Below are 56,681 nucleotides of genomic sequence, written 5' to 3'. Positions count from 1 at the left end.
TACGACATTACCCGCAAATACTACCTGCTCGGCCGCGACCGGCTGATAGCGGGGCTCGACGTGCCGCAAGGCGGCACCGTGCTCGAGCTCGGCTGCGGTACCGGCCGCAACATCGTTCTTGCCGCCCGGCGCTATCCAGACGCCCGCTTCTTCGGTTTGGATATCTCGGCCGAGATGCTGGAGACGGCAAACGCGGCTATCGCTCGCGAAGGTCTCTCCGACAGGGTCGAACTGGCGCGCGGCGACGCCACGGATTTCGATCCGGCGGCGCTCTTCGGCATCGAGCGCTTCGACCGTGTCTTCATATCCTATTCGTTGTCGATGATCCCCGGCTGGGAGAAGACCGTGTCGGCCGCGCTTGCCGCGCTCGCACCCGGCGGCTCGCTGCATGTCGTCGATTTCGGCCAGCAGGAAGGTCTGCCAAACTGGTTCCGGGCCTTGCTGCGCGGCTGGCTGCGGAAATTCCATGTCACGCCGCGCGCCTCGCTGCGCGACGTCCTTGACTCGGAGTCGAAACGGACCGGCGCAACCTTCCGTTTCAGAACGCATTATCGCGGCTATGCCTGGCTCGGCGTCATCGGAGCTCGGATGTAGAGAGCCTTACTGGTGTAAAGCTTTCACCAGCGCGGCCACCATCGCCTGCGGCCGATAGCCGAGCTTGGCAGGTGTCAGCCCGAGCCGTACCACCACCAATTGCTCCGACGGAATGATGGCCACCGTCTGGCCGTCATGGCCTTCCATCCAGTAGGTGTCCTTGGGCAGGCCGGCGGCAGCGCCCGCGCCCGGATTCTCCTCATCGCCCGGACCCTCGATCCACACCTGGCCGTTGCCGTAGACCTTCGAGGCCGGCGCCGGCTGCCGCATCCAGTCGACGAATCCGGCGGGCAGGATCTGCGCGCCGTTCCAGACACCGCCCTGCAGCAGGAACTGGCCGAAGCGGGCCCAGTCGTGCGCCGTGGCGTAGAGATAGGACGAGCCGACGAAAGTGCCTCGCTCGTCGGTTTCGAGCACCGCGCTGTGCATACCGAGCGGCTCAAACAGCGCCGTGCGCGGCCAGCTCAGCGCCTTCACCTTGTCGCCGATTGCCTCCTGCCACAGCCGCGACAGCATGACGGCCGTACCGCTCGAATAGGAAAATGCCTTGCCCACCTCGCCGCCGAGCGGCTTGGTCTCGGCAAAGCCCGCCATGTCCGGCTCGAGATAGAGCATGCGCGTCACGTCGGCGACGTCGCCATAGTCCTCGTTGAACTCCAGCCCGCTCGACATCGCCATCATGTCGGCAAGACTGATCGCCGCCCGACCGTCGGCCTTCCACGGCGAGAACAGGCCCTTGTTGTCGAGCGCCATCTTGCCGTCCTTGACCAGCGTGCCGACGATCGCGGCATTCACCGTCTTGGTCATCGACCAGCCGAGCAGCGGCGTCTTGGCCGAAAAACCCTCGCCATAGCGTTCCGCGACGATGCGGCCGTTCTTCACCACCACGACCGCGCGCATGCCTGTCCCGACAATCGCGGCATCGTCGACGATCTTCGTGACGGCGGGGTTTTGCAGGGCGTCCACCCTTTCGCCCTCCGGCCAGAGCGCATCCTGCGAGGCCACCGCCAAAGGCTCTATATGGACGGAGGTCTGCCGCGCCCTGCCGGTGTCGCCATCCGGAACCGACGCGCAGCCGACCCCGTCGCGCTCTACGGCGACGCTCTTGCCCAGCGTCCAAAGCAGGCCCGCCGAAACAAGGCCCCTTTCCTTGTCGACGGATACCTTCATCAGCTTGAGCAGCGGATGGCCCGGCGCCTGCACGTCGACGGCCAGCACTTCATTCGGGTCGCGGCCGGCGATGAACACGTTGGAGCAGACGATCTTGGCCGCATAGCCCGAGCCGACACGGATCAGTTCGGGCGGCGCAAAGTAGAGCCAGGCGAAGAGCGCGATCACCGCCAGCACAATGAGGCCGAACAGCCATTTGATGAACTTCACGACATCCCGCATCTTTCCGCCCTTGGGTTTTCCGGTTCGCTTTATGTCATTGATTTGCCGCCATTGCTTCTCCAAAATCATGGTCGATGTCGAGCGCCGTCAATGGATTATCAACCATGTTCGGCGATGAACGGAGAGACTGGGCGGTTCTGTGGGGCGACCGTCCGGAGGGGGCCCGCGGAAGCGACCACCATCAGTGAAGGACCCATCAGCGGCCGGCTGATCCCGGCTCGGGGGATATCATGCGCCGTCTTGCGGCCATCCTGATGCTGACGCTGTTGAGCGCCTGCTCGACCGTGGACGATCTATCGCCGCTGGCGCCGTCATCGCAGACGGTCGCCCTGCGCGCGCCCCGTTTCGAAGATTCCAAGCCGCATGAGTGGGACAGCGGCGCGCCGTGGAATTATGCTGTCCACGGCACCGACGTCTCAAAATACCAGACCTCTGTCGACTGGCCGACGGCCAAGGCCAGCGGCATCTCCTTCGCCTTCATCAAGGCGACCGAGGGCGGCGATCGCTTCGACGATTATTTCAACGAGCACTGGGCACGCACCAAGGCCGTCGGAATCCCGCGCGCGGCCTATCACTTCTTCTATTTCTGCACCCCGGCCGCCACCCAGGCGCGCTGGTTCATCGCCAATGTTCCGAAAGATCCCTCGGCGATGCCGCCGGTGCTCGACATGGAATGGAACCCGAAGTCGCCGACCTGCCGACTGCGCCCTGATCCCGCGACGGTGCGCAGCGAGATGACCACCTTTCTCGAGATCGTCGAGCGCCATTATGGCAAGAAGCCGATCATCTATACGTCGCTCGACTTCTTCGATGACAATAACCTGGCGACGTTCCGCGGCTATCCTTACTGGCTGCGCTCGGTCGCCGGCCATCCGCGCCAGAAGTATGGCAGCCATCCTTTCACCTTTTGGCAGTACACCGGAACCGGCATCGTGCCCGGCATGACCGGCAAGTCCGACATCAATGTTTTCAACGGCTCGGAAGCCGCCTGGAACAAGTGGCTGCGGCAGAACACCCGTTGACATCGGCCCCCTTGCCTGCTTTCGACATGGCGGGCGGTGATAGTTGCAACCGCTGGCGATGCGGAGCGGCGCACCCCACCGGGGTGCCGCACGGCGCTCCTGAATTTTGAAATCTACGCATGATGCGTCCGCACCCGGCCGTGATCATGCCCCGGTCTCGTAAGGGAAGCGATGCGATTGCGCGTTGAAATCCTGGCGGCGCTGCTGGTCGGCGCTTTCGCTTGGCCTGCGGCGGCGCAGGAATGCGGCGGCGATTTCGAAGCGTGGAGACAGGGCGTGGCAGCGGAAGCCAAGGCAGCCGGCGTCGGCGCCGTTGGCCTGGAGGCGCTGGAAAATGCCGCGATCGATGAGAAGGTGCTGGCGCGCGACCGAGCTCAAGGGGTGTTCGCCCAGACCTTCACCCAATTCTCGAACCGCATGATCTCGGCCTATCGCCTGAAGCAGGGCGCGGCCAACCTCAAGAAATATGCCGACGTCTTCGCGCGCGCCGACAAGGAATTCGGCGTGCAGCCGGCCGTCATCACAGCGTTCTGGGGACTGGAGACGGATTTCGGCGCCGTGCAGGGCGATTTCCACACGCTGGACGCGCTGGTCACCCTTGCGCACGACTGCCGCCGCCCTCAGTTGTTCCGGCCGCAATTGGTGCCGTTGCTGACCTTGATCGACCGCGGCGTGCTGCCGGCCGATGTCAAGGGCGCCTGGGCCGGCGAGATCGGCCAGACGCAGATTCTGCCGACCGACTATCTCGCCCGCGGCGTCGACGGCGACGGCGACGGCAAGGTCGATCTCCGGAACAGCGTGGCGGACGTCATCATGACCACGGCCGACAAAATCCTGTCGCGCGGCTGGAAGCGCGACCAGCCCTGGGTCGAGGAGGTGCGCGTTCCCGACGACATGCCTTGGGACCAGACCGGCCGCACCAACAAGCTGCCGCTGTCGCAATGGGCCCAATGGGGCGTGACCAATCCGGACGGCACGCCGCTCGTCGACAACGGCCTGAAGGCCGGGCTCGCCTTGCCCATGGGTCGCAAGGGTCCAGCCTTCCTGACCTACGACAATTTCGACGTTTATCTGGAATGGAACCAGTCCTTCACTTACGCGCTCACCGCTGCGGTGCTGGCGACCCGTCTGGCCGGGGCGCCGCAATTCGACCCGCGCACGCCCGAGCCCGGCCTCAACGGTGACCAGATGAAGGCCCTGCAGACCAAGCTTGAGGCCAAGGGCTACGATGTCGGCACGGTCGACGGTATCCTCGGCACGAATACCCGCGAAGCGATCCGCAAGGAGCAGATGCGCCTGGGCATGGCCGTGGACGGTTGGCCGACGCCGGAATTGCTGGCGAAATTGTAGCGCCCTGTCCTTCTCCCACAAGGGAGAAGGGGGAGCTCAATCCGCCATCGTCTCCAAGCTCGCGAAACCTTGCGGCGCGTCGCCCTCGTCGAACGGCGTCGTCACCTCCACGAACGTGTCGGGATAGAACCCGTTGAATCGCGTCCTCAGCGACAGCGAGTAGGCGCCGATGTGGCCGATCTCGATCCAGTCGCCCGTGTCGACCGTTTCCGGCAGCCAGAACGGCCTCGACAATATGTCGACGGAATCGCACGTTGCGCCGCAGACCTTGAACGGCACGACCGTCTTGTCGCTGCCATTGCGCGTGCGGATCGCCGGATCGGGAATGAAGCGCGCCGGCAGCGTGATCTTGCCGGTCCATGAATCCGAGAGCGACGCCCAGATGCCGTCATTGATGTAGAGCCTTTTGCCCTTGCGCAAGAGCACGCGCACGATCAGCGACAGGCAGCGCGCCACGATCACGCGGCCGGGTTCGGCGACCAGCGGCATCTCGTCGAACCGGTATTCCTTGAGGTCGCCGGCCAGCCGCGACATGAGCTGGCCGAGCGACGGCATCTCGATGTGTTTGCGGTTGGGATCGTGGCCGTACTCGGCCGGAAAGCCGCCGCCCACGTCGAGCCCGGCAATGTCGAAGGTCAGCCGGTTGCGCACCCAGTCGGCAGAGGCCAGCGCGCGCTCGTAGGTGTCGGGGTCCTCGATCTGGCTGCCGACATGGAAACACAGCCCGACCTTGTAGCCGGTACGGTTGAGCCGCTCGGCAAGCTCCACCGCATTGGCGGGACCGGCGCCGAATTTCTTGGACAGCTCATAGGCCGCGTGGCCCTTGGTCTGGATGCGCACGAAGACGGTGAGAGCGCCGGGATCGATGTCGAGCGCACGCACCACGCGCGTCAGCTTGGTGACCTCGTCCTCATGATCGAGCGAAATCACGCGGATGCCGTATTTCTCCAACGCCAGCTTGATGTCCGACTGCGCCTTGATCGGATGCATGTAGAGCATTTCGGCCTCGGGCGAGACCCCCCGCACAGCGGCGAACTCGCCGGGCGAGGCGACGTCGAAGGCGCTCACGCCGGCCTCGACCAGCGTCTTCAGCACGATCTGCTCGCCATTGGTCTTGACCGCATAGGCGGTCTTGCCCGGGAACATGCCCATGAACTGCAAAGCATCGGCCTTAAGCACCTGCGGGCGGAAGCAATAGACCGGATCGTCCGGACGAAGCGCCAGTGCCGCCTCGCGGGCATTTTCGAATCGCTGCATGGACGAATCCTTGATCTCGGCGCGCACAATTAATCCTAGCTAGCCGCCAAAGAAAACAGTTCTGTGTCTCGCCTTCGCCTGCGAGCGGCCGCACCCTTTTGCGCCACGCTAAACCATTGGGCAGGTTTCGGGTGGCCCTTGCCACCGAACCGTATATCGGTTGGAGCTGGTTCGGCGGATTGAGGGAGCGATCGGCATGGGAGGGGTGACGACATGACGATGGCGGCTGGCGCCGCGCCGACACGCGGACCGATGACGCTCAGAGATTGGGCGCAGCTCCTGCTGCTCGGCGCGATCTGGGGCGGCTCCTTCTTCTTTGCCCGCATTGCCGTGGCGGAGATCCATCCTTTGGCGCTGGTGCTGTTTCGCGTCGCCATCGCGGCGGCCGCGCTTCAGCTCTATCTGGCGATCCGCGGCCCGTCCTTCCGTCTCGCCTTTCCCCACGCCGGCCTGTTCTTCCTGCTGGCGTTGGCCAACAATGTCATTCCGTTTTCGCTGATCTTCGCCGGCCAGACCGAGCTCGGCGCCGGTATTGCCTCTGTGCTCAATGCCACGACGCCATTTTGGACGCTGCTCCTCGCCAATGCGCTCACCGCTGACGAAAAACTGTCCTGGAACAAGCTGGCCGGCATCTCGCTCGGCGTTGCAGGAACAGCTGTCATGATCGGTCCTGGTTTGGCTGCTGGCCTCGGCGAGCCGGCCTGGGCCAAGTTCGCGCTGATCGGCGCCTCGGTGTCCTACGCGATTGCCCTGATGATCGCGCGCCGGTTCAAGGGGGTGCCAGCGCCGGTCATCGCCACCGGGCAACTGACCGCATCGACCATCATCATGATCCCCGTCGTGCTGATTGCCTACGGCCCGACCGGACTGTTTTCGGTCTCGCCGCCAGTCTGGGCCGCGGTGCTCGGGCTGGCCCTGCTCTCCACAGCCTTTGCCTACATCCTCTATTTCAACCTCGTGGCCTCGGCCGGCGCCACCAACGCCTCGCTGGTCACTTTGATCGTACCGGTGAGTGCCGTGCTGCTCGGATTCCTGTTTCTGGGCGAGCGGCTGCAGCTCTTCGAAATGGGCGGCATGGCGCTGATCGGAGTCGGTCTGATCACCATTGACGGGCGCCTGTTCGGCCGATGGTAGCGGTGCCATGCCACGGCTTCGCCATAATATATTCACAAACTCTTGGATCGATTTTTGCCGAAGAGTTTCAATGGCTAACGGCAAATTCGAGGTCGCAAATTCCACAATCACGTCGCAATGCAGCACATTTTCCGCTTGCCTGTGACCCAAATGACTCTAGATTCCGGCCATAGCTCTTAAGAGGAGGCTATGGCATGGGACTGACGAGGCCAATCAACGCATTGATGATTTGTGCTGCGTTTGCATTCATCGGCGCCCTTATCATGGGCGTTCTTCCCTGACCCGCCGAAGCCGGGAAGACCAGCACCGAGGATGAGTCCAACCGATTCGAAAAGGCCGGGTTCCGCCCGGCCTTTTCCGTTTCAATCATTGTTTTGAATGCATGTCGTTTCGCAAAACCGCTGCACACTTTTCGGCGAGTTTGATCAGGCCGCGGCCGAGCCGGCCGCCTCCGCCTCATGCGAGCGGATGCCGATCATGTGGCAGACGGCGAAGACCAGATCGGCACGGTTCATCGTGTAGAAATGGAAATCGCCGACGCCGCGCTCGACCAGATCATGGACCTGCTCCGCCGCGACCGCTGAGGCCACCAGTGCATGCGTTTGCGGATCGTTCTCCAGCCCTTCGAAGCGCTCGGCCAGCCAGGCCGGCACCAGCGCGCCGCAGCGGGAGGAAAAATTGGCGACCTGGGTGAAGTTGTGCACCGGCAGGATACCCGGCACGATCGGGATGTAGATGCCGGCGCGGCGCGCGCGCTCGACATAGCGCTCGTAGAGGTCGTTGTCGAAGAAGAACTGGGTGATCGCCCGCGTCGCGCCATTGTCGACCTTGCGCTTCAGCATGTCGATGTCGGTGGCGAAGTCCGGGCTTTCCGGATGCTTTTCCGGATAGGCCGAGACCGAGATGTCGAAATCGCCGACGCTCTTCAGCGCCCCGACCAGTTCGGCGCCGTTCGCATAACCATCGGGATGCGGACGATAGGCGGTGCCCACGCCTGCTGCCGGATCGCCGCGCAAGGCGACGAAACGGGTGACGCCAAAGTCGGCGAATTCCTGGATGACGGCGTCGACCTCATAGCGGGCCGCGTCGACGCAGGTCATATGCGCCGCCGGGGTCAGCGTCGTCTCATTGAGGATGCGCTTCACGGTGCGCGCCGTGCGCTCTCGGGTCGAGCCGCCGGCACCGTAGGTCACCGAGACGAAGCGCGGCTTGAGCGGCTCGAGCCTTGTGACGGTGTCCCAGAGCCTTGCTTCCATCTCATCCGTTTTGGGCGGGAAGAACTCGAACGAAACCCGGACCTTGTCGCCAATGTCGGGGCGGCGGGAAAAGCGGAACTGGTTCATCAGGCTGTTTCCCTTGCTGGAAGTGTGTCGTTGGACGGATCGGCGATCAGCAGGCGGCGATCGCGACCCAACCAGAGCTTGACGGTGAGTCTCGCCTCGGCCTGGCCGCGCGGCTCGAACTCCTGGCTCTCTTCGAGGTCAAGCCCTGCCTCCTCGAACCAGTCGGCGATCTGCCGGTCGGAAAAGCCGAGCCGCATATGCGCGTGCTGGTCGCGCAGGAACTCCAGATTATGAGGCGCGAAATCGACGATCACCAGCCTGCCGGACGGACGCAGCAGCCTCGCGGCCTCGCCGATGGCGCGGGCCGGATCGTCGAGATAGTGCAGCACCTGGTGGATGGTGACGAGATCGAAGGCGTTGCGCTCGACCGGCGGCGAAAAGATGTCGCCCTGGCGCACCTGCGCATTGGCGACGCCGGCTTTGTCGAGATTAGCGCGCGCCACGGTTAGCATCTCGCGCGACATGTCGATGCCGACGCCGCGCCGGTAGAGCGGCGCGAAGATCTCCAGCAGCCTGCCCGTTCCGGTTCCGAGGTCGAGCATCGACTGGAACGGCCGTTTGCCGACAAGCTTGAGCAATGCCGCTTCCACCGCGCGATCCGGCACATGCAGCGAGCGGATGCGATCCCAGCTGGCGGCGTTCTCCGAAAAATACTCCGCGGCCCGGTCCTGCCGCTTGCGCTTGACAGCGGCCAGCCGCTCCAGGTCGCGCACCACCTGCGGATCGGCCTCGCGCACGCCCGAGACGAGCCGCTGAACGAAATCGCGCGAGCTGTCTGTGTCCGACAGCCTGAAAAAGGCCCAGGACCCTTCCTGGTAGCGGCCGATCAGCCCGGCATCGAGCAGTAGCTTCAGATGCCGTGAGACGCGCGGCTGCGACTGGCCAAGGATTTCGGTAAGGTCGGAGACCGTGAGATCGCCGCGCGACAGCAGCACCAGAATGCGCAGGCGGCTGGATTCGGCAGCCGCCTTCAATGTATCTACCATCGTGTCGAGCGTGACATGCATGAAAGGTTCTCGCTGAAAGATATAAAGATATGTTTATGTCGAATTTAAAACCCTGGCAAGCGTTATGTCGCTCTCGGACAAGAAAATGGCGCAGCCATGGTCCGCGCATTGCAGGCCATGCGTCCGCCGATTGATTGAACGATGTTCGAGAGACGCGAGGACGAGACGCTCCTGGAAAACGACCCGGCCAATCTGCCGCCGGACGGCCATGTCGTCTTCATCGGCCGGATCGCCTCGCCTTGGACGAGCCGCGAGGATTGTCCCAAGAACATGCGCGCCGCCCGCGAGACCGGTCGGACTGCGGCCATCCTGATCGACAAGCCCTACCGCCGGGGGCTGCAGAACCTCGATCGCGCCAGCCACATCGTCATCCTGTCCTGGCTCGATCATGCCCCACGGAATCTGATTGTGCAGAAGCCGCGCCATGCGGCTGAACCGAAAGGCGTTTTCTCGCTGCGCTCCCCTGCCCGGCCGAACCCTGTCGGCCTGCACATCGCCAAGCTCGTCGCGCTCGATATCGAGGAAGGCCGGATCGAGATCGACGCCATCGACGTGCTCGACGGCACGCCGGTCGTCGACATCAAGCCCTACTATGCGTCGACCGATGCCTTCCCTGAGGCGGCCATTGCCGGACGCGAGGAGAAATGAGCGCGCCGACCGGCCGCCGCCGCGCGATTGCCAAGGCGCTCACCGCGCTCTTGCCGCTCGCCCCCTATTCCGACATGGAAAAAATCCGCGCCGATGCCGGAGCCGTGCATATGAAGAGCTTGCCGCCGACGATCGCGGTGTGGCTGGCAACCATCGCGCATGTCCGCCACACCCATACCGACTATGACAAACTGCTGGCCGAAGGCTATGACCGCGACTCGGCACGCTTCTTTGTCATCGACGAGACCAATGAGGTGCTGACCCGCTGGCGCGCGACGCGGCTGCTGGAAGAGGATGACGAGGACGAGTAAAGCACAGGCTAGGCTAGACAGCGCCGTTGGCCTGGCTCTTACTTCATTCGAAGCTGGACGCTAACCTGCCTTTCCACAACGACGAAGATGGAGCGAAATGAGCCAAGCCGCCCCCGCGCCTGCCGCGCCACTACCCATTCTGTCAGAGCGTCATCTCGATCCGCATGCCTATCCCAACGGCGTCGCTTACCTCGATGGACAATATCTGCCGATGTCGCAGGCAAAGGTGTCGGTGCTGGACTGGGGCTTTCTGCATTCCGACGCCACTTGCGACACGGTCCATGTCTGGGACGGCCGCTTTTTCCGTCTCGATCTGCATCTCGACCGTTTCTTCGGCGGGCTGGAAAAGCTTCGCATGACCATCCCGTTCGGCCGCGACGGCGTTGCCGAAATCCTGCACAATTGCGTCGCGCTGTCCGGCCATCGCGCCGCCTATGTCGAGATGCTGTGCACGCGCGGCGCCTCGCCGACCTTCAGCCGCGATCCGCGTCAGGCGATCAACCGGTTCATGGCTTTCGCCGTCCCCTTCGGCTCGGTCGCCAATGCCGAACAATTGCGAAGCGGCCTCCACGTCGCGATCAGCGACAAAGTCCGTATCCCACCTGCCTCGATCGATCCCTCGATCAAGAACTACCATTGGCTGGACCTGGTGCGCGGGCTCTACGACGCTTATGACCGCGGCGCCGACACCGCGCTGGTCCTCGACTTCAACGGCAACCTCGCCGAAGGTCCAGGCTTCAACGTGTTCTGTGTCAGGGCAGGCAAATTGACCACGCCCGCCGTCGGCGTGCTGCCCGGCATAACGCGCCGCACCGTGTTTGACCTGTGCGCCGAGGCGGGACTGCCCACGGTTGCCGCGGATGTCAGCGTGGCCGCGCTCAAGTCAGCCGACGAAGTCTTCATCACCTCGACGGCCGGCGGCATCATGCCCGTCACGATGATCGACGGTGCTCCGGTTGCCGATGGCAAGGTCGGGGCGATCACTGAGCGTCTGATGCGCCTCTACTGGCAAAAGCACGAGGATCCGGCCTGGTCGAGCGCAGTGCGCTACGGATGACAACCAAAGCCACTCCAACAGTTCACTCAGAGCGAGACTTGAACCGGCGATATCCAAAGCCGAAGCCCGATCACGCGCGATAGATCCACTGCTCCGGCACCCGCACCGAAATCTCTTCGCCGGTCCTGATGATGCCGGGTTTTTCGACCCAGGCGACCAGACCGCGCAGCCTCTTCGCCGTCTTCGGAAACAGCAAGGCCGTCGCGTCGCGATCCGCCGCGTTGACATGTTCGGCGATCGATTGCCCGGCGACCCGGCAGGGCTTGTTCTGGCCGTCGATCTTGATCGTCACGCCGCCCTTGAAGAACAACAGCGACCCCGCCGGCAGCATCGAAAGATGCGGCAGGCCTTCGATCATCAGGTTGGCGCCGATCCATTCCGCCTTGATCTCCTCGAGGCCCATGCGGTGGGCGACGATGGCGAGCTCATCCGCGGCGACGAGCGACAATTGCCGCTCGTTGCGCATTTCGGTGCCGCGCGGGTACCAGGGCTCGCGCCCGCCGGAGCGCCGCGTCGCGCCGGCATGGAAGTCACCCTCGATCCCGTCGAAGCCAAGGCGCAATTCGTCCACGGGCCTTGTCTCGAAATGATCGGACTGCGCGGCATAGAGTGCCGCTGCCAATGCTGTCAGCTTGCGGCCGGCGACGATGTCGGCCGTCGGCTCCGCCGACGGAAAAAGCTCTAGGTTCGTTTCCTGCATAGCGTTGGTCTAGAGACGCTCGGCTACTCGGTCCAGTCGAAAGCGCTGATGATCCGATCACAGCGCTTGATGGCGATCACGACTTTCTTACCTGAAGATGCCGCACGCTTTCACATTCCGCCGCATTGCCGCCGCGCCGGCGGCCTAAATGGCGGCGCGAACTTGAGAGGGTTCAGATCATGCAGGTTCAACATGCGATCGCCGCGCTCTGGTTGGCCTGGGTGGTGTCTTGGGTGCTGGCCGCCGCGTGGGCCGATCCAGCGCAAAAGCGCGCGGACTTCAAGGCTGAGGCCCGTTACCGGGTTCTCTGGCTGGCCGGCACCTTTCTGCTGTTCGCGCCGGCGCACGGCCATGTCGGCCGATTGCGGCTGTGGACGCCGACGCTTGCCGAGGGCTGGATCTGCGTCGCCCTGATCGCGATCGGCATCGCTTTCGCCTGGTGGGCGCGCTTGCATCTCGGTCGGCTGTGGTCGGGCACCGTCACCGCCAAAGCCGATCACCGCGTGGTCGACAGCGGTCCCTATCGGCTGGTCCGCCACCCGATCTACACCGGCCTGCTGGTGTCGATCCTCGCCACCATGGCAGCCAAGGGCACTGTCTGGGGTGTTGCCGGCGCTGCCCTGCTGCTCGTCGGCATCGTCGTCAAGGCCAGGCTGGAAGAGAGCTTCCTGCGCGGCGAGCTCGGCCCCGCCTATGACGACTATGCCAGGCGCGTGCCGATGCTGGTGCCGTTCGTTCCCGCCTGAGCCGGTTTACAACATCCTCAGCAGCGCGCCGCCGATCGAATAGCCTGCGCCGAAGGCGCAGAGCAGGCCGAAATCGCCGGCCTTCATGTCCGCATGATTTTCGGACAGTGCCACGATGGCGCCGGCGCCCGCCGTGTTGCCGAGCCGCTCCAGCACCATCGGCGCGCGGTCATGGTCGACATCATGGCCGAAGGCGAGTTTCAGGATCATCGCATTCATGCGCGCATTGGCCTGATGCAGCCAGAAGCGGCGGATGCCTTGCGGCGCCAGACCATGCTCGGCCAGGAACTCGACGATGAATTTGTGGCCCGCGACCGTGACTTCCTTGAACACCTTGTTGCCGACCTGCTTGATCAGATTGCCCTCGAGTTTGATCTGGTAGGGATCGTCCTGGGCAGTGCGGGTGTGGTAGCCGAGATTGGTGCGGATGTTGTTCGACATTTGCGTCCAAGTGCGCGTGTCGAGCACCTCGAAGCGTCCCGGCCGCTTCTCGCCCTGGTCGAGCCCTTCGACGATCATGGCGACCGAGGCGTCGCCGAAGATGAAATGCGTCTGCCGGTCGCGGAAGTTGAGATGGCCGGTGATGATTTCGGGCGTCGACACCAGGATGCGCTTGTGCGCCCCTGCCCTGACCAGGTTGACCGCGATGTGCAGCGCCGCCGCGGCGGAAGAGCAGCCGAGCCCCATGTCGAAGCCGGCGCCATTGGTGCCCAGGGCCTGCTGCATCTCGATGGCGATCGCCGGATAAGGCCGCTGATGATGCGAGGCCGAGCAGATCACCAGATCGATGTCCGAGCCTTCCACGCCGGCATGGGCGATGGCCTTTTTGGCCGAAGCGATGCCGAACTCCGCCTGCAGCGACAGCGCGTCGTCCGGCCGGGCCGGAATGCGCGGCGCCATGCGGGTTGGATCGAGGATGCCTTCGCGTTCGATCACATGGCGGGTCTGCACGCCCGACGCATGGACGATGAAGTCGCTGTCCGACTTCTGCAGCAGCGTCTCGCCTGTGACGGCGCGGCGCGCATTCTCGGTGTCGACCCAGCTGTTGAAGCTTTCGACCAGCTCTTCATTGGTGATGACAGGCTCGGGGATTTCGGCGCCGATGCCGCTGATGATGACGCGATGCATGTCCAATCCGTCCGAGGCACGGCCTTTGTGCCGGAGCGCGCTACCCTTGTCGCATTTGGCCGGTTTATGCCAGCCTAAATCGCAGTTCCGGCTATCGCGATGAGTTGACCGGAAACGGTCAGGCCCGCTTGGCAATGATGAAGATGCGCGGGAAGCGCAGCAGCACCTTGCCGGTCGCCGTCTTCGGATAGGCCTTTGCGATCTTTGCGGTGTAGCTTTCGAGGAATGTCTTTCTCTCGTCCGCGTCGAGCGGATCGAGGAACGGCTTCAGCCCCGTCGCCTTGACCCATTCGACGATCGCTTCGGCATTGGCCAACGGATGATTGTAGATCGTGTGCCAGATATCCACGCGATCGGCGAGCGGCGACAGAAGATCGTAGTAGAAGGAAACCGGGGGCAGCGGCGCGCGGGCGGCGCTCCTGAGCTTGGCCGAGAACGGCATCTCGGCCGCGGTGTCGCGCATCAACCGATGCGAGGGTTCGCCAAGATTATCGGGCATCTGGATGGCCAAGGCGCCGCCCGGCGCGAGCAGCCCGATCAGCTGCTGGAACACCGCCGGATGCTCCGGCAGCCATTGAAAGACCGCGTTTGCGAAGATCACGTCGACGGGCTGTGCCGGCTGCCAGGCGGAAGCATCGGCTAGCTCGAAATTGACGTTGGGCAGCCGCGCCTTCGCCTTCTCGATCATGTCGGGTGAGGTGTCGAAGCCGCTGACCTCCGCATCCGGCCAGCGCTCGACCAGCAGCTCCGTCGAGTTGCCCGGACCGCAGCCGATATCGACGACGCGGCGCGGGAAATCTACCGGGACTTGTGCTGCCAGGTCCCGCACGGGCCGCGTGCGCTCGTCCTCGAACTTCAGATATTGGGCGGCGGACCAGTCAGCCATTTCAGACCTCATAAGTGTTCGCCGCTCATGGACTTTGCTACCGCGTCAGCCGCTTGTGCGTCATGCGGTGCGGGGTTGCCGCCTCCGCGCCCAGGCGGCGCAGCTTGTCCTTCTCATATTCCTCGAAGTTGCCTTCGAACCATTCGACATGCGCGTCGCCCTCGAAGGCGAGCATGTGGGTCGCCATGCGGTCGAGGAACATGCGGTCGTGGCTGATGATCACCGCGCAACCGGCATAGGCTTCGAGCGCATCTTCCAGCGCGCCCAGCGTTTCGGTGTCGAGATCGTTGGTCGGTTCGTCGAGCAGCAGCACATTGCCGCCGCCCTTCAGCATCTTGGCCAGATGCACGCGGTTGCGCTGGCCGCCGGAAAGATTGCCGACCTTCTGCTGCTGGTCGCCGCCGCGGAAGTTGAAGGACGAGCAGTAAGCGCGGCTGTTGACCTCGTGCTTGCCGAGCTTGATGACCTCGGCGCCGCCCGAGATCTCTTCCCAAACCGTCTTGTTCGGGTCGAGCGCGTCGCGGCTTTGGTCGACATAGCCGAGCTTCACAGTCTCGCCCTTGCGGATCGAGCCGGCATCCGGTGTTTCCTGGCCGGTGATCATCCTGAACAGCGTCGTCTTGCCGGCACCGTTCGGGCCGATGACGCCGACGATACCGCCCGGCGGCAGTTTGAACGACAGATCCTCGATCAAAAGCTCGTCGGCAAAGCCCTTGTTGAGGCCCTCGACCTCGATGACGACATTGCCGAGGCGCTCGCTCGACGGGATGACGATCTGCGTGTCGGTCGGCTTGCGGTTCTGCGACTGCTCGACCAATTCCTCGTAGGCCTTGATGCGCGCCTTGGACTTGGTCTGGCGCGCCTTCGGCGAGGATTGGATCCATTCGCGCTCGCGCCAGATCGCCTTCTGGCGGGCGTCGTCCTCGCGCCCTTCCTGGATCAGGCGCTTGGCCTTGGCATCCAGATATTTGGTGTAGTTGCCCTCGTAGGGAATGCCGCGGCCGCGGTCGAGCTCGAGAATCCAGCCGGTGACGTTGTCGAGGAAGTAGCGGTCGTGTGTGATGATCAGCACCGAGCCCGGATAGTCGCGCAGGTGCTTTTCCAGCCATTGCGTGGTCTCGGCGTCGAGATGGTTGGTCGGCTCGTCGAGCAGCAAAAGGTCGGGCTGCTCGAGAAGCAGCCGGCAGAGCGCCACCCGGCGCCGCTCGCCGCCCGAGAGGTTGGTCACTTCGGAATCGGCCGGCGGGCACTGCAGGGCGTCCATCGCCATCTCGACCTGCTGCTCGAGATCCCACAGGTTCAGCCGGTCCATCTCGTCCTGCAGCTTGGCCGACTCGTCCGCCGTCTCGTCGGAATAGTTCATCATCAGCTCGTTATAGCGCTCGATGATGGCGGTCTTCCTGGCGACGCCGTCCATGACGTTTTCACGCACGGTCTTGCTGTTGTCGAGCTGCGGCTCCTGAGCGAGGTAGCCCACGGTCGCGCCTTCGGCCAGCCACGCCTCGCCCTGAAACTCCTTGTCGAGCCCGGCCATGATGCGCAGGATGGTTGACTTGCCCGAACCGTTGGGGCCGAGGATGCCGATCTTGGCGTCCGGATAGAAGGACAGGTGGATGTTATCGAGCACCTTCTTGGTGCCGTAGGCCTTCGACAGGCCTGACATGTGATAGATGAACTGGCGAGCCACGCGCGCTTTCCCTGAAACTGAACTGTCGAATTGGGTGGAGTTGCGCGCTATGTAGGCGATGAAGCGCCGAACGGCAATCGCTTTCGGCACGCCGCGATCTTCACCAGCCGGCGATCATGCTCGGTTCGGCGGCCAGATCCGGGCCTGGCACGCGCCCTATTGAAACCCTATCGCGTCCACCATGCCCTTCGGGCAGCCCGCCTTGCTCGTCGGCGCCGAGGCGATCAGCAGGCTGGCGAGCTTGCTGTCGGGGGCGATCGGACCGGAGAGACCGAGCGTCAGCTCGCCGATCAACCGCCTTCCGCTCGACGGATCGACAAGGCAGGAGACGCGCACGCGGTCCCCGGCGCCCTTGCCGAAGGCCTGGTCGAAGGCATTGCGTATTTGCTCCGATGTCAGCTGCTTGCCGATGTTTTTGACAAAGAGATCGCGCACCGGCGAGGCGTTCACCGCGCGCATCAGATTGAGCGCGTCGGAGAAATACTCTTGCTGGCTCTTGCCGTAGCAGGTGCCGTGCTTGATCCATTCATGGCGCTCCAGCTTGGACGCCGTGCCCGGCATCATCTGGTCGAGCTCGGCGCGCGTGTTGACGTCGAGTTCGACGGGCGGCAAATCCCCCCAATGCGCGGGATTGTCGTTGGCCTTGTCGGCCGCCGACACCTGGCAATAGAAATTGCCGTTCGGCTGCGGCCACAGCCCATGCAGCGTGAAGTGCGAAGCGTCGAATTCGTTGGGATTCTGCGCCTTGCATTCGGGTTTGTTGGCCTTGGTCTCACAGAATGCGGGCTGCCAGCTCAGCGCGAACACATATTCAGGCTTGCCGGAACCAGGTTGCGACGGCTTCATCGGATCGGCCGGCGAGGGCGTGGCGGACGCGCTGCTGCCGGTGACATGACCGCAGCCGATCTTCACCCAGCGTCGCTCCGGATCGGCGCCAGGAACCTGGATGAGATAATGGGTAGGCTCGTCCTTGTTGCCTGCCAGAAGCTGATAGGTCTGTCCCGCTTCGGTAGACACGTTGCCGGAGTTCTTGCCGCTCCTGATGGCTTGCGTTGCCGGACAGGCGCTGTCGGCCACGAAGGTGCCGCTCATCTTCACATCGGCCTGAGCCGCGCCGGCGCCGACCAGGGCCAGAACAACCGAACCCCATACTGCCCAAACCCGCATTCCCGCTCTCCCGGCGATCATCGAACCGTATCGGATTCGCCACATTAGAACAGCCGACGTGTCAGAATTGCGATCTTTGTCGTCGCGCGAAAATAATCCCCAGGAGAGCGATAAGCGCACTCCATAGGCTCGAAAGGATCGCGCACTCTTGACGCAGCCGAAGCCCTCGCCCATCAGTCGCCAAGGGAGCGAGACATGCCATTCGACAAGCAGACCAGGCTGGCCTCACCGACCGGGGCCGACCTCAACCTCTATGTGAGACATGCGCAACTATCCCCGCGCGCCGTCATCCAGATCAATCACGGCTTGGCCGAGCATGCGGCGCGTTACGCCCGCTTTGCCGACTTCCTCGGCGCGCGCGGCTTCCATGTCTACGCCCATGACCATCGCGGCCATGGCGCGACAAAGGCGCCCGATGCGCCGCTCGGCCGGTTCGCCGATACCGACGGCATCGCCAAGGTGATTGCCGATGTCGGCGCGGTGCATGATCTGATCGCCGTTGAACATCCGGGATTGCCGGTCATCGCTTTTGGACACTCGCTCGGCGCCTCGATCGCGCTGAATTTCGTGCTCCGCCATTCCGATCGCGTCCATGCCGCCGCGATCTGGAACGGCAATTTCTCGCAAGGCCTGCTCGGCCGGCTGGCCCTGGCCATCCTGGGCTGGGAAAGGATGCGGCTGGGCTCCGACGTGCCATCTCGGCTGCTGCCCAAGCTGACCTTCCAGGCCTGGGGCAAGGCCGTACCCAATCACCGGACCTTGTTCGACTGGCTGTCGCGTGATCCGGTCGAGGTCGACAAATACATCGCTGACCCGCTCTGCGGCTGGGATGCCTCGGTCTCCATGTGGCGCGATGTGGTCAACCTGGCGCTCTACGCCGGCAGGGATTCTAGCTTCGCCGGCGTGCGCCGCGACCTCTTCGTCAATCTGATCGGCGGCGGGAAGGATCCGGCATCGGACCACGGCAAAGCGGTTCACCACCTTGCCCGGCGGATGGACAAAATGGGCTTTTCGAATCTGGTTTCAAAGATTTACGCCGACACCCGCCACGAAAGCCTGAACGAGGTCAACCGCGACATCATCAGGAATGATTTCGCCGCCTGGGCGGATCATACGCTGAACTCTAGCGGCATTGGCCCATTGCATGGGTCGTGACAGGGGCGACCTCTGTTGGTAGACGCTGCGCTTTCGACCACTCACGGTGATCCATGGCTGAACTCCCGCTGAAAGGCATCCGCGTCATCGAACTCGCCCGCATCCTGGCCGGCCCCTGGGCCGGGCAGCTGCTCGCCGATCTCGGCGCCGATGTCATCAAGGTGGAGAGCCCGCACGGCGGCGACGACACCCGCAAATGGGGCCCGCCCTTCGTCATGAGCCATGACGGCGAGAACCTTTCGGCGGCGTACTATCATTCCTGCAATCGCGGCAAGCGCTCGGTCGCCATCGATTTCTCCAAGCCCGAGGGCGCCGACACGCTCCGCCGCCTCGTCGCCACGGCCGACGTGCTGATCGAGAACTTCAAGCTTGGCGGTCTCAAGAAATACGGGCTCGACTATGAAAGCCTGAAGAGGATCAACCCGCGTCTCGTCTATTGCTCAATCACCGGTTTTGGCCAGGACGGGCCGTACGCGCCCCGCGCTGGGTACGATTTCATCATCCAGGCGATGGCCGGCATGATGTCGATCACCGGCGAGGTCGGCCGCGAGCCGCAGAAGGCGGGCGTCGCCATCTCCGACCTGTTCACTGGGCTTTATTCGGTGATCGCCATCCAGGCGGCGCTCCGCCACGCAGAAAGGACCGGTGAAGGCCAGCATATCGACATGGCGCTCTTCGACAGCCAGATCTCGGCGCTCGGCAACCAGAACCTCAACTATCTGGTCTCCGGCAAGTCGCCCGTGCAGATGGGCAACGCGCATATGAACATCGCGCCTTACGAGGTGCTGCCGGTCAAGGACGGCCATATCATCCTGGCGGTCGGCAATGACGGACAATTCACCAAGTTCTGCGCAGCGGTCGGCCTCACCGATCTGCCAGCCAATCCGGATTTCGCCACCAATCCGGCGCGCGTCGCCAATCGCGCAAAGCTGCGCGAACAGATCATCGAGACGCTGAGCACGTGGGATCGCGATCCGCTGCTGGCGAAGCTAGAGGGGGCCGGCGTGCCGGCAAGCCCGATCAACACGATCGGCCAGATGTTCGCCGACCCGCAGACGATCGCGCGCGGCATGCGGCTCGACCTGGACGACGGTCATGGCAATTTGCTGCCTACGGTACGTGCGCCGATGGTGATGTCCGGCACGCCGCTCGTCTATGAGCGCCCCTCGCCGCGTCTCGGCGAGCACACTGAGGAAATCCTTGCCGAACTGGAGAGATCAGCAAAATGAAGACCGGCGGACAATTGATCGTCGAGGCGCTCGAAGCGAACGGCACCGACCGCATCTTCTGCGTTCCAGGCGAATCCTATCTGGCGGTGCTCGACGCGCTGCATGACTCGCCGATCCGTAGCATCGTCTGCCGTCAGGAAGGCGGAGCGGCGATGATGGCCGACTGCCAGGGGCGCCTGACCGGCAAGCCCGGCATATGCTTTGTCACCCGCGGCCCCGGCGCCACCAACGCTTCGGCCGGCATTCACATCGCCATGCAGGATTCGGTGCCGCTGATCCTGTTCATCGGCCAGGTCGCCAGTCACGCCAAGGAGCGCGAGGCTTTTCAGGAGGTCGACTACAAGCGTTTCTTCGGCGACATCGCCAAATGGGTGGTTGAGATCGACGATGCCTCGCGCATCCCGGAATTCGTCACCCGCGCCTTCGCGGTGGCGACGTCGGGCCGCCCTGGTCCGGTCGTCATCTCGATGCCCGAGGACATGCTGACCAGCGAGGTCGAGGCCCCAACGGCGCTGGCTCATACGCTGGTCGAAACAAGCCCTGGTGAGGCCGAAATCGACCGGCTTGAGGCCCTGCTCAATGCCGCCAAACGGCCAATTGCCATCCTGGGCGGCACGCGCTGGGATATTCAAGCGGTTCAGGACGTCACCCGTATCGCAGAGGCCTGGTCACTGCCGGTCGGCTGCTCCTTCCGCCGCCAGATGCTGTTCGACCACTTGCATCCGAACTATGCCGGCGATGTCGGCATCGGCATCAATCCAAAGCTGGCTGCAGCGATCAAGCAGGCAGACCTGGTGCTGCTCATCGGCGGCCGCATGGGCGAGATGCCGTCCTCGGACTATACGCTGTTGAAAAGCCCATACCCGGACCAGATGCTGGTGCATGTCCACGCCGACGCCGGCGAGCTTGGCCGCGTCTATCGGCCAACCCTGGCGATCAACGCCTCCCCCGCCGCCTTCGTGCGAGCCTTCGCCAGACGCAAAGGTCCGGCCGCGCCCGGATGGGCGGCGGAGACGGCAAAACTGCATGCCGCCTATCTCGAATGGTCGACGCCGCCTCAGACCGGCCCCGGCGCCGTCAAGATGGGGCCGATCATGACCTATCTGGAAAAGGCGCTGCCGGAAGACGCCATCCTCACCAACGGCGCCGGCAACTACGCCACCTGGGTGCATCGCTTCCATCGCTTCCGCCGCTTCGCCACGCAGGCGGCGCCGACTTCCGGCTCGATGGGCTACGGCACGCCGGCCGCGGTCGCGGCCAAGGCCCTGTACCCGGATCGCGAGGTCATCGCTTTTGCCGGCGACGGCTGTTTTCTGATGAACGGGCAGGAGTTCGCGACCGCCGTGCAATACGACCTGCCGATCATCGTGGTGGTCGTCAACAATGGCATTTACGGCACGATCCGCATGCATCAGGAGCGGGAATATCCGAGCCGCGTCGTGGCGACCGACCTCAAGAACCCGGATTTCGCCGCCCTCGCCCGCGCCTATGGCGGCCATGGCGAGACCGTCGCAAGGACCGAAGACTTCGCTCCGGCCTTCGAACGCGCACGCGCCAGCGGCAAGCCGGCGATCGTCGAGATCAGGCTCGATCCCGAAGCCATCACGCCGACCCGCACGCTGACACAGATACGCGACAAGTCCTGATCAGGCAGAACGAGGCGGTCGCCCCCCTCGCTGCTGCCTGAGGAAACTCCGCTACATCGATCCGCCGGCTTTCTCGATCTGGCCGCGGATCTCGCCGTCCGGATTCGCCCTGGTGTGGACGTTGACGTAGTACTTGCCGGCCTCGAGGTCGGCCGCCTGCGCGTCGGTCAGCGTCGCCGATCCCTTGATCGGGCTCTTGAGCTTCTTGAATGGGATCACCGGAGGTGCGTTTTCACCCGACGCGGCCGGCCCGTGAATGTGAGCAGCCGTCGCAGGTCCGCTGAGGCCGGAATATTTGACGTTCCAGCTGAGCTTCTTCTTGGCGGTGTCGAAGGTGAATGTGGCGGTTCCCTTGCCTTTGGTGGTGACGGGCGGGCTCTGCTGGCTACCGTCGAGCGTCGCATTGTACTTCACAGTTTCGGCCAAGGCCGGAGATGCGAGCAGCAAAGCAGTCGAGACAGCAAAGGCCGAAAGCATCGGCCATGATTGGATGCGCATTGGAGAACCTCCTTGGCTGGCGCGCATCCGCCCCGCCGCGGCTCCCCCGGCGCGCGGATGCCCCACTGCAACGGTTGGCAGGCCGCTTGTATCCCTGCACACGGATATTTTACCACAGCCAAGCAAAAGGGGCGGTCACCCGCCCCCGTTAAGTCTCGACTGGCGAGGTCGACCTTACTTGATCGCCTTGTCGGTGATCGCGGTCGTGTAGGCGCCCGACGGCTCCTTGGCGATGATCTTCTGGTCGAGCAGCGCCTTGGCGGTGCGCTCATAGGTGGCCGGATCGAGCTTGCCGTCGGCATTGTCGATCAGCTTGGCGACTTCGCCCATCATGCGCTTCTGATGGTTCTCGTCCTGGCCGCCATTATCCATGACGATCTCGGCCGCCTCATCCGAATTGTCGACGGCGTATTTCCAGCCCTTCATGGAGGCGCGCACGAAGCGCACCATCTTGTCCTCGAAGGCCGGATCCTTCAGCTTGTTCTCCAGCGCGTAGAGGCCGTCCTCGAGCAGGTCGTTGCCCATGGCCGAATAGTTGAAGACGGTGAGCTGCTCCGGCTTGTAGCCGGCGTCGATCAGCTGCCAGTACTCGTTATAGGTCATGACCGAGATGCAGTCCGCCTGCTTCTGGATCAGCGGCTGAACGTCAAAACTCTGCTTCAGCACGGTGACGCCGTCCTTGCCGCCGTCGGTCTTGAGGCCAAGCTTGTTCATCCAGGCATAGAACGGGTACTCGTTGCCGAAGAACCAGACGCCGAGGGTGTGGCCCTTGAAGTCGGCTTCGGTCTTGATCGGGCCGTCCTTCGGGCAGACCAGTTCCATGCCGGCTTTCTTGAACGGCTGGGCGATGTTGACCAGCGGCACGCCTTTTTCACGGGCGGCCAGCGCGCCGCCCATCCAGTCGACGATCACATCGGCGCCGCCGCCGGCGATCACCTGCTCGGGCGCGATATCCGGCCCGCCCGGCTTGATGTCGACGTCGAGCCCTTCGGCCTCGTAAAAGCCCTTGGCCTTGGCGACGTAGTAGCCAGCGAACTGGGCCTGCGTGACCCATTTCAGCTGCAGCGTCACCTTGTCGGCCGCCATCGCTTGGAAAGCGGCCAGCGACATCGCCCCGGCCAGAGCAGAAATTACCAGTCTTTTCATGTTTTTACCCTCTGAAGTTAGCACCCAAACCCACCGCCCCTATCCACCACGGACAGAGGGATGCCAAAACGTGACGGCTCTCTCGACAAGAGCGACCACGCCATAAAAGACCGAACCCGCCAGTGCTGCAACTGCGATTTCGGCCCAGACCATGTCGATGTTCATCCGCCCGACTTCCGTCGAAATGCGGAATCCCATGCCTACCACGGGCGTGCCGAAGAACTCCGCGACGATGGCGCCGATCAGCGCCAGCGTCGAGTTGATCTTCAGCGCATTGAAGATGAACGGCATTGCCGCCGGCAGCCGCAGCTTCAGCAAGGTTGGCCAGTAGCCCGACGCATAAGTGCGCATCAAATCGCGCTCCATGTGGCCGGAGGCGGCAAGCCCCGCGACGGTGTTCACCAGCATCGGGAAGAAGGTCATGATGATCACGACCGCCGCCTTGGACGGCCAGTCGAAGCCGAACCACATCACCATGATCGGCGCGACGCCGATGATCGGCAGCGCCGACACCATGTTCCCGATCGGCAGCAGCCCGCGCCTGAGGAACGGCACACGGTCGGCAAGGATGGCGACGACGAAGCCGGCGAGATTGCCGACGATGTAGCCGATCAGCACCGCCTTGAAGATCGTCTGCCGCACGTCCGATCCCAGGATCGGCAGCGAGTTGGCGATGCGCGCGCCGATGGCGCTCGGCGGTGGCAAAAGGATGAAGGGAATGCCGGCGCCGCGCGTCACCGCTTCCCAGATGATCAGGATCCAGGCGCCGAAGATCGCCGGAATGATCAGGCGAAGCGCCGTTTTGGCCCCGCTGGCTGCAGTCCGTAGCGAGGACAACAGCGCGACGCAGCGCCAGGCAAGCAGCCAGGCGGCAGCGAGAACCAGAAAGTACGGCGCCAGCGCCGTGCCCTCGAAGCCTCCGATGCCCCTGACCAGAAGCCACGCTGCGACATGAGCGCCGACGAACAGGACAACCGCTTCGACAAGTGGCGCGAGTCTCACCGTTGAAACCAGCGCCGCGATCAGCAGCAATCCGAGGATGAGGCCTTTGGTGCCCATATATGGGTAGGCAACCGTCGCGGCAGGCTCGGCGAGCGCCGCCGCTTCCGGTGTCGACATCGCTCCGAGCGCGAAGGCGACGACGCAAAGAAGGATCGCCAGCACCGCTTGCCACGATGGTTTCAGCCAGGTCATGCCGGCCTCCCACCCATGGCGCGGTCGACCAGGCGGCCGGCGATGCCGACCACCATGACCAGCAGCGCCGCGACGATCGACCCCGCGACCAGCGCCGACCAGATGTCGATCGTCTGGCTGTAATAGGCGCCGGAAAGCAGCTTGGCGCCGATTCCGGCGACAGCACCCGTCGGCAATTCGCCGACGATGGCGCCGACTAGGCTCGCGGCCACCGCCACCTTCATCGACGTGAACAGGAACGGCACCGATGCGGGGACGCGCAGCTTCCAGAAGGTCTGCGAGGCGCTGGCATTATAGGTGTGCATCAGGTCGAGATGCATGAGCTCGGGGGAGCGCAATCCCTTCACCATGCCGACCGCAACCGGGAAGAACGACAGATAGGTCGAGATCAGCGCCTTGGGGATCAGCCCGGTGATGCCGATGGCCGCCAGCACCACGATGATCATCGGCGCCACCGCCAGGATCGGAATGGTCTGCGAGGCGATGATCCACGGCATAAGGCTGCGGTCGAGCGTCGTCACATGCACGATGCCGACGGCGATTACGATGCCGAGCGCCGTGCCGAAAGCAAAGCCGAGCAGCGTCGAGGACAGCGTCACCCAGGCATTGTAGACAAGGCTGCGGTTCGAGGTGATGCCGCGCAGGAAGGTGTTCTCGAAGAAGTTCACCGCCACCTGGTGCGGCGCCGGCAGCGTCGGCTTCGGCTGCGATAATGTCTTGCCGATGAATTCGACCGTGCCGGGGGTTTCGTTGGCTCTGGCGTCGAGATCGCGCTGGAACGGCGCATTGAGGATGACGGCGAAGACATACCAGAGCACCACCACGCCGGCGAGGATTGACGTGACCGGGATGATCTTGGAACGGAAGGAGTCCATTTAGCGGGCCTTCCCCCGGCGCAACGGCAGCACGCGGCGCTGCGCGTTTTTCGTCATCATAGGGCGGAGCAAGGAGCGAAGCGGCCCGCCGCGGACCCTAGGATCCATGCCGTTACCTCGACGCTCCGCTGTGGCGCAGAATACGGCTCCCTGCGCCGCGCTCAGCTCGTCGGGTATTCTGAGCCGCTTACGGCCTTCGGTCGACGTCCCGGCATGGATCCTAGGGTCTGCGCTCCGCTTCGCGTCGCTCCACCCTAGGATAACGAAATCACGGCGGTCGGCTCCCGCCACGCGCGCGGCTTCGCGCTTGCTCCGCCCCAGGATGTCGAAGCAGCGGGTGTCCGTCCGCTGGCAAGCACCCTCAATCATCATAGCTGTGCCCCGCCCTCAACCCGTCGCGCACGCGCGCGGCGATCGCCAGGAATTCCGGCGTCTCGCGGATGTCGAGCGGCCGCTTCCTGGGCAAGGTGGATTCGATCACGTCGGTGACGCGGCCCGGCCGCGGCGACATCACCACGATGCGGGTCGACAGATAGACCGCCTCGGGGATCGAGTGAGTGACAAAGCAGATCGTCTTGTTGGTCGAATCCCAGAGTTCGAGAAGCTGTTCGTTCAGATGATCGCGCACGATCTCGTCGAGCGCGCCGAACGGCTCGTCCATCAAAAGCAAATCGGCGTCGAAGGCGAGCGCGCGCGCGATCGAGGCGCGCTGCTGCATGCCGCCGGACAGCTGCCAGGGATACTTCTTCTCGAAGCCGGAGAGGTTGACGAGTTCGAGGGTTCGCTTGATGCGTTCCGCCTGCTCGGCCTGGCTGAGGCCAATGATTTCCAGCGGCAGCGCCACATTCCGCTCGATTGTGCGCCAAGGAAACAGCGCCGCCGCCTGGAAGACATAGCCGTAAGCCCGCTTCTCGCGCGCCTGCTCCGGCGAAATCCCATTGACGGAGATCGTTCCCGAGGTCGGCTTCTCCAGATCGGCGATGACGCGCAGCAAGGTTGTCTTGCCGCAGCCGGAGGGGCCGATGAAGGAGACGAACTCACCCTTGCCGATGGTGAGATCGACATTGGACAGCGCCTGCACCGGACCGTCATTGGTCTGGAAGGTGAGGCCGAGCTTGCTTGCCGAAACGACGGCTGGCGACTGTCCGCTCATCGGCAGAAACCTGTCTTTCGCAGCCGCTGCCGCGCCGGCCGGAATCCGGTTGATTTTACGATTGCCTTGCTTTCCACTCGTCCAGTCCCACTTGATCGACGCCCGGAGCCTTGCCGATGTCGCCTAAACCCACATGCCACCTTATTCGCCCTGAAAGCACTTATGAAGGCAAGCAAGGCTTGAGCTATTTCGCCGGTATAGCCGCCGAAACCGTCGGCTCCTCCGGCATTTGTATGCATCTTCTCACCATGCCGCCCGGCGCCCGCGCCAAGGCGCATATGCATGAGAACCACGAGACCGCGATCTATGTGCTCTCCGGCGAGGTCCACACCTGGTATGGCGACCGGCTCGAGCATCACGAAGTCGTCAAGGCCGGCGACCTGTTCTACATTCCGGCGGGCGTGCCGCATCTGCCCGCCAATCTGAGCGGAGCGCCCTCTTCGGCGGTCATCGCCCGCACCGATCCCAACGAGCAGGAAAGCGTGGTCCTGATGCCGGAACTGGATGCGTTGGTTGCCTGAGGTCGACGGGACCGCCGTCATTTGCACCGGGAGACTTCTCCCATCGCGTTGCCGTCCTTGTCGGCGATCACCAGTCTCTTGGCGTTCTTGGCGCTGCGCTTGATGATGAACTGGGCCGGCGTCTGCCCCTCCTCGCCTTCCGCCTCGCACTGCGCCGTCACCACAAGGGAGCCATTCGCCTGGGGTCTCTTGTCGGTAAAGGTGCAGGCGCTGGCGACCGTGACGAACGCCTCGCTGGTCAACAGCAGCATGTCCTCGGCATAGACCTCCTGGCCGTTCTTGTTGATGCAGCCGGATTTGTTGCCCCAGGGCTTGGAGAGATCGATGCCGGCGGCGAAAGCTTGGCCGGCGGCCAGCAGCACGGCTGCCACGACGAGAAGGTGAGTTGCGCGCACGCTCAAACTCCGGTCGCCGGAATGCCCGTGCGCTCCACCTTGCGCGGTGCGCTGATCTCCTTCCAGGTCGAAAGCGCGCGGTTGACAGCGGCGTTCGGTTCGCGCGCCACGAACTCCCCGTGCCCGACCTTGGCCTTGACGTCCGCTTCTTCGATCGACAGTTCGCCGCGCGAAAAGACGAAGCGCGGCAGCCCTGTCACCTCGAAACCCTCAAAGACGTTGTAGTCGATCACCGACTGCTGGTTCTTGGCCGTGATCGTCTTCTTGCGCTTCGGGTCCCAGACCACGATGTCGGCATCCGCGCCTTCGACGATCGCGCCCTTCTTCGGATACATGTTGAGGATCTTGGCGATGTTGGTCGAGGTCACCGCGACGAACTCGTTCATCGTCAGCCGGCCGGTGTTGACGCCGCTGGTCCAAAGCACGGGCAAACGATCCTCGAGGCCGCCGGTGCCGTTCGGGATCTTGGTGAAGTCGCCGACGCCGTTGCGCTTCTGCTTGGTGGTGAAGGAGCAGTGGTCAGTCGCCACCACCTGCAGCGATCCGGCCTGCAGGCCTGCCCATAGCGAATCCTGGTGCCACTTGCTGCGGAAAGGCGGGCTCATCACGCGCCGCGCCGCATGGTCCCAGTCCTTGTTGAAATATTCGCTCTCGTCGAGCGTCAGGTGCTGGATCAGCGGCTCGCCATAGACGCGCATGCCCTTCTGGCGTGCCCGGCGGATGGCTTCATGGCTCTGCTCGCAGGAGACGTGCACGACATAGAGCGGCACGCCCGCCATGTCGGCGATCATGATGGCGCGGTTTGTCGCCTCGCCTTCCACTTCGGGCGGACGCGAATAGGCATGCCCCTCGGGGCCGTTATTGCCGGCGGCAAGCAGCTTCTGCGAGAGTGCCGCGATCACGTCGCCATTTTCGGCATGGACCAGCGGCAGCGCGCCGAGATCGGCGCAGCGCTGGAACGAGGAATACATCTCGTCGTCGTCGACCATCAGCGCGCCCTTGTAGGCCATGAAGTGCTTGAACGAGGTGATGCCCCTGTCGACGACGGTGGCCATCTCGTCGAAGACCTGCTTGCCCCACCAGGTGATCGCCATGTGGAAGGAATAGTCGCAGGCAGCTTTCGAGGTCTTGTTGTCCCACATCTGCAGCGCCTCCAGCAGCGACTGCTGCGGCGCCGGCAGGCAGAAATCGACGACCATGGTCGTGCCGCCCGAAAGCGCCGCGCGCGTGCCGGATTCGAAATCGTCGGCCGAATAGGTGCCCATGAAGGGCATTTCGAGATGGGTGTGCGGATCGATGCCGCCCGGCATGACATAGCAGCCAGTGGCGTCGAACTCGTGATCGCCATGCAGGTTCGAGCCGATGGCGATGATCTTGCCGTGCTGCATCAGCACGTCGGCTTTCCACGTGCGGTCGGCGGTGACGATGGTGCCGTTCTTGATGACTTTGGTCATATCCGTTCCCCTGATCTTTTCACGCTTCTTTGCGAGCGGCTTTTTCGAGGTGATTTCTATTCGGTCATTCGACGATTCCTGCCGTCTCGACCACCGCGTGGAACAGCACGTCGGCGCCCGCCGCCGCCCATTCCTTGGAGATGTCCTCGGCCTCGTTGTGGCTGAGCCCGCCGACACAGGGACACATGACCATGGTCGCCGGCGCGACCTTGGCCGCCCAGCAGGCGTCGTGGCCGGCGCCGGAGATGATGTTCATGTGGCTGTAGCCCAGCTTCTCGGCGGCGGTGCGGACACGGCCGACCAGCGTCGGATCGAAGGTCACCGGATCGAAATGGCCGACCGCCTCGACGGCGCATTTCACGCCGAGCGGCTCGCAGATCTTCGGCGCCTCCTTCTCGATGCGCGCGCGCATGCCGTCGAGCTTCGCCTTATCGGGCGAGCGGATATCGACAGTGAAGATCACCGTGCCCGGCAGCACGTTGCGGGAGTTGGGCGAGAACTTCACCTGGCCTACACCGCCGACAGCGCCAGGCTGGTTCTCCATCGCGACCGTCTGCACCATCTCCAGGATGCGGGCCATGGCCAACCCCGCATTGACGCGCATGTTCATCGGGGTCGAGCCGGTATGCGCCTCCCTGCCGGTCAGCGTGAATTCCAGCCACCACAGGCCCTGGCAGTGGGTCACCACGCCGATCTGCTTGTTCTCGGCCTCGAGGATGGGCCCCTGCTCGATATGGTACTCGAAATAGGCGTGCATCTTACGCGCGCCGACCGTCTCGTCGCCGACCCAACCGATCCGCTTCAGCTCGTCGCCGAAGCTCAGGCCGTCGAGATCCTTGCGGGCATAGGCATAGTCCTGCGTGTGAACGCCTGCGAACACGCCGGAGGCGAGCATGGCCGGCGCGAAACGGGCTCCCTCCTCGTTCGTCCAGTTGGTGACGACGATCGGATGTTTGGTTTTGATGCCGAGATCGTTGAGCGAGCGCACGACCTCGAGGCCAGAGAGCACGCCGAGCACGCCGTCATATTTGCCGCCGGTGGGCTGTGTATCGAGATGGGAACCGACATAGATCGGCAGCGCGTCCGGATCGGTGCCGGACCGCGTCATGAACATGGTGCCCATCTGGTCCACGCCCATCGTGAGCCCGGCCTCGTCGCACCAAGACTTGAACAGTTCGCGGCCTTGCTTGTCGGAATCGGTCAGCGTCTGGCGATTGTTGCCCCCGGCGATGCCGGGGCCGATCTTCGCCATCTCCATGATGGAATCCCACAAACGGTCTGAATTGATTCGCAGATTCTCGCCGGGGGCGGCCATTCAAAGTCCTCTCATTTCAGGTCTCCGGTCGGGCGGCGGTTCCCGTCGCCGCCCGAGCGGTTTGAGCAGTTAGTCTATCGAGCGCAGAACATCGCGAACATGGTCGATCAGTTCGTTGATCTGGCCCTTGGTGATGATCAGCGGCGGCGACAGCGCGATGATGTCGCCGGTTGTGCGGATCAGCGCGCCGCGTTCGAACGCTTTGACGAAGGCCGAGAAGGCCCGCTTGGTCGGGCTACCGGCGATCGGCGCCAGCTCGATCGCGCCGATCAGGCCGATATTGCGGATGTCAATGACATGCGGCTCGCCCTTCAGCGAATGCAGCGCGTCCTCCCAGTAAGGCGCCAGCTCCTCGCCGCGGGTTAGCAGCCCTTCTTCCTTATAGGTGTCCAAAGTGCCGAGAGCCGCGGCGCAGGCGATCGGATTGCCCGAATAGGTGTAGCCGTGGAAGAACTCGATCATGTGCTCCGGGCCGTTCATGAAGGCGTCGTGGATTTCCTTCTTCACGAAAACCGCGCCCATCGGGATGACGCCGTTGGACACGCCCTTGGCCGTCGTCATGATATCCGGCGTGACGCCGAAATAATCGGCCGCGAACGGCGCGCCAAGACGGCCGAAGCCGGTGATCACTTCATCAAAGATCAACAATATGCCGTGCTTGGTGCAGATTTCTCGAAGCTTCTGCAGGTAGCCTTTCGGCGGCAGGATGACGCCGGTCGAGCCTGCGACCGGCTCGACGATGACCGCCGCGATGGTCGAGGCGTCATGCAGGGTGACGAGACGCTCCAGCTCGTTCGCCAATTCGGCGCCGTGCTCAGGCACGCCCTTCGAGAAGGCATTCTTCTCCGGCAGATGGGTGTGCGGCAGATGGTCGACGCCGCCGAGCAGCGTGCCGAACATCTTGCGGTTGGCGACGATGCCGCCGACCGAAATGCCGCCGAAATTGACGCCGTGATAGCCGCGCTCGCGGCCGATCAGCCGGGTGCGCGAGCCCTCGCCTCGGACACGGTGATAGGCGATCGCCATCTTCAACGCGGTCTCGACCGACTCCGAACCGGAATTGGTGAAGAACACATGGTCCATGCCCTTCGGCGCGATATCGACCAGGCGGTTCGCCAGTTCGAAGACGATCGGGTGGCCCATCTGGAAGGCCGGCGCATAGTCGAGTTCGGCGGCCTGCTGCTGAATGGCCTCGGTGATCTTCGGCCGGCAGTGGCCGGCGTTGACGCACCAGAGGCCTGCAGTGCCGTCGAGCACCTTGCGGCCATCGCTCGTCGTGTAGTGCATGTCCTTGGCGGACACGAACATGCGCGGCGCCTGCTTGAACTGCCGGTTTGCCGTGAACGGCATCCAGAATGCGCTGAGATCGTTCGGCGTGACTTTCAGCCGGTTGGACATGACCAAGATTTCCCCTTGTAACCTGTTTCTGTGCGCTAACGCTTGGTCTTCCCAAGGCTTGGTCTTCGTTGCGTTTTCGTGCTACGCAAAATTTTGACCGGTTGGACAAACGTTAGCACCGCCCTGTCGGCGGTCAAGGGACTACTAACGGAAATGCGGTATCGAAAGCGCGCTCCACGGCTCGGAGAAAAACTGGTCCAGAGAATTGGTCCAGAGTGCCCACACGGCAGCAGCCGGCAAGGATGACGGACAGGATGGAAGGCTCAGCTCCACGCCGCACCCGCATCCAGCAGGAAAAGCGCGAGCTCATCCTGGAAGCCGCGCTGGAAGTCTTCTCCGCCAACGGTTTTCGCGGCTCGACCATCGACCAGATTGCCGAAGCCGCCGGCATGTCGAAGCCGAACCTTCTCTATTACTTCCGCCGCAAGGAGGACATTCACGAGACATTGATGCAGCGGCTGCTGGACACCTGGCTGGCGCCGCTCCGCGAGCTTGACGATATCGGCGATCCGATGACCGAGCTCAGAAGCTACATCCGCCGCAAGCTCGAAATGGCGCGCGATTTTCCGCGCGAAAGCCGGCTCTTCGCCAACGAGATCCTGCAGGGCGCGCCGCGCATCATGCCGATGCTGGAGGGCGAGCTGAAAACGCTGGTCGAGGAAAAGGCCGCCGTCATCAAGGGCTGGATGCGCGCCGGCAAGATCGCCCGCACCGATCCCTGGCATCTGATCTTCTCGATCTGGGCGACGACGCAGCATTACGCCGATTTCGACGTCCAGGTGCGCGCCGTGCTCGGTCCCGACCGCGGCGGCGACGGCCGCTTCGAGGATGCCGCCCGGTTCCTGGAGCAATTGTTCCTCGATGGGTTGAAGCCGAAAGTCTAGGTCGGGCGAAGATCAGGCGCTGCACCGCTCGGCGGGTTTCTCTTCCAGCAGGTTCTTGAGCTTGGCGATCGTATTCTGCTCGGGCAACGGCGTGTAGACGATCAGCCGCATGTCTGAGCCGTCGTCGATCGACAGGCTCATATGCTCGAAAGCCATCGGGCCGGCTGTGGGATGGCGGACATGTTTCACGCCCGTCAGCCTTCTCGCCACGTCCCGCCGCGGCCACCAATCACGGAACTCCGGGCTTGAGCGCATCATCAGCGCGATCAGCCGCTCGAAATCCGGATCGCCGACATATTTGGCGCTCTCCGCGCGAAACGAAGCGAGCACCATGCGGGCAAGCGCGTCCCAGTCGACCAGCAGCCGGCGGTGCTGCGGGCTTGTGAACACCAGATGGACGATGTTGCGGGCATCGCCCTCCAGCAGGCCATAGTCGCCGAACAAGGCGACCGCCGCCGGATTCCAGGCGAGCACATCCCAACGCCGGCCAACCACATAAGCCGGCTGCAGGACGAGGCTCCCCAGCATGTGCAGCAGTGTGGCGTCGACCTTTTCAGACGTCGCCGTGCGCTGCTCCGGCTGCTGGCGGCCGGCAAGGATGAACAGATGCCGCTTCTCGACGGCGTCCAGGCGCAGCGCCTCGCAGAGCGCGGTCAGCACCTCGACCGAGGGCCGCACGTCCCGCCCCTGCTCCAGCCAGGTGTACCAGGTGGTACCGACGCCGGCGATCATCGCCACTTCCTCGCGCCTCAGCCCGGGCGTACGCCGCCTGGCGCCGCTCGCAATCCCAATGTCGGCAGGCGAGAGCCGCTCCCGGCGCGAGCGCAGGAAAGCGCCGAGCTCGCGGCGGCGGCTGTCGTCAGGGGAATGGGGCACGGCATCCATGCAGCTATTATAGCAGTATCGATACCAGGATAAAATTTGAACTGTTTGGCCTGCGCGCCGCGCCCCATCTTGCGTTCAGAGCAGCATAAGGAGGCTCTGAACATGGAACTTAAGAATAAGACCGTTCTCGTCACCGGCTCGACCGACGGGGTTGGCCGCGTGGTCGCTGAAAGGCTCGGCGCTGCCGGCGCCCGCGTGCTGGTACATGGCCGCGACCAAACTCGCGCCAAGGCGACAGTCGCTGCCATCGAAGCCGAGGGCGGCAACGCCGAATTTCTGCTTGCGGATCTTTCGTCGCTCGCCGAAGTGCGCCGCCTTGCCGGCGCCGTGCGGGCAGGAACCGACCGGCTCGACATATTGATCAGCAATGCCGGCGTCGGCACGGGCGGCGCAGGCGCAAAAAGGCAAGTGAGCGCCGACGGCTACGAAATGCGCTTCGCCGTAAACTATCTCGCAGGCTTCCTGCTGTCGTCGGAGCTTTTGCCCTTGCTGAAGGCAAGCGCGCCGGCGCGCATCGTCAATGTCGCCTCCGCCGGCCAGCAGGCGATCGATTTCGACGATATCAATCTGGCCCGCGGCTATAGCGGCGTGCGCGCCTATTGCCAGAGCAAGCTGGCGCAGATCTTGTTCACCATCGATCTGGCCGAGCAGCTCGAAGGCAGCGGCGTCACCGTCAATGCACTCCATCCGGCAAGCTACATGGATACCACCATGGTCCGGCAGGCCGGCATCACACCGTGGAGCTCGGTCGAGACCGGCGCCGACGCGATCCTCAACTTGGCAATATCTCCGGCGCTCGAAGGGCGCAGCGGCCTCTATTTCGATGGCCAGCGGGAAGCGCGCGCCGATGCCCAGGCCTATGACGAAAAAGCCCGCAGCCGGTTGCGGGCGCTCAGCCTCGAACTGACCGGACAATCTTCCGCGACATCCAAGGAACAGCATTCATGAGCATCGAACATTGCGTCATCATCGGCGGCTCGTCTGGCATTGGCCTTGCCACAGCCAAACGGCTGCTCAGCCCTACGATGAAGGTGACGATCACCGGCCGCAGCGAGGACAAGCTGAACAACGCCTGGAAGAGCCTCGGCGGCACCGTCGGCAAGGCCGCTTTCGACGCGACCAAGCCGGACGCGGTCCGGCACTTCTTCGATGGTCTCGGCCCATTCGATCATCTCGTTCTCGCCGCAAGCGGCGGCAAGGGCCTTGGGCCGTTCGCGACCCTCGACCTTGCCGACATCGGCGGCGGCGTCGACGAGAAGATCAAGCCGCAGCTAGGCTGCTTGCAAGCGGCCCTGCCGACCTTGAACAAAGCCGGATCGGTCACTTTCATTTCGGCCGTCTCGGCGCAGATCGCAGCACCCGGCATTGCCGGCATCGGCGCCATCAACGGCATGCTTTTGACCGTAGTCCCGATCCTGGCCGTTGAACTGAAGCCGCTGCGCGTCAACGTCGTGGCCCCCGGCGTCATCGATACGCCCTGGTGGGATTTTCTATCCGGCGAAGAGCGGCAGGCGGTCTTTGCCGAGTACGCCGGAAAGACGCCGGTCGGCCGCATCGGCCGCGCCGAGGACGTCGCCGACGCGATCGCCTTCCTGGTGTCCAACGGTTTCATGACCGGCCAGGTGCTGACCTGCGACGGCGGCCTGCGCTTCGCCGCCTGAATGGATCAATTGGAAAAGAGGCCGGGCAAGAAGGCCAGCACCATCAGCCCGGCGACGACCGCATACCAGACAGCCAGGTGGACGGCCTTCATCAGCGGGCGGCCGACTTCCCGCGCCCGCTTCGGGTGGAGAGGGTCATAAATCACTTCGACCGCTGCGCCGACGTTCCCGGTCGTTCCGTTGACCGGCAGGTGCGAGTAGAAACGCCAGGTCTTGCCCAGTCGGTCGGCGAATTCGATGATCGGCGTGTCCGGCCCGTCGCTCGACTTGTCGATGCCGATCACCTTGCCGGTGGCAAAGGCGCCGCGTCGCCTGAGCATGATGTCGCCATAGGTCTGTATGGCGACGACCGCCAGGAAGAAGACGCCGCACAGAAAGCACCATATCTGAATGTCGCTCGGATGCTGGCCGAAGGCTCCCGCGACTGCACGGAACGGAAACAGCGCCTGGTGGAAGGCATCCGAAACGCGTGCCCAGAATGCAGTCCAGCTCTGCTCCATGAACGCTCCGACGGGCGAACCTGTTTTTTGCCAATACAGGACAATCGCGACAAACCGATTAACGCGGCGCCATCGATTGTGCGGACTCCGAGTGCAGTTGTCAGGCATAGACCCGCGCCAGGAACCCGCGGCCAGGGGGACATTGGCGACGAAGCCGTTGATGCGTGAGGCGCGATCCGGACCCTGATGATCCCAGAAATTGTGAAACATCGGCGTCGCGACGATCAGGAACAGGATCAGGCTTGCCGCCGCCAGCGCGGTGAACAAGACGCCGATCACCAGCCGTCCGGCGCGACCTGCAGGACATGCCCAGCCACAATGCCGGCCCTGCCTACGGCACGCCGCGTGCCGCCATCATCGGGATGAGCAGGTCTTGTGCTGAGCGTTGCGCAGGCCGGCAATGACGAAGGCGCCGCCGAGCAGCAGGCGCGCGGCAAACAGAGTCTCGTTCTGAAGATTCTCAAAACATGTCATTGATCTCGCAAATGAAAGCCGCGCGGAACCGTCTTCGGATCCGCGCGGCTTTGGATGGTCAGGCAGCCTTGGCGGCTGGCATCGGATGGATGGCGTGGAACGACACGCAGAGCCGGTTCCACGTGTTGATCATGCCGATCACCACCGTCAGCTTGACCAGCTCTTCCTCGGAGAACTGCTCCAGCGTCCTGGCGTAGAGATCGTCCGGAACGCCGTTGTCGGAGATGTTCGTCACCTTCTCGGTCCAGGCGAGCGCGGCGCGCTCGCGCTCGGAAAACAGCGGCGACTCCTTCCAGGCGGCGACCAAATAAAGCCGCTGCTCCGTTTCGCCATCTCGCCTTGCCTCGCGGCTGTGCATCTCGACACAATAGGAACAGCCATTGATCTGCGAAGCCCTGAGCTTGACCAGGTGCATCAGGCTTTCTTCCAGCCCGCACTCCTCGACGGCCTTGTTGAGCGCCATCACCGCCTTCATGATTTCAGGCGCCTTGGCGAAGAACTGCAGCCTCTGTTTCATTCTCTTACCTTTCACGCTTTGCTTGGTTGTTGAACTTTCTGCGCCCGCTGATGGCGTTCGACGAAGGCGCAGCTTGCGGCGACGGTGCGGGGATCGGCGTCGTTCATGAAATCGGCGACGATGTCGGAGAGCTTTGCATCGGCAAGCGCGGCGCGATAAGCGCGCTCGGCCCTCAGCATCGCGGCATTGATGCCGCACGGTTTGACATAGGCCGACGCGTCGAGCTTGACCGGGCCGCGCTGGCGGATCTCGCCGCAGCGGAAGGCAGGCTCCCTGCCCTCGACCGCAAGCACGATGTCGAGCAGCGTGATCCGCTCGGCCGGCTGCGCCAGCCTGTAGCCGCCTGCCGGCCCCGGCACGGATTCCAGGATGCGCGCCGTTGTCAGCTGATTGAGATGCTTCAAGAGATAGCTCGGCGACAGGCCGAACGCCTCGGCCATGGCCGCGCCCGACATGGTGCTGTTGCCGTCGACGCCGGCAAGCATGGCGGCGCAGTGGATCGCCGCTTCGACGCCCTCTCCCAGCTTCACGATCTTTGGCTCCAATTCATGGATAGTACCTATCATGGATAATTCTTATCTGCAATATAGGTAACGAAAAACGGCACCCGAAGGCGCCGCATTTCTTTCAAAAGTGTTCCCTACTCCGCGGCCACCTTGGCCATCGGATTGTTCGGATGCGTCGTCCAGTTGGCGTAGACCGGCGACACCGGTATGCCCGTGCGCTGATCCAGCACGCCGGCGGCCAGCGGTTCCATGGTGATGCAGCCCTCGACCGGGCAGACATTGACGCAAAGATTGCACCCGACGCATTCGGCCTCGATCACCTCGAAATGCCTGACGCCGTCGACCATGCTGGTGATCGCCTGATGCGAGGTGTCCTCGCAGGCGATGTGGCAGCGCCCGCATTTGATGCACGCGTCCTGGTCGATATGCGCCTTAGCGACATAGTTGAGGTTGAGATACTGCCAGTCCGTGACATTGGGTGTGGCGCGGCCGACGATGCCGGACAGCGAGGCGTGGCCCTTCTCGTCCATCCAGTTCTCCAGCCCCGCGATCATCTCCTGCACGATTTTGAAGCCGTATGTCATTGCCGCGGTGCAGACCTGCACGTTGCCGGCGCCGAGCGCCATGAATTCGGCAGCATCCCGCCAGGTTGTGATGCCGCCGATGCCCGAGATTGGCAGGCCGTGCGTTTCCGGATCGCGCGCGATCTCGGCCACCATGTTCATCGCGATTGGCTTCACCGCCGGGCCGCAATAGCCGCCATGCGAGCCCTTGCCGTCGATGGTCGGCTGCGGCGCGAAACTGTCGAGGTCAACCCCGGTGATCGAGTTGATGGTGTTGATCAGCGACACCGCGTCGGTGCCGCCGGCCTTGGCGGCGCGCGCCGGCTTGCGGATGTCGGTGATGTTCGGCGTCAGCTTGGTGATGACCGGCATGCGCGTATACTGCTTGCACCAGCGCACCACCATCTCGATATATTCCGGCACCTGGCCCACCGCCGAGCCCATGCCGCGTTCGCTCATGCCGTGCGGGCAGCCGAAATTGAGCTCGATGCCGTCGGCGCCGGTCTCCTCGACCAGCGGCAGGATCGCCTTCCAGCTTTCCTCCTCGCAAGGCACCATGATCGAGGCGACCAGCGCCCGATCCGGCCAGTTCATCTTCACCTGCTTCATCTCGCGCAGATTGGTCTGCAGGTCGCGGTCGGTGATCAGCTCGATATTGTTCAGGCCGAGCAGCCGGCGGTCGGCGCCCCAGATCGCGCCGTAGCGCGGGCCGTTGACGTTGACGACCGGCGGGCCCTCTTCGCCAAGCGTCTTCCAGACCACGCCGCCCCAGCCGGCTTTGAAGGCGCGTTCGACATTATAGGCCTTGTCGGTCGGCGGCGCCGAAGCCAGCCAGAACGGATTTGGCGACTTGATGCCGACGAAGGTGTTGCGGATGTCTGCCATGCTCATGCCCTCCCGTTAGAGGTCAGTGCCCGGTGGATGGATTCGGCGGCGTCGCGGCCTTGCGCCACGGCCGAGACCGTCAGGTCGTCGCCGCCGAAGATGCAGTCGCCGCCCGCCCAGACTTTCGCCAGCGAGGTGCGGCCCTCGGCATCGACCCTGATGCGGCCGCCATCGAGCTCGATGGAGGCAACGCTGCCGTTGAGATGAGCCGGCACAAAGCTCTGGCCAATCGCCTTGAACACCTGGTCGGCGTTGAGCCTCAGCATTTCGCCGGTACCGGCGAGCTTGTCGCCATTCATGGCTGTGTATTCGAGCTCGATCGCCGACACTTTGCCGTTCTCGGCGATGACGCGCTTCGGCTGCAGCCAGTGGCGGATCGTGACGCCGTTCGCGGCGGCCAGATCCTGCTCGAAGCCGGAGGCATTCATATGCTCCTGGCCGCGCCGGTAGCAGATCGTCACCTCCTCGGCGCCGAGCAGCTTCGACTGCACCGCGGCGTCGATCGCCGTCATGCCGCCGCCGATGACGACGACGCGGCGGCCGACCGGCAGGCTGGAAAGGTCGCTTGCCTGCCTGAGTTCGGCGATGAACTCGACTGCGTTGGCGACGCCATCCGTATCCTCGCCTTCGGCGCGCAGCGCATTGACGCCGCCGAGCCCGAGGCCAAGGAACACCGCATCGTAGTTGCGGATCAGGTCGGAAAGCTGGAAGTCCCGTCCGAGCGCTTTGCCGTTCTGGATGTCGATGCCGCCGATCGCGGTGACGTAGTCGACCTCGGCCTGAGCGAAATCGTCGACGCTCTTGTAAGCCGCGATGCCGTATTCATTGAGGCCGCCAGCCTTCGGCCGCGCTTCGAGGATCGTCACATCGTGGCCGTGGCGGGCCAAGCGATGCGCCGCCGCCAGGCCCGCTGGCCCGGCGCCGACCACGGCGACCGTTTTTCCGGTCGGTTCGGCGCGCTTGTAGAACTGCTTGCCCTCATCCATCGCGACATCGGTCGCATAGCGCTGCAGCCGGCCGATCTGCACCGGCTTGCCCTCCGCGACCTCGCGCACGCAGACCTCTTCGCACAGCGTCTCCGTCGGGCAGACTCGGGCGCACATGCCGCCAAGAATGTTCTGGTCGAAAATGGTCTTGGCCGAGCCCAGCGGATTGCCGGTCGCGATCTGCCGGATGAACAACGGGATATCGATCGAGGTCGGGCATGCATTCATGCACGGCGCATCGTAGCAGAAATAGCAGCGATCGGCCTCAACCAGCGCCTCGTGGTGATCGAGCGGCGGGTGCAGGTCGGAAAAATTATCGGCGTATTGCTCCGCAGACAGCCGGCCGCCGGCTATGCCTTCGATGAAATGACCAGTCGCCATTCCAGTTCCCCTTGTTTGTTTTGAGGAAGGCTAGCACGTTTTATTTTTTTATCAATTGGTCAATTTTCGGCCAAGCTGCTGTATTGCTTGGACAAAACATGATAGTCGTACTCATATTATCGCCACGCCGATGTCTGTCGGTTCAGCGCTTTCAATCCTGGAGGGATGGATCGACCTGATCTCGTCTGCCACGAGTTCCTGCAGGCGCCACAGATTGCGGTCATGGATGCCGAATGTTTCGAGGTGGCTGACGGTGTAGTAAAGATATTCGGCGCCGGAACCTACATGGCCGCATGCGTGTGCCAGTGTCTTCGCCACCCTTTCGAGCGGCTGCCTGAGCGACGTGCCCCTACCCGTCACCCCGATCCAGAAGCCCAGCGCTTCGCAGCGATCCTTGCGCCGTGCGTACCGGAACCCACCGGACCGAGCTGACGCTTTCATGATCGTCGATTTCTCGCCGCAGCAATCTCTCGATCTGGGCGGGCTTCTCGCCGTCCGGCAGACGATAGATGACGCCGTCACAACGGCCGCCGCGCTCGAGCATCATCAACCCCGGCTGCGCGGCGCTGCCTCGCCAGCGCACCATGTCGAGGCAGAAGGAGCGATGCCAGCCATAGGCGGAGGCGCGGCGTTGCTCGATGGATTCCAACGCCGGCTTCCAGATCAGCGAGCCATAAGCGAACACCAGAGCGGCCCCTCGTCGGCCTCGTCTGACAGGCGCGAGGCGAGAGCGCGGAAATCGTCGTCGTTGAGCTGCGTCCAGTCCCCGCTCGGACCAGGGTCGAGCTCCTCGCGATGGCACAAAGCCACAAGCTCGGGCGTAAGCGACATTCGACCCATGGAAGACAGCCCCTCGTTGCCTGCAGCAAAGTTCGGGCCATGCAAGATCGCGGGGCCTGAAGCACTTCGCGCAGAAACGGATTCGGGCGACGCACTTTAAGCTCCGTTTTTGATGCGTGTCGGTCGCCCAAAAACCGCTGCGCATTTTTGAGTGACATGCATGAGCGCCTTGCCGTTCTCGATTTCTGGTCCAGATGTCGGATTTCTGTCGCCGAGATCGTCCTATGATGGATCGGAACCGCGATCGCTGCCTGAACCGGTGAGGAGACCGACCATGCCGAATGCCGCAAAACCCTTCTTCTGGTACGAACTGATGACCACCGACCTCGACGCCGCCGAGGCTTTTTATACTGCTGTCGTCGGCTGGCGGGCCGAGCCCTTCGACAAGGCGCCGGGCATGCCGCGCTATATCGTGGTGAATTCCAGCCTGCGCGGCGTCGGCGGATTGATGACGATGCCGGAGGATGCCGCCAAGATGGGCATGCCGCCGGCCTGGCTCGGTTACATCTACACCAAGGACGTCGATGCCTCGACGAAGGCGCTCAAGGACGCTGGCGGTGCCGTTCATCGCGCGCCGGATGATATTCCCGGCGTCGGTCGCTTCGCCGTCGTCGCCGACCCGCAGGGCGCGACCTTCATGTTCCTGCAGCCCAACCAGCCCGAGCAGCCGCCGGTACCCGCTACCACGCCCGGCCATGTTGGCTGGCACGAGCTCTACACCTCGGACTGGAAAGCCGCTTTCGACTTCTATTCCAGCCAGTTCGGCTGGGAGAGCGCCGGTCAGTTCGACATGGGCGAGATGGGCATCTACCAGACCTTCGGCGCCGGGCCCGAATCCGGCGGCGGCATGATGAACAAGCCGCCGCAGATCCCGGTCCCGGTCTGGCAGTTCTATTTCAACGTCGACGCGATCGACGCCGCCGCCAAGCGTGCCACCGACAATGGCGGCAAGGTATTGATGGGGCCGATGGAGGTGCCGAGCGCGCAGTGGATCATCCAATGCCAGGACCCGCAGGGCGCGCATTTCGCGCTGCTGGCGCCTGGGCGGTAGAAACTGCCGCCCCCTTGTGGGGCAGATATCCGGTCCATCCTCCGCAGCCGCGGCGCAGCTGCTGCGGAGGTCGGGCCGGGCAGAGGGGAGCGCTGGCCCGGCGCCGGCGTCGCCCTCTTGGGCGTCACTCCGGCGTCAGCACCGCCACTTTGAGATCGGCCTTCTTGGCGCCGCTGAGCTGCACGGTGGCCGGACCGGCCGACAGCTTGAAGCGCACGCTCTTGCGAATGCCTGGGCAGGTCTTCGCGCGGCTGAAGCCCGCCGACTTCACGGCGCGGCCGTCTTGGACGACATCGATCCAGACCTCATCGGACAGGCTGAACTGGAGCTCGCCTTCAGCCGGTACGGTCACGCTTGCCATCGCGCCGAACGTGCCGGCTGCCGGTGCACGTCCAGGCGGAACTTCAAACCCGATCGTGTCGACCGCTGCAAGTGAGAAATCCGCCGCTTGCCCGACTGTCAGGGCCGCGCCGGACTGGGCGGCGGACGCTGACGGAAACAGGGCCTGCTCGCGTGTCACCGGCCATTTGAAGGCATCACAACCAGCATCGGCAGCTATGGCGAAGCTCGTGCCTGCAAGGAATGCGAAGAGGCTGATGGCGAATTTTTTCATGGCGATGGATTCCCGGATGATTTGGTGTATCCGCGCATCAATACAACTTATGAGAGACAATTGCAACCACGGCGAGAATAAGCCGGAAGAGGTGAACTCATGCCCACTCACCGATTGTTGATGGCAGGGCATGGGAAGTGAATGGTCCGCTTCCGGGCGATAATTTATGGCGGGTCCGGAAGGGCAAGATGGAGTTTAGATGAAGCTTTTTGAAGGTCTCTCCCGCTATCAGCCGCAGGCGCTGGGCGTGCTTCGCATCATGACGGCGCTGCAGTTCACCGAGCACGGCACCCAGAAGCTGTTCAATTTCCCCGCCGGCGCCCATGCCGGGGCGCTGACGGGGCTCGCGCTGACGTCCGCAATCCTTGAATTCGCCGGCGGCATCCTGCTGGCGCTGGGGCTGTTGACCCGACCCGTGGCGTTCCTGCTCTGCGGCGAAATGGCCATCGCCTATTTCATGGCGCATTTCCCGCGCGACTTCTTCCCCGTTAACAATGGCGGCGACGCTGCGATCTCGTTCTGCTTCGTTTTCCTCTATCTGGTCTTTGCCGGTCCCGGCGCTTTCACGCTCGACAACCGCCGCGGCGCCTGATGCCCTGTGCGGACGCGCGCCTGTTTTTCAGGCGCGCATCCGCTCGAAATTGGCATCGAACAGCGGCGTTGCCTGAATGCGCGCGGCGTGGCGCTTGCCGAGGATCTCGATCTCGAAGCCGTCGGGCCTGTCGGCGATCTCCTTCGGCACGTAGCCCATGGCGATGGACTTTTTTGCATTGTGCGCATAGCCGCCGGACGTCACCCAGCCGCGCACGACGCCGTCGTGCCAGATCGCCTCGTCGCCGATGACATCGGCATCAGTGGCCTCAACGATGAAGGCGCGCAGCCGGAGCTTGCCGCCTTGCTTGCGCTCGGCAATGGCGGCTTCCTTGCCGATGAACCCGGCCTCCTTGCCGTAGGCGACGAAACGGTCGAGCCCGGCCTCGACCGGTCCGTAGATCGGCCGGTATTCGCGCGCCCATGAGCCGTAGTTCTTTTCGAGCCTGAGCGCATTGAGCGCGCGCGACCCGAACAGGCCGATGCCGAATTCCTCGCCGGCCGTGATCAGCGCCTGGTAGGCGGCGCGCTGATACTCCGGCGCCATCCAGATCTCGTAGCCGAGATCGCCGGTGTAGCTGACGCGGCCGACAAGACACCGCGCCATGCCGATATCGATCGTGGCGACGGCCATGAATGGGAACGCCGGGTTTGAGACGTCGGCGCGGGTGACTTTGGCCAGCACCGCCCTCGCCTTCGGCCCGGCGATGGCTAGGCCGGTGAGCTACTGCCCCAGCGATTTTATCTGCACCGAGTCGTCCTTCGGCAGATGCGCCTCGAACCAGCGCATATGGTACTGCTCGGCGACGCCGGAGCCGGCGACGAACCAGTCGCCCTCGCCGACATTGGCGAGCGTGAAATCGCCGATCAGCTTGCCGTTTTCCTTCAGCATCGGCGCCAGCGTCATGCGGCCGGGCTTGGGCATCCTGCAGGCAAGCAGACGGTCGAGCCAGGCTGCCGCCCCCTCGCCCGTCACCTTGTACTTGGCAAAGCTCGAGATCTCCGAGAGGCCGACGCCGTTGCGGACGGCGGCCACTTCGCTGCCGACATGGTCGAAATCGGTCGACCGCCGCCACGAGAACTCGTCCTTGACGCCTTCGGGCGCATACCAGAGCGGCACTTCCAGCCCAAAGGCGACGCCCCATTGCGCGCCCTTGGCCGACAATGTGTCGTAAAGGGGCGTTGTCTTCAGCGGCCGTCCGGCCGGCAGTTCCTCGTTCGGGAAGCGGATCGAGAAGCGGCGCGAGTAATTCTCGCGCACCTTGGCGTTGGTGTAGGTCATCGTCGCCCAGTCGCCGTAGCGCGCCACGTCCATCGCCCAGATATCGGCGCCGGGATCACCCTCGATCATCCAGTTTGAGAGCGCCAGGCCAACACCGCCGCCTTGAGAAAAACCCGCCATGACGCCGCAGGCGACCCAGAAGCCCGGCAGGCTGCGCACCGGACCGACCAGCGGATTGCCATCCGGCGCAAAGGTGAAGGGGCCATTGATGATCTGCTTGATCCCGGTTTTCTGAAAGGCCGGGAAGTGACGGAAGCCGACTTCGAGCGAGGGCGCGATACGGTCGATATCCGGCTCCAACAGCTCGTGGCCGAAATTTCATGGTGTGGAGAATTCGGACCAGACCTTGTTGGCTTTCTCGTAGGTGCCCATCAGCATGCCGCCGCGCTCCTGGCGCAGATAGAGCTCGCCGTCGAAGTCGACCGCATGGATGATTTCCGTGCCGGTCTTCTTGTTCCAGTCGGCGACCTCCGGCATGTCCTCGGTGATCAGGTACATGTGCTCCATGGCGAGCACCGGCAGTTCGAGCCCGACCATGCGGCCGACCTCGCGCGCCCAAAGACCGCCGGCGTTGACGACATGCTCGGTGATCACATCGCCCTTGTTGGTGATGACGCGCCAAAGCCCGTCGGGCCGGCGCACGATGTCCTCGACCTTGGTGAAGCGCTCCACTTCCGCGCCCAGCTTCCGCGCCGCCTTGGCGTAAGCGTGGGTGACGCCGGAGGGATCGAGATGGCCGTCCTCCTTGTTGCGCACGGCGCCGACGAATTGCTTCGGATCGATGAGCGGCATCAACTCGGCCGCTTCCTTCGCCGAGATCACCTCGAGGTCGATGCCGAGATAGCGGCCCTTGGAGACGACCCCGCGCAGCCAGTCGAGCCGCGCCTCGGTTGCTGCCAAGAGCACGCCGCCGGTCAGATGCACCCCCGTCGCCTGGGCGGAAAGCTCCTCGATCTCCTTGTAGAGCGAGATCGTGTATTTCTGCAGCTTGGCGACGTTGGGATCGCCGTTGATGGTGTGCATGCCGCCGGCCGCATGCCAGGTCGAGCCCGAGGTCAGCTCATCGCGCTCCAGAAGCACCACGTCCGTCCAGCCGTGGCGGGCAAGATGGAACAGCACGGAACATCCTACAACACCGCCGCCGATGACCACGACCTTTGCATGCGACTTCATAGGTTCTTCTCGTTACTTCGGGGAATTGGATGATTGAGTGGATTCAGGATGAGAGGCATGTCTCTCCTCAAACGTCGGCGCTGCCCCTCACCCTTGCCCTTTCCCCGTGAAAAACGGGGAGAGGGGTCGCCAGCGCTGTAGCGCTTCCCTTCTCCCCGTCCTTCACGGGGAGAAGGTGCCGGAAGGCGGATGAGGGGCAGCGCCAGCGTTCCAAAACCGTCACGGCTCGCCCTGCCCGATCGCTTCCTTGCGGCGCGCCATATAGGCTTCAAGCGCCTCGCGCAGGGCTGGGTCCATTGCGGGCTGAACGTAGTCTTCCAGCGCCTTCTTCCAGAGCCGGGTCGCGCGCGCCGTGGCATCGAGCGCGCCGGCCTCCTGCCAGGCCTCGTAGTTCTGCCAGTTGGAGAGCATCGGCTGATAGAAGGCGGTGGCATAGCGTTCAAGCGTATGCGGCTCGCCGAAGAAGTGGCCGCCGGTGGGCACGGCGCCCAATGCGTCGACCGCCAATTCGCCTTCGTCGACCACGATCGGTCGCAGGAATTCCATCATGTGCTGCATCATCTCGACATCGATGATGAGTTTTTCGAATGAGGCCGTCAGTCCGCCCTCCTGCCAGCCGGCGGCATGATAGACGAGGTTGCCGTGGCCAAGCACGGCACCCCACAGCGCCATCAGCGTCTCATAGGCGCCTTGCGCATCGGCGGCATTGGACGCCGAGCCCGGCGTCGTGCGGTACGGCAGATTGTAGCGCCGCGCCAATTGCCCGGAGGCGATGTTGGCCTTGGTGTTCTCCGGCGTGCCGAAGGCCGGCGCGCCGGACTTCATGTCGACATTGGAAGTGAAGGCGCCATACATCACCGGCGCGCCGGGCCGCACCAACTGGGTCAGCACGATGCCGAACAGTGCCTCGGCATTTTGCTGCGCCAGCGCGCCGGCAAGCGTCACCGGGCTCATCGCGCCCATCAGCGTGAACGGCGTCACCGCCACCGACTGGCCGAACTCGGCCATGGTCATCAGCCCTTCGGCCATCATCTCGTCGAAGCGGCGCGGCGAGTTGACGGAAATGATGGTGGTGACGCCGGGATCCCGGCCGATCTGGTCGAGAGTCAAGCCACGCGCGATCGCCATCATCTCGATGCCGTCCAGCGCCCTGCCCCGGCCGATCGCCGAGACATGGAAGCATTTGTCGGTCAGCGTCAGATTGGCGAAGTAGGTGTCGAGGTGCCGCGAATTCGCCGGCAGCTCGATCGGCGCGCAGACCTGGTTCCCCAGCATATGGATGCAGTTGAAATGCTGCGCCAGCCGGACGAGATCGCAATAGTCGGCGAGATTGCCGGCGCGGCGGCCGCGCTCCATGTCGTGCACATTGGGCGGCCCGGCCACCAGCGTGAAGTTGATCGTGTTGCCGCCGAGATAAACGGCGTGAGCCGGGTTGCGTGGCGTAAGTGTGTAGCCGGCCTGTGTCGTCTTCAGCGCTTCGTCGACCATGCCCCGATCGAGGCGCACATTCATCGAGCTGTGATCGACCTTGGCGCCGGCGCGTTCGAACAGCGCGAGCGCTCGCGGGCTCATCACCTCGATGCCGAAACTTTCGAGAATATGCATCGAGGCCTGGTGAATGGACTCGATCTGGTCGGCCGAAAGCACCGCCATGGGCGGGTAAGGGTTGACCACACGCCGTGGCGGCAGCTGCGGAATGGGGGCGGGCCCGCGGTTGCTGGTCCGTTCGGCGCCGCGTTTTCGTCTTGGTTCGGTCATGCGTCTATCAGAGCGCCGACGTCAGGCGCGAGCTGTCAGGAATTCGCCATTTGCCGGCGTGATTTTAGCCAAGGCGGCATTTTTTCGTTCTGATGAAGACAAATGCGACGAACGACGTCGAAATATCGATAGAGTCAAATCGAGGCGCCTCGGCCGGCGTTAAGGAAGCTCGAAAGATTCCTTTTATGATTTCGCCCTATTCGTCTTCCGATGCCTAGCTCGAGTTTTAGTAAAATTGTCGTTGTCTCTGTGCTGCTGGCGCTTTCGGCCTGCGCGACGGCGCCCAGCCACATCAACAATGTCTGCGCCGTCTTCGACCAGAATGACGGTTGGTTCGACAACTGGCAGTCCGCCGCCGAGCGCACCGAACAAAAATACGGCATTCCCGTTCCGGTGCTGATGGCGACGGTGCGCAAGGAATCCGGCTTCAAGAGCAACGCCCGGCCACCGCGCGCCAAGCTGCTCGGCTTCATTCCCTGGAAACATGTCTCCACCGCCGCGGGCTATTCGCAGGCGCTGGACGGCACCTGGTCGCAATATCAGATGGAGACCGGCAACTGGGCGGCGCGCCGCAGCCGTTTCGCCGACGCCATCGACTTCGTCGGCTGGTATCATTCCAAGACTGTCGACAGCTTCGGCGTCGCCCGCAACGACACCTACAGTCTCTATCTCGCCTACTATCTCGGCTGGTCGGCCTACAAACGCGGCAATCGCGGCGATGCCGGCGTGCAGAACTACGCGCGCGCCACGGACCAAATGGCCCGCGACTACGCCGCCCAGTTGCGGCAATGTGGGAACTGAGGCCGGGACCCGGCGAAGTTTTAGTTCGGCTTCGGCCTCTTGCCCCTCGGGCGCTTGGGCGGGGTGCCGGCAAAGCCCGGCCCGGTGCCGTGCGGCGCGTCGTCCGGCACGCCTTCATGTGCCGCATGCTCCTTGTCGAACTTGATGACCGGCTCCATCTTCGCCAAGACATCGTCCGACAGCCAGCACAGGCTCATATGGCCGTTGCCGAGATTCTTCACCGGCGGCACCGTCGTCTCGCACAGATTGTCCGGCACCAGCTTCTTGTAGCCGCAGCGCGTCTGGAAGGGGCAGCCGGTCGGCGGGTTCATCGCCGATGGGATATCGCCTTCGAGCACGATGTGCTTCTTGACCACGCTGGTGTCGGCGATCGGGATCGCCGAGAGCAGCGCTTCCGTGTAGGGATGGTAGGGCGGCGAGAAGATCTGGTCCGTCGTGCCCTGCTCGACGATATAGCCGAGATACATGACGACGACGCGGTCGGCGATGTAGCGCACCACGGACAGGTCGTGGCTGATGAACAGCATGGTCGTCTTGTTCTTGCGCTGAATGTCCATCAAGAGTTCGGTCACCGCCGCCTGCACCGAGACGTCGAGCGCCGAGACCGGCTCGTCGGCCACCACCACCTTGGCGTCGCCAGCGAAGGCGCGGGCCACGCCGATGCGCTGCTTCTGGCCGCCTGAGAGCTGGCGCGGCTTGCGGGTCTCGAAGGCCCGCGGCAGCTTCACCAGGTCGAGCAGCTCCAGCATGCGCTTGCGCCGCTCGGCGACGGTCTTGCCGACATTGAACTTCTCCAGCGTGCGGATGATCTGCGAGCCGACCGTATGGCTGGGGTTTAGCGTGTCGAACGGGTTCTGGAACACCATCTGGATCGACGATACCGTTTCGACATTGCGGCTCTCGATGCCGGTCGACTGGATCTCCTTGTTGCCCAGCGTCACGGTGCCCGAGCTTGCGGTCTCAAGCCCCAGAAGCACCTTGGCGAGCGTCGATTTCCCGCAGCCGGACTCGCCGACGATCGCGACCGTTTCGGACTCGCGCGCGGTGAACGAAATCGTCTCGTTGGCCTTGACGACGCGGCCTTCGCTGGAGCCGAACACCTCGCTGCCGCCGACCTTGTAGTACTTCTTGAGATTGTCGATCTTGAGCACCGGCGCGCCGGGCTCGACCTTTTCGTTGACCTTCTTGGCGCCGGGCGGCAGCGCTTCCCAGTCGATCTCGTTGAAACGCACGCAGCGCGAGAAATGGCCCTCATGCCCCTCGACGGCAACCATCGGAATTTCGGCGGCGTTGCAGACGCCCTCGACGAAATGGTGACAGCGGGGTCCGAAATTGCATCCCTTCGGCCGCTCATGCGGCAGCGGCAATTGGCCGGGAATGGAGATCAGCGGCCGCGAATTCTTGTCGGCGCCAGGCAACGGAATCGAGCGGAACAGCCCTTGCGTATAGGGGTGGCGCATCCGGTCGAACACGTCCTCGATCTTGCCGGTCTCGACGGCCTCGCCGGAATACATCACCGTGATCTTGTCGCAGGTCTCGAGAATGAGGCCGAGATTGTGCGACACGAAGATCATCGAGGTGCCGAACTTCTGGCCCAGTCCCTTGACCAGTTCGACGATGCCGGCCTCGACGGTGACGTCGAGCGCCGTCGTCGGCTCGTCGAGGAGCAGCAGCGCCGGTTTCGACAGCAGCGCCATGGCGATGACGATGCGCTGCTGCTGGCCGCCCGAAAGCTGGTGGGGATAGGAGCGCATCATGCGCTCCGGATCGGGCAGCTTGACCGCGCGCACCATCTCCAGTGCACGGTTATGGGCCTCTTCCTTCGAGACCTTGTCGTGGATCAGCGGCACTTCCATCAATTGCTGGCCGACCTTCATCGCCGGATTGAGGCTCGCCATCGGCTCCTGATAGATCATGGCGATCTTGTTGCCGCGGATGGCCCGAAGCTCCTCGTCGGACATGTCGCCCATGTCCCTGCCCTGGAACTTGATGCGGCCGCCGACGATCTTTCCGATGTTTGAGAGGTCGCGCATGATGCCGAGCGACACGGTCGACTTGCCGCAGCCGGATTCGCCGACGATGCCCATCGCCTCGCCGGGCATGACCGTGCAGGAAAAGTCCATCACCGCCGGGATCTCGCCCTTGCGGGTGAAGAACGAGATCGAGAGGTTCTCGATCTCGATGATCGGCCCATTGGTCGTCTTGGCTGGATCTCGAACTGCCTCGTTCATGGGTCGCTCCAATCCTTGCTTCCTGGAAGATGGGGCCCGAAGCCCCGCCATCAATCCTTCATCGACTGTTCGCGCAGCGAATCCGCCAAAAGGTTCAGGCCCAGCACGAACGACATCAGCGCGATCGTCGGCGGCAGCGCCGGGTGGATGAAGGAGCGCAAGAGCCGGCTGGCATCCTTGATCGCCGTGCCCCAGTCGGGACTCTCCGGCGCCAGCCCCAGGCCGAAATAACCGAGCGTGCCGAGCAGGATCGTCGTATAGCCGATGCGCAGGCAGGCATCGACGATCAGCGGTCCGCGTGCATTGGGCAGGATTTCCCACAGCATGATGTACCAGGGCGATTCACCGCGCGTCTGCGCCGCCGCCACGTAGTCGCGCGTCTTGATATCCATGGTCAGCCCGCGCACGATCCGGAACACGCCGGGGCTGGAAGCGAACACCACCGCCACGAAGATGTTGAGCTGGTTGGGATCGATGTGGACGATCCTCAGCGGATCCTTGTCGAAGACGAGGCCCGTATAGATCCAGCCCCCGATGACGAGCGTCAGGCCGAGCAGGATATAGAGCCGGTCCGGCCGGTTCTTGTAGCGGGTCCAGAACAGCACGCAAAAGAAGATGATCGGGAACAGGAAGAACAGCCCCGCCAGGGCGTACGGGATAGGCGTATCCATGATGCCTGGCGTCACCAGCAGGTAGAACAAAAGGATCACCGGGAAGGCCAGCACCAGATTGGCGAGGAAGGACAGCACCGTGTCGATCTTGCCGCCGTAGTAACCGGCCGGCAGGCCGAGCGTGATGCCGACCATCAGCGCAAAACCGGTCGCCGCCGGCGCGATGATCAGCACGATCTGGCTGCCATAGACCATGCGCGAGAACACGTCGCGGGCGAGCTTGTCGCCGCCGAAATAGTAGACGAGCTTCGAAGTCGGCTCGATCGCGCCGGGCAGCGTATCCTTCATGATCGACACCTGGGCCAGCGGATCGAAAGGCGAGATGGTCGAGGCGAAGATCGCCGTGAACAGCCAGAACAGGCAGATGCCGACGCCGGCAATGCCGACGCCGCTGTCAAAGAGCTGGCCGTAGAGCCCGAGCTTCTTCTTGTAGGTAAAGCTAACGCCCATCACCAGGACAAGCGCGACCCATACCGGCCAGAAGCGCCAAAGCACGCCGAGCACGACATCGAAGGCACCGATATATTCGATCTGCATCCGCCCTGCCCCCTATTGAACTCTGATGCGCGGATTGAGAAACGCGTAGCCGACATCCGAGATGAGTTGGGTGATCAGCACGATGAACACCGAGACCAGCGAGCAGCCGAGCAGAAGGTCGATGTCGTTGTTGCCGGCGGCCTCGACCAGCGTGTAGCCGAAACCCTGGTAGCGGAACATCACCTCGACGATGACGACGCCGGTGAGCAGCCACGGGAACTGCAGCATGATGACGGTGAAAGGCGCGATCAGCGCGTTGCGTAGCGCGTGCTTGATCACCACACTGCCGAAGGAGAGGCCCTTGAGGCGGGCCGTGCGGATATACTGCTGCGTCATCACCTCGACCATCGAGGCCCGTGTCATGCGCGCGATATAGCCGGTGCCGTAGATCGCCAGAGTGATCACCGGCAGGGTGAAATTGTAGAAGGTGATGCCCTGGCTGGCGGATGCCGCCGAGCCGTTCAGCCAGCCCAACCACGAGGCGAAGATGACGGTGAAGATGACGCCCGACACATATTCGGGCGTCGCCGTCGAGGCGATGGAGGCCACCGACAGGGTCCGGTCCGTTCGCGAGCCTTCGCGCATGCCGGCAAGGATGCCGATGAGCAGCGAGATCGGCACCATCACCGCCAGCACCCAGAACATCAATATGCCGGTGGCGCCGAGTGCCGGAAACAGCTTGGCCGCGACCGTCGTCTTGAACTTGGTCGAACAGCCGAAATCGCCCTGCAGCACGCCGGAGAATTTCGGCTCGACCGGATCGTTGCAGAAGGAGAAGCGCTGCGTCACCTTGCCGGTGGCAGGATCGGTGATCGGCTGCTTGGGCAGGACGCCCAGCCATTGGCCGTAGCGCGCAAAGAAGTTCTGCCGGTAGCCGTGATTGACCAGCCAGCTTTCGAGCTGTTCGGCCGACGTGTGCATCTCGGTCTGGCTGATCGCCAGCTTCTTCAAGTTGGGCTCGAGATTGACGAGAAAGAAGACGACCAGCGTCAGGCATAGCATCGTGAGCAGAATCGTGCCGATGCGTCTGGCAATGAATGAGAACATGCGCGCTCCCCTGCCGGCCGGGTTGGGGTCAGATAGGTTCAACCCTGTGTCGGATACCTTGTGAGGCTCCGCCACCGTTGCACAATACGCAACGGCGACGAAGCTGCAAATAAGAGGGGCTGACGCCCCTCATATTTGTCGCAAAAGGATCACGCCTGTTCGAGCCAGACCTTGCCGAAGTCGTGCTCATAGGTCGGGTGCATCGAGTGGTTCTTCACCTCGGGCTTGATGTTGATGTAGAGCTTGCGCCAGTAAGGCTGGATGATGATGCCGGAATCCTGCAGGGTCTGCTCGATGTCCTTCATCACAACCTTGCGCTTCTCCGCATCGGCGATGCCGAGCGCCTCGTTGACCTTCTTGTCGAAGTCGGGATTGGCGTAGGCCGTCTCGTTCCACGCTTCGCCGGAGCGATAGGCGATGGAGATGACCTGGATGCCCAGCGGGCGCATGTTCCAGTTGGTTTGCGAGAACGGATACTTCGTCCAGTCGTTCCAGAAGGTCGAGCTCGGCAGCACGGTGCGCTTCACCTTGATGCCCGCTTCGCGCAGCTGGGCCGCGATCGCGTCCGTGGTGTTCTTGTGATAGTCTTCGTCGTTGCTGATCAGTTCGTGCTCGAAATCGATCACGCCGGCTTCCGTCAGCATCTGCTTGGCCTTGGCGATGTCGCGCTTGACCTCGGGCAGCTTGACATATTCCGGATGGATCGGCGCGACATGGTGGTTTTCAGCCGGGGTGCCGGCATTGCCGTAGCCGAGCTGTAGCACCGTGGCGTTGTCGACCGCAAGCAACATCGCCTGACGAACCTTCTGGTTGTCATACGGCTTGTGGGTGATGTTGAACCGCGACACCACGGTGGCGGCCGTGACGACCTCCGAAACCGGCGCGCCGACATCAGCGATGATCTTGATGTAGTCGGCGGTCGTTTCGTGGTTGGTCTGGACTTCGCCGGATTCGAAAGCCGAAACCGTCGCCGCCGGATCGGTGCCGTAATCGATGAACTCGACACCATCGAGGAAAGCTTCGCCCTGCCACCACCTGCCGGTCTCGCGGCGCTTGTAGACCACCTTCTGGCCGACTTCGTAGGAGACAAGCTCGAACGGGCCGGTGCCGATCGGGCAATTCTTGAAGTTGGCGCCCTTCTCATCGAAGGTCTTATGCACGACCAGTGCCGGATAATCGCACATGTTCGGGATGATGGCGATGTCGGGCTTGCTCAGCTTGAGCTTGACCGTCATGTCGTCGACCTTGACCACGGAGCCTTCGCGCAGCTTCTTGGTGCCGTCGTCGACCAGGCTGCCGAGGCGGCCAGGCATCGAGTTGCCTTCCGCTGCCTTGTCGGCCCAGCGGGTGAAATTGTAGATCACGTCGTCGGCGGTGAACTTGTCGCCGTTATTCCATTCGACGCCTGGCCGCACATGCAGCGTGTATTCGGTGGCGTCGTCGTTGATGTCCCAGCTTGCCAGCAGGTAAGGCGCGAAGGTATACTCCTTCGTGTACTTCACCAGCGGCTCGAGCGCCTGGCGCTCGGCGTTGGCAATCTCCGACCAGTCGGCGGTGCGTGGATCCTTGGGATCCTTGATCGACATGGCGACCTTCAGCACGCCGCCCTTCTTGCCCTGCACGTCCTCGGCCTTGGCCGGCGTCGGCGCGGCGAGACCGAGCATGCCGTAAGCCATTGCCGTCGATGCACCGAAAACGCTGGCCAACGCCAGGAATTCACGGCGGTCCACCGTGCCCGACTTGGCCGCTTCGGCCATCGCCAGGATGTGGTCCGGAACGCGATCACCGTTACTTTTGTAGATTGCCATGACTGACTCCCATTGTTTGGCTTTCTGCCTTTTAACATTCCGCATCCAGACCGTGATGTCAAAAGCCGGTTTGGAATTGGAACATGGTGGGGAATGTGCAACTTTGGAATGGGGCCGGTTGGCGTGATAGCGACAGCCTTGACGCAAATTTGTTAGTCCACAGCACATTTCCAAAAATTAACAGGGCAATCAAATCAAGACATTGCCGGCGGACAGGGCCTCGTGCGCGCGCCAAAAGTCCTCTTCAGCCCGCCGGGGCGGGCAACACCGTCAATATTCGCGTTCGTAAAAGACGCCGCCCTTGGCTTCGCCCGCGTCGTTGGCCTCGCCGCGCAGCTTCACGCCCCTCCCGACATTGAGATCGATCGTCGCCTTGCCGGAGCCCGGTTTGTCGCCCTTCTGGATTGTCACATAGGTACGGTCGTTGAGATACTTGCCGGCCGAAACCGCGGTGCCCCCCTTCTCGTCGGTCGTCACGTCGAGATCGTCGATGCCGATCGCGCTGCGTAGATTGTCGAGCAGCGAGGTCGTGCCGCCGGCGCCGGCCAATTGCGCGGCCGCGTCGGCGAGCTGGGCGATCTGCAGCGGCGAGAGATTGGACATCGAGCGGCCGAAGATCAGTTGCGCCAGCACCTCGTCCTCAGGCAGCGCCGGTGCGGAGGAGAAGTTGAACTTCGGGTTGGTCGCTTCGCCCGAAACGACGATGGTGACGGTGGCGCTGCTGGTCGTCGTGGTCGCGGTCAGGTTGAGGTAAGGCACAAGCGAACCCTGGAACCCGACTGTGCCCTCGGTGAAGGTCAGCCGCTTGGCAAGGATCGTCAGCCGGCCGCGTTGCAAGGTGAAGGTTCCGACGGCCTGCGGCGAGGATGCCGGGCCGGTCAGCTTCAGCGAGCCGCCTAGCTCGGCGTCGACGCCCCTGCCCTGGATGAAGATCTGATTCGGTGCGTTGACCGTCACGTCGAGGACAAGGCCGCTGCCGCTGCTGCCGCCGCTGCTGGATGTCGGCGGGTTCAGAGCCCTGTCCTGCGCGCGCACCGCGCGCGGCGGGTTCTTATGCTTCACATCCAACTCCGAGAGCGAACCGGGCAGTTTGTCCGGCACGGTGATGACCGTCCTCGCCAGATTGATGGTGCCGGCGATCACCGGCGCCGACACGAGCGGGCCTTTAATGGTCAGGTCGCCGCCGAGATTGGCGGTCACCACCCTGCCGTCGGTGTAGCGGGCGTCGGTGAGTTTTATCGACAGGTCGGCCGGAAAACCTTGCGCCGGCGTGATGCCGACGGTGCCGCTCGCCGAAAGGCTGCCGCGCGTCGACAACGTGCCCGTCAGGCGATTGATCCTGGCGACGCCGCCGCCGATCGAGACGTCAGCCCCGATGTCGTTGACCGCCAGCCCGGAGCGCGCGTCGATCAGACGGGCGCCCGACGTCGAGACTTTGCCGCTGATCACCGGCGCGGATACAGGACCGCGCACCTGCACGTCGACATTGGCGGTTCCGTTGAGCGCCAGGCCTTGCACGGCGAGTTTCGAGGCAAGGAAGGAAAACGGCACCTTGCCTTTGAAATCGAGCGCCAGGGTCGGCCCGCCTGCCGTCGTCACCGTGCCGCCGCCCTTGAGACCAAGGCCGGCGCCGTCGCTGATGTTGGCGTCGAAGGCAAGCTTGCTGCCGGCAAAGGTTCCCGACGAGGATACGTTCATGCCGCCGAGGCCTGCGCCCCGCGTCTGCGAAGTCTGCACGCCCGAAGCATCGACATTGAAGGCGACCGTCGGAGTGGCCGGCGCGCCGGAGACCTTGACCGTGCCCGAGATCGAGCCTGCCGCATCGAGGCCAGGCGAGAAACTGTTTGCGAGCGAGACCGGCACCCGGGCCAGATTGGCGTTGATGTCGAGCGTCTGCGTGACCTTGCCCGTCACCGTCGCCGTGCCGCCGCCGAGATTGAGCACCAGCCGGTCGAGCGTCGTCGCGCCGTTGGCGATGGTCACGGTCGAGGCCTGCGCGATCGCCGCCTTGATGCCTTGCACCGTCGCTTGGCCCGACGCGAGCTCGACGGTCGTCGTGCCGTTCGCCACTTTCACCCGGCCGGCCGCTTTCGCCGGAATGTTCTTCACGGTGGCGCCGCCGGAAAAGGCGGTCCAGTCGCCATCGCGCTTCAGGTCGACATCGATGCCGGTAACGGCAGTGCCGCCGGAGGTCACGCTGTCGGCGCGGATCTTGCCGGAGATGACAGGTGCTGCGAGGTAATTGGCGATCTGGGCGTCGACGGCGACTTTTTTGGCCGAGAGGTCGCCGCGCCTGATCGCTGCTGTGGTTGCCTTGACGGCGACGTTCGGTGCGTTGCCGGCCTTCGAGAAGGCGATCGCGCCGCGGACGTCGCCTTCCGCCTTTTCTAGCGCAAGCGCCGCCAGTGGCCCTATGTCAGGAAGATCGAGCGACACGGTGCCCACCGGCACGAACGCTTCGTCGAGCGCGAGGTCGCCCGAAACCTTGTTGTCGCCGAGTGCAAGGCTGAGGCCCTTGATCGCGCTCTTGCCATTGGCGGTGGCAAGCACCGCATTGCCCTGCAGCGGCTGTCCGGCGACATTGCCGGTCAGTTGCACATCGGCCGCCGGATTGGCGGCATCCGCCTT

General features: G+C 63.6%; 49 protein-coding genes and 2 pseudogenes (1 of these 51 running past the window's edge). 18 read left to right on the top strand and 33 right to left on the bottom strand.

Annotated features, from left to right (window positions below):
* Positions 1–594 carry the 3' portion of a class I SAM-dependent methyltransferase gene (locus CK222_RS26490; RefSeq protein ID WP_095802408.1) on the top strand. Its footprint begins 72 nt before the window's first position, so only the last 594 of its 666 coding nucleotides appear in the window; its start codon lies off the left edge, out of view; the stop codon is at positions 592–594.
* A gap of 6 nt (positions 595–600) precedes the next feature.
* Here CK222_RS26490 and CK222_RS26485 read toward each other — a convergent pair whose 3' ends face one another.
* Complete coding sequence (locus CK222_RS26485; protein ID WP_095802436.1) at positions 601–1,986, bottom strand: serine hydrolase; 1,386 nt, start codon at positions 1,984–1,986, stop codon at positions 601–603.
* Positions 1,987–2,216: 230 nt separating this feature from the next.
* On the opposite strand from CK222_RS26485, the gene CK222_RS26480 reads away from it, so the two are divergent.
* Both CK222_RS26480 and CK222_RS26475 read left to right on the top strand, forming a co-directional pair.
* Entirely contained in the window at positions 2,217–3,008 is a 792-nt protein-coding gene (locus CK222_RS26480) for a GH25 family lysozyme (RefSeq protein WP_095779058.1), read from the top strand.
* A 171-nt stretch (positions 3,009–3,179) separates the two neighbouring features.
* Complete coding sequence (locus tag CK222_RS26475) at positions 3,180–4,358, top strand: lytic murein transglycosylase (RefSeq protein WP_095802407.1); 1,179 nt, start codon at positions 3,180–3,182, stop codon at positions 4,356–4,358.
* A 36-nt stretch (positions 4,359–4,394) separates the two neighbouring features.
* Here CK222_RS26475 and CK222_RS26470 read toward each other — a convergent pair whose 3' ends face one another.
* Entirely contained in the window at positions 4,395–5,615 is a 1,221-nt protein-coding gene (locus tag CK222_RS26470; protein WP_095802435.1) for an alanine racemase, read from the bottom strand.
* Positions 5,616–5,828: 213 nt separating this feature from the next.
* Here CK222_RS26470 and CK222_RS26465 point away from each other — a divergent pair, with 213 nt between their 5' ends.
* Positions 5,829–6,749: a DMT family transporter gene (locus tag CK222_RS26465; protein ID WP_095802406.1), complete on the top strand. Its 921-nt coding sequence runs from the start codon at positions 5,829–5,831 to the stop codon at positions 6,747–6,749.
* Positions 6,750–7,174: 425 nt separating this feature from the next.
* Here CK222_RS26465 and metF read toward each other — a convergent pair whose 3' ends face one another.
* Together metF and CK222_RS26455 are read right to left on the bottom strand one after the other, a co-directional pair.
* Positions 7,175–8,092: a methylenetetrahydrofolate reductase [NAD(P)H] gene (gene metF, locus CK222_RS26460; RefSeq protein ID WP_067328999.1), complete on the bottom strand. Its 918-nt coding sequence runs from the start codon at positions 8,090–8,092 to the stop codon at positions 7,175–7,177.
* The gene (locus tag CK222_RS26455) at positions 8,092–9,099 is read right to left on the bottom strand and encodes a metalloregulator ArsR/SmtB family transcription factor (RefSeq protein ID WP_067328997.1); all 1,008 of its coding nucleotides are present in this window, start codon (positions 9,097–9,099) and stop codon (positions 8,092–8,094) included. Before CK222_RS26455 ends, metF begins: the two co-directional genes overlap by 1 nt.
* A 141-nt stretch (positions 9,100–9,240) precedes the next feature.
* On the opposite strand from CK222_RS26455, the gene tsaA reads away from it, so the two are divergent.
* From tsaA to CK222_RS26440, 3 genes are all read left to right on the top strand, one after another.
* Positions 9,241–9,747: a tRNA (N6-threonylcarbamoyladenosine(37)-N6)-methyltransferase TrmO gene (gene tsaA, locus CK222_RS26450; RefSeq protein WP_095802405.1), complete on the top strand. Its 507-nt coding sequence runs from the start codon at positions 9,241–9,243 to the stop codon at positions 9,745–9,747.
* Entirely contained in the window at positions 9,744–10,058 is a 315-nt protein-coding gene (locus tag CK222_RS26445) for a DUF2293 domain-containing protein (protein ID WP_066990672.1), read from the top strand. The genes tsaA and CK222_RS26445 overlap by 4 nt, the downstream gene beginning before the upstream one ends.
* Before the next feature lie 97 nt (positions 10,059–10,155).
* A complete protein-coding gene (locus tag CK222_RS26440; RefSeq protein ID WP_095802404.1) occupies positions 10,156–11,115 on the top strand; it encodes a D-amino acid aminotransferase in 960 nt (319 codons plus the stop codon).
* 70 nt (positions 11,116–11,185) lie between these two features.
* On the opposite strand, the gene CK222_RS26435 is transcribed toward CK222_RS26440, so the two are convergent.
* Positions 11,186–11,815: an MOSC domain-containing protein gene (locus CK222_RS26435; protein WP_095802403.1), complete on the bottom strand. Its 630-nt coding sequence runs from the start codon at positions 11,813–11,815 to the stop codon at positions 11,186–11,188.
* Between the two features lie 179 nt (positions 11,816–11,994).
* Between CK222_RS26435 and CK222_RS26430 the strand changes: the two genes are divergently transcribed.
* The gene (locus CK222_RS26430) at positions 11,995–12,561 is read left to right on the top strand and encodes an isoprenylcysteine carboxylmethyltransferase family protein (protein ID WP_095802402.1); all 567 of its coding nucleotides are present in this window, start codon (positions 11,995–11,997) and stop codon (positions 12,559–12,561) included.
* A 6-nt stretch (positions 12,562–12,567) separates the two neighbouring features.
* Here the strand turns inward: CK222_RS26430 and CK222_RS26425 are convergent, their stop codons facing one another.
* From CK222_RS26425 to CK222_RS26410, 4 genes are all read right to left on the bottom strand, one after another.
* Positions 12,568–13,689 carry a beta-ketoacyl-ACP synthase III gene (locus tag CK222_RS26425; protein ID WP_095802401.1) on the bottom strand — a complete coding sequence of 374 codons (1,122 nt, stop codon included), beginning with the start codon at positions 13,687–13,689 and terminating at the stop codon, positions 12,568–12,570.
* Positions 13,690–13,807: 118 nt separating this feature from the next.
* Positions 13,808–14,575: a trans-aconitate 2-methyltransferase gene (gene tam / locus CK222_RS26420; RefSeq protein WP_095802400.1), complete on the bottom strand. Its 768-nt coding sequence runs from the start codon at positions 14,573–14,575 to the stop codon at positions 13,808–13,810.
* 37 nt (positions 14,576–14,612) lie between these two features.
* Positions 14,613–16,262 (bottom strand): energy-dependent translational throttle protein EttA, encoded by a 1,650-nt coding sequence (gene ettA / locus CK222_RS26415; protein ID WP_067328984.1) that lies wholly within the window; start codon positions 16,260–16,262, stop codon positions 14,613–14,615.
* A gap of 156 nt (positions 16,263–16,418) precedes the next feature.
* Entirely contained in the window at positions 16,419–17,429 is a 1,011-nt protein-coding gene (locus tag CK222_RS26410) for a ribonuclease (protein ID WP_095802399.1), read from the bottom strand.
* Between the two features lie 195 nt (positions 17,430–17,624).
* On the opposite strand from CK222_RS26410, the gene CK222_RS26405 reads away from it, so the two are divergent.
* From CK222_RS26405 to CK222_RS26395, 3 genes are read left to right on the top strand one after another with little or no spacing between them, the layout of a single operon-like run.
* Positions 17,625–18,584, top strand: coding sequence for an alpha/beta hydrolase (locus CK222_RS26405; RefSeq protein ID WP_095802398.1), 960 nt, complete (start codon positions 17,625–17,627; stop codon positions 18,582–18,584).
* A 53-nt stretch (positions 18,585–18,637) separates the two neighbouring features.
* Positions 18,638–19,813 carry a CaiB/BaiF CoA-transferase family protein gene (locus CK222_RS26400; protein ID WP_095802397.1) on the top strand — a complete coding sequence of 392 codons (1,176 nt, stop codon included), beginning with the start codon at positions 18,638–18,640 and terminating at the stop codon, positions 19,811–19,813.
* Positions 19,810–21,459, top strand: a complete 1,650-nt coding sequence (locus CK222_RS26395) for a thiamine pyrophosphate-binding protein (RefSeq protein ID WP_095802396.1) — start codon at positions 19,810–19,812, stop codon at positions 21,457–21,459. The genes CK222_RS26400 and CK222_RS26395 overlap by 4 nt, the downstream gene beginning before the upstream one ends.
* 51 nt (positions 21,460–21,510) lie before the next feature.
* Here CK222_RS26395 and CK222_RS26390 read toward each other — a convergent pair whose 3' ends face one another.
* The 5 genes from CK222_RS26390 to CK222_RS26365 form a co-directional block, all read right to left on the bottom strand.
* Entirely contained in the window at positions 21,511–21,957 is a 447-nt protein-coding gene (locus CK222_RS26390; RefSeq protein ID WP_095802395.1) for a CHRD domain-containing protein, read from the bottom strand.
* A 174-nt stretch (positions 21,958–22,131) separates the two neighbouring features.
* Positions 22,132–23,103, bottom strand: a complete 972-nt coding sequence (locus tag CK222_RS26385) for an ABC transporter substrate-binding protein (protein WP_066990642.1) — start codon at positions 23,101–23,103, stop codon at positions 22,132–22,134.
* Positions 23,104–23,142: 39 nt separating this feature from the next.
* Positions 23,143–24,297: an ABC transporter permease gene (locus tag CK222_RS26380; protein WP_067328973.1), complete on the bottom strand. Its 1,155-nt coding sequence runs from the start codon at positions 24,295–24,297 to the stop codon at positions 23,143–23,145.
* Positions 24,294–25,172, bottom strand: a complete 879-nt coding sequence (locus CK222_RS26375; protein WP_095802394.1) for an ABC transporter permease — start codon at positions 25,170–25,172, stop codon at positions 24,294–24,296. Before CK222_RS26375 ends, CK222_RS26380 begins: the two co-directional genes overlap by 4 nt.
* A gap of 361 nt (positions 25,173–25,533) precedes the next feature.
* Positions 25,534–26,325 (bottom strand): ABC transporter ATP-binding protein, encoded by a 792-nt coding sequence (locus tag CK222_RS26365; RefSeq protein WP_066990627.1) that lies wholly within the window; start codon positions 26,323–26,325, stop codon positions 25,534–25,536.
* Positions 26,326–26,435: 110 nt separating this feature from the next.
* Here CK222_RS26365 and CK222_RS26360 point away from each other — a divergent pair, with 110 nt between their 5' ends.
* A complete protein-coding gene (locus CK222_RS26360) occupies positions 26,436–26,846 on the top strand; it encodes a cupin domain-containing protein (protein WP_170950346.1) in 411 nt (136 codons plus the stop codon).
* A 17-nt stretch (positions 26,847–26,863) separates the two neighbouring features.
* Here the strand turns inward: CK222_RS26360 and CK222_RS26355 are convergent, their stop codons facing one another.
* The 4 genes from CK222_RS26355 to CK222_RS26340 all read right to left on the bottom strand — a co-directional run bounded on the left by CK222_RS26355 (position 26,864) and on the right by CK222_RS26340 (position 31,408).
* Positions 26,864–27,241: a hypothetical protein gene (locus CK222_RS26355; protein WP_176477743.1), complete on the bottom strand. Its 378-nt coding sequence runs from the start codon at positions 27,239–27,241 to the stop codon at positions 26,864–26,866.
* 2 nt (positions 27,242–27,243) lie between these two features.
* A complete protein-coding gene (gene hydA / locus CK222_RS26350) occupies positions 27,244–28,695 on the bottom strand; it encodes a dihydropyrimidinase (RefSeq protein ID WP_095802392.1) in 1,452 nt (483 codons plus the stop codon).
* A 64-nt stretch (positions 28,696–28,759) separates the two neighbouring features.
* The gene (locus CK222_RS26345; RefSeq protein ID WP_095802391.1) at positions 28,760–30,010 is read right to left on the bottom strand and encodes a Zn-dependent hydrolase; all 1,251 of its coding nucleotides are present in this window, start codon (positions 30,008–30,010) and stop codon (positions 28,760–28,762) included.
* A 69-nt stretch (positions 30,011–30,079) separates the two neighbouring features.
* Positions 30,080–31,408, bottom strand: a complete 1,329-nt coding sequence (locus tag CK222_RS26340; protein ID WP_067328959.1) for an aspartate aminotransferase family protein — start codon at positions 31,406–31,408, stop codon at positions 30,080–30,082.
* Between the two features lie 254 nt (positions 31,409–31,662).
* Here CK222_RS26340 and CK222_RS26335 point away from each other — a divergent pair, with 254 nt between their 5' ends.
* Positions 31,663–32,292, top strand: a complete 630-nt coding sequence (locus CK222_RS26335) for a TetR family transcriptional regulator C-terminal domain-containing protein (RefSeq protein WP_095783863.1) — start codon at positions 31,663–31,665, stop codon at positions 32,290–32,292.
* A 12-nt stretch (positions 32,293–32,304) separates the two neighbouring features.
* Here the strand turns inward: CK222_RS26335 and CK222_RS26330 are convergent, their stop codons facing one another.
* The gene (locus CK222_RS26330) at positions 32,305–33,177 is read right to left on the bottom strand and encodes a helix-turn-helix transcriptional regulator (RefSeq protein ID WP_095802390.1); all 873 of its coding nucleotides are present in this window, start codon (positions 33,175–33,177) and stop codon (positions 32,305–32,307) included.
* Positions 33,178–33,279: 102 nt separating this feature from the next.
* Here CK222_RS26330 and CK222_RS26325 point away from each other — a divergent pair, with 102 nt between their 5' ends.
* Both CK222_RS26325 and CK222_RS26320 read left to right on the top strand, forming a co-directional pair.
* A complete protein-coding gene (locus CK222_RS26325) occupies positions 33,280–34,125 on the top strand; it encodes an SDR family NAD(P)-dependent oxidoreductase (RefSeq protein WP_095802389.1) in 846 nt (281 codons plus the stop codon).
* Positions 34,122–34,838 (top strand): SDR family oxidoreductase, encoded by a 717-nt coding sequence (locus CK222_RS26320; protein WP_095802388.1) that lies wholly within the window; start codon positions 34,122–34,124, stop codon positions 34,836–34,838. The genes CK222_RS26325 and CK222_RS26320 overlap by 4 nt, the downstream gene beginning before the upstream one ends.
* 5 nt (positions 34,839–34,843) lie before the next feature.
* On the opposite strand, the gene CK222_RS33555 is transcribed toward CK222_RS26320, so the two are convergent.
* From CK222_RS33555 to CK222_RS26290, 6 genes and pseudogenes are all read right to left on the bottom strand, one after another.
* Entirely contained in the window at positions 34,844–35,617 is a 774-nt protein-coding gene (locus CK222_RS33555; protein WP_348628816.1) for a DUF3592 domain-containing protein, read from the bottom strand.
* Between the two features lie 253 nt (positions 35,618–35,870).
* The gene (locus CK222_RS26310; RefSeq protein ID WP_067328952.1) at positions 35,871–36,329 is read right to left on the bottom strand and encodes a carboxymuconolactone decarboxylase family protein; all 459 of its coding nucleotides are present in this window, start codon (positions 36,327–36,329) and stop codon (positions 35,871–35,873) included.
* A gap of 11 nt (positions 36,330–36,340) precedes the next feature.
* Entirely contained in the window at positions 36,341–36,859 is a 519-nt protein-coding gene (locus CK222_RS26305) for an Rrf2 family transcriptional regulator (RefSeq protein ID WP_095802434.1), read from the bottom strand.
* Positions 36,860–36,969: 110 nt separating this feature from the next.
* Complete coding sequence (preA, locus tag CK222_RS26300; protein ID WP_095802387.1) at positions 36,970–38,283, bottom strand: NAD-dependent dihydropyrimidine dehydrogenase subunit PreA; 1,314 nt, start codon at positions 38,281–38,283, stop codon at positions 36,970–36,972.
* A 2-nt stretch (positions 38,284–38,285) separates the two neighbouring features.
* Positions 38,286–39,650: an NAD(P)-dependent oxidoreductase gene (locus CK222_RS26295; protein ID WP_066990587.1), complete on the bottom strand. Its 1,365-nt coding sequence runs from the start codon at positions 39,648–39,650 to the stop codon at positions 38,286–38,288.
* A gap of 111 nt (positions 39,651–39,761) precedes the next feature.
* A pseudogene (locus tag CK222_RS26290) lies at positions 39,762–40,490 on the bottom strand (gamma-glutamylcyclotransferase).
* A 274-nt stretch (positions 40,491–40,764) separates the two neighbouring features.
* Here CK222_RS26290 and CK222_RS26285 point away from each other — a divergent pair.
* Entirely contained in the window at positions 40,765–41,541 is a 777-nt protein-coding gene (locus CK222_RS26285; RefSeq protein ID WP_095802386.1) for a VOC family protein, read from the top strand.
* Positions 41,542–41,665: 124 nt separating this feature from the next.
* Here CK222_RS26285 and CK222_RS26280 read toward each other — a convergent pair whose 3' ends face one another.
* The gene (locus tag CK222_RS26280; protein WP_067328944.1) at positions 41,666–42,154 is read right to left on the bottom strand and encodes a hypothetical protein; all 489 of its coding nucleotides are present in this window, start codon (positions 42,152–42,154) and stop codon (positions 41,666–41,668) included.
* Between the two features lie 199 nt (positions 42,155–42,353).
* Here CK222_RS26280 and CK222_RS26275 point away from each other — a divergent pair, with 199 nt between their 5' ends.
* Positions 42,354–42,746 (top strand): DoxX family protein, encoded by a 393-nt coding sequence (locus CK222_RS26275; RefSeq protein WP_095802385.1) that lies wholly within the window; start codon positions 42,354–42,356, stop codon positions 42,744–42,746.
* 27 nt (positions 42,747–42,773) lie between these two features.
* On the opposite strand, the pseudogene CK222_RS26270 reads toward CK222_RS26275, so the two are convergent.
* Together CK222_RS26270 and CK222_RS26265 are read right to left on the bottom strand one after the other, a co-directional pair.
* Positions 42,774–45,200: pseudogene (locus tag CK222_RS26270) on the bottom strand (FAD-dependent oxidoreductase).
* A gap of 219 nt (positions 45,201–45,419) precedes the next feature.
* The gene (locus CK222_RS26265) at positions 45,420–46,958 is read right to left on the bottom strand and encodes a trimethylamine methyltransferase family protein (protein WP_095802384.1); all 1,539 of its coding nucleotides are present in this window, start codon (positions 46,956–46,958) and stop codon (positions 45,420–45,422) included.
* Positions 46,959–47,168: 210 nt separating this feature from the next.
* Between CK222_RS26265 and CK222_RS26260 the strand changes: the two genes are divergently transcribed.
* The gene (locus CK222_RS26260) at positions 47,169–47,759 is read left to right on the top strand and encodes a transglycosylase SLT domain-containing protein (RefSeq protein ID WP_095802383.1); all 591 of its coding nucleotides are present in this window, start codon (positions 47,169–47,171) and stop codon (positions 47,757–47,759) included.
* A 20-nt stretch (positions 47,760–47,779) separates the two neighbouring features.
* Here the strand turns inward: CK222_RS26260 and CK222_RS26255 are convergent, their stop codons facing one another.
* The 5 genes from CK222_RS26255 to CK222_RS26235 form a co-directional block, all read right to left on the bottom strand.
* Complete coding sequence (locus CK222_RS26255; protein ID WP_095802382.1) at positions 47,780–49,990, bottom strand: ABC transporter ATP-binding protein; 2,211 nt, start codon at positions 49,988–49,990, stop codon at positions 47,780–47,782.
* 50 nt (positions 49,991–50,040) lie between these two features.
* The gene (locus tag CK222_RS26250; protein ID WP_066990564.1) at positions 50,041–51,198 is read right to left on the bottom strand and encodes an ABC transporter permease; all 1,158 of its coding nucleotides are present in this window, start codon (positions 51,196–51,198) and stop codon (positions 50,041–50,043) included.
* 12 nt (positions 51,199–51,210) lie between these two features.
* Positions 51,211–52,245 (bottom strand): ABC transporter permease, encoded by a 1,035-nt coding sequence (locus CK222_RS26245; RefSeq protein WP_067328931.1) that lies wholly within the window; start codon positions 52,243–52,245, stop codon positions 51,211–51,213.
* A 149-nt stretch (positions 52,246–52,394) separates the two neighbouring features.
* The gene (locus CK222_RS26240; protein ID WP_095802381.1) at positions 52,395–54,053 is read right to left on the bottom strand and encodes an ABC transporter substrate-binding protein; all 1,659 of its coding nucleotides are present in this window, start codon (positions 54,051–54,053) and stop codon (positions 52,395–52,397) included.
* 270 nt (positions 54,054–54,323) lie between these two features.
* On the bottom strand, positions 54,324–56,681 hold a 2,358-nt coding region (locus CK222_RS26235; RefSeq protein WP_176477742.1), incomplete at its 5' end, for a translocation/assembly module TamB domain-containing protein.

Source organism: Mesorhizobium sp. WSM3866, assembly GCF_002294795.1.
Lineage (GTDB): Bacteria > Pseudomonadota > Alphaproteobacteria > Rhizobiales > Rhizobiaceae > Mesorhizobium.
This window is presented reverse-complemented; position numbering and strand designations above follow the sequence as displayed.

What these genes read in the sequence shown, in the direction of transcription:
- preA (WP_095802387.1), bottom strand. Translation starts at nt 38,283, where the DNA reads ATGGCAGACATCCGCAACACCTTCGTCGGCATCAAGTCGCCAAATCCG.
- CK222_RS26255 (WP_095802382.1), bottom strand. Translation starts at nt 49,990, where the DNA reads ATGAACGAGGCAGTTCGAGATCCAGCCAAGACGACCAATGGGCCGATC.
- tam (WP_095802400.1), bottom strand. Translation starts at nt 14,575, where the DNA reads ATGGCTGACTGGTCCGCCGCCCAATATCTGAAGTTCGAGGACGAGCGC.
- CK222_RS26475 (WP_095802407.1), top strand. Translation starts at nt 3,180, where the DNA reads ATGCGATTGCGCGTTGAAATCCTGGCGGCGCTGCTGGTCGGCGCTTTC.
- CK222_RS26340 (WP_067328959.1), bottom strand. Translation starts at nt 31,408, where the DNA reads ATGTCCAACCGGCTGAAAGTCACGCCGAACGATCTCAGCGCATTCTGG.
- CK222_RS26380 (WP_067328973.1), bottom strand. Translation starts at nt 24,297, where the DNA reads ATGACCTGGCTGAAACCATCGTGGCAAGCGGTGCTGGCGATCCTTCTT.
- CK222_RS26480 (WP_095779058.1), top strand. Translation starts at nt 2,217, where the DNA reads ATGCGCCGTCTTGCGGCCATCCTGATGCTGACGCTGTTGAGCGCCTGC.
- CK222_RS26445 (WP_066990672.1), top strand. Translation starts at nt 9,744, where the DNA reads ATGAGCGCGCCGACCGGCCGCCGCCGCGCGATTGCCAAGGCGCTCACC.
- CK222_RS26250 (WP_066990564.1), bottom strand. Translation starts at nt 51,198, where the DNA reads ATGCAGATCGAATATATCGGTGCCTTCGATGTCGTGCTCGGCGTGCTT.
- CK222_RS26470 (WP_095802435.1), bottom strand. Translation starts at nt 5,615, where the DNA reads ATGCAGCGATTCGAAAATGCCCGCGAGGCGGCACTGGCGCTTCGTCCG.
- CK222_RS26440 (WP_095802404.1), top strand. Translation starts at nt 10,156, where the DNA reads ATGAGCCAAGCCGCCCCCGCGCCTGCCGCGCCACTACCCATTCTGTCA.
- CK222_RS26280 (WP_067328944.1), bottom strand. Translation starts at nt 42,154, where the DNA reads ATGAAAAAATTCGCCATCAGCCTCTTCGCATTCCTTGCAGGCACGAGC.
- tsaA (WP_095802405.1), top strand. Translation starts at nt 9,241, where the DNA reads ATGTTCGAGAGACGCGAGGACGAGACGCTCCTGGAAAACGACCCGGCC.
- CK222_RS26330 (WP_095802390.1), bottom strand. Translation starts at nt 33,177, where the DNA reads ATGGATGCCGTGCCCCATTCCCCTGACGACAGCCGCCGCCGCGAGCTC.
- CK222_RS26405 (WP_095802398.1), top strand. Translation starts at nt 17,625, where the DNA reads ATGCCATTCGACAAGCAGACCAGGCTGGCCTCACCGACCGGGGCCGAC.
- CK222_RS26295 (WP_066990587.1), bottom strand. Translation starts at nt 39,650, where the DNA reads ATGGCGACTGGTCATTTCATCGAAGGCATAGCCGGCGGCCGGCTGTCT.
- CK222_RS26310 (WP_067328952.1), bottom strand. Translation starts at nt 36,329, where the DNA reads ATGAAACAGAGGCTGCAGTTCTTCGCCAAGGCGCCTGAAATCATGAAG.
- CK222_RS26410 (WP_095802399.1), bottom strand. Translation starts at nt 17,429, where the DNA reads ATGCGGGTTTGGGCAGTATGGGGTTCGGTTGTTCTGGCCCTGGTCGGC.
- CK222_RS26390 (WP_095802395.1), bottom strand. Translation starts at nt 21,957, where the DNA reads ATGCGCATCCAATCATGGCCGATGCTTTCGGCCTTTGCTGTCTCGACT.
- CK222_RS26260 (WP_095802383.1), top strand. Translation starts at nt 47,169, where the DNA reads ATGCCTAGCTCGAGTTTTAGTAAAATTGTCGTTGTCTCTGTGCTGCTG.
- CK222_RS26335 (WP_095783863.1), top strand. Translation starts at nt 31,663, where the DNA reads ATGGAAGGCTCAGCTCCACGCCGCACCCGCATCCAGCAGGAAAAGCGC.
- CK222_RS26465 (WP_095802406.1), top strand. Translation starts at nt 5,829, where the DNA reads ATGACGATGGCGGCTGGCGCCGCGCCGACACGCGGACCGATGACGCTC.
- hydA (WP_095802392.1), bottom strand. Translation starts at nt 28,695, where the DNA reads ATGACCAAAGTCATCAAGAACGGCACCATCGTCACCGCCGACCGCACG.
- CK222_RS26240 (WP_095802381.1), bottom strand. Translation starts at nt 54,053, where the DNA reads ATGGCAATCTACAAAAGTAACGGTGATCGCGTTCCGGACCACATCCTG.
- CK222_RS26345 (WP_095802391.1), bottom strand. Translation starts at nt 30,010, where the DNA reads ATGGCCGCCCCCGGCGAGAATCTGCGAATCAATTCAGACCGTTTGTGG.
- CK222_RS26365 (WP_066990627.1), bottom strand. Translation starts at nt 26,325, where the DNA reads ATGAGCGGACAGTCGCCAGCCGTCGTTTCGGCAAGCAAGCTCGGCCTC.
- CK222_RS26265 (WP_095802384.1), bottom strand. Translation starts at nt 46,958, where the DNA reads ATGACCGAACCAAGACGAAAACGCGGCGCCGAACGGACCAGCAACCGC.
- CK222_RS26385 (WP_066990642.1), bottom strand. Translation starts at nt 23,103, where the DNA reads ATGAAAAGACTGGTAATTTCTGCTCTGGCCGGGGCGATGTCGCTGGCC.
- CK222_RS26435 (WP_095802403.1), bottom strand. Translation starts at nt 11,815, where the DNA reads ATGCAGGAAACGAACCTAGAGCTTTTTCCGTCGGCGGAGCCGACGGCC.
- CK222_RS26325 (WP_095802389.1), top strand. Translation starts at nt 33,280, where the DNA reads ATGGAACTTAAGAATAAGACCGTTCTCGTCACCGGCTCGACCGACGGG.
- CK222_RS26375 (WP_095802394.1), bottom strand. Translation starts at nt 25,172, where the DNA reads ATGGACTCCTTCCGTTCCAAGATCATCCCGGTCACGTCAATCCTCGCC.
- CK222_RS26400 (WP_095802397.1), top strand. Translation starts at nt 18,638, where the DNA reads ATGGCTGAACTCCCGCTGAAAGGCATCCGCGTCATCGAACTCGCCCGC.
- CK222_RS26320 (WP_095802388.1), top strand. Translation starts at nt 34,122, where the DNA reads ATGAGCATCGAACATTGCGTCATCATCGGCGGCTCGTCTGGCATTGGC.
- CK222_RS26285 (WP_095802386.1), top strand. Translation starts at nt 40,765, where the DNA reads ATGCCGAATGCCGCAAAACCCTTCTTCTGGTACGAACTGATGACCACC.
- CK222_RS26455 (WP_067328997.1), bottom strand. Translation starts at nt 9,099, where the DNA reads ATGCATGTCACGCTCGACACGATGGTAGATACATTGAAGGCGGCTGCC.
- CK222_RS26425 (WP_095802401.1), bottom strand. Translation starts at nt 13,689, where the DNA reads ATGCATCGCGTCATCATCAGCGGCATCGGCGCCGAAATCCCCGAGCCT.
- CK222_RS26430 (WP_095802402.1), top strand. Translation starts at nt 11,995, where the DNA reads ATGCAGGTTCAACATGCGATCGCCGCGCTCTGGTTGGCCTGGGTGGTG.
- CK222_RS26395 (WP_095802396.1), top strand. Translation starts at nt 19,810, where the DNA reads ATGAAGACCGGCGGACAATTGATCGTCGAGGCGCTCGAAGCGAACGGC.
- CK222_RS26275 (WP_095802385.1), top strand. Translation starts at nt 42,354, where the DNA reads ATGAAGCTTTTTGAAGGTCTCTCCCGCTATCAGCCGCAGGCGCTGGGC.
- metF (WP_067328999.1), bottom strand. Translation starts at nt 8,092, where the DNA reads ATGAACCAGTTCCGCTTTTCCCGCCGCCCCGACATTGGCGACAAGGTC.
- CK222_RS26245 (WP_067328931.1), bottom strand. Translation starts at nt 52,245, where the DNA reads ATGTTCTCATTCATTGCCAGACGCATCGGCACGATTCTGCTCACGATG.
- CK222_RS26485 (WP_095802436.1), bottom strand. Translation starts at nt 1,986, where the DNA reads ATGCGGGATGTCGTGAAGTTCATCAAATGGCTGTTCGGCCTCATTGTG.